At 44.8% G+C, this 57,671-nt stretch carries 48 protein-coding genes and 9 pseudogenes (1 of these 57 only partly in view); 39 read left to right on the forward strand and 18 right to left on the reverse strand.

The features are described 5' to 3' along the window. Positions 1–39: 39 nt before the first annotated feature. The gene (locus AC0IYG_RS24085; RefSeq protein ID WP_471713733.1) at positions 40–639 is read left to right on the forward strand and encodes an endonuclease/exonuclease/phosphatase family protein; all 600 of its coding nucleotides are present in this window, start codon (positions 40–42) and stop codon (positions 637–639) included. A gap of 1 nt (position 640) precedes the next feature. Further along, a complete protein-coding gene (locus AC0IYG_RS24090; protein WP_471713623.1) occupies positions 641–1,414 on the forward strand; it encodes a (Fe-S)-binding protein in 774 nt (257 codons plus the stop codon). 56 nt (positions 1,415–1,470) lie between these two features. Here the strand turns inward: AC0IYG_RS24090 and AC0IYG_RS24095 are convergent, their stop codons facing one another. Continuing rightward, entirely contained in the window at positions 1,471–1,866 is a 396-nt protein-coding gene (locus tag AC0IYG_RS24095) for a hypothetical protein (protein ID WP_471713624.1), read from the reverse strand. 243 nt (positions 1,867–2,109) lie between these two features. On the opposite strand from AC0IYG_RS24095, the gene AC0IYG_RS24100 reads away from it, so the two are divergent. The 8 genes from AC0IYG_RS24100 to odhB all read left to right on the forward strand — a co-directional run bounded on the left by AC0IYG_RS24100 (position 2,110) and on the right by odhB (position 14,797). Then, positions 2,110–3,486 carry a lactate utilization protein B gene (locus tag AC0IYG_RS24100; RefSeq protein ID WP_471713625.1) on the forward strand — a complete coding sequence of 459 codons (1,377 nt, stop codon included), beginning with the start codon at positions 2,110–2,112 and terminating at the stop codon, positions 3,484–3,486. A 4-nt stretch (positions 3,487–3,490) separates the two neighbouring features. After that, a complete protein-coding gene (locus tag AC0IYG_RS24105; RefSeq protein WP_471713626.1) occupies positions 3,491–4,078 on the forward strand; it encodes a LutC/YkgG family protein in 588 nt (195 codons plus the stop codon). Between the two features lie 98 nt (positions 4,079–4,176). After that, entirely contained in the window at positions 4,177–4,884 is a 708-nt protein-coding gene (cmk, locus tag AC0IYG_RS24110) for a (d)CMP kinase (protein ID WP_471713627.1), read from the forward strand. Continuing rightward, complete coding sequence (locus AC0IYG_RS24115) at positions 4,838–5,953, forward strand: NAD(P)/FAD-dependent oxidoreductase (RefSeq protein ID WP_471713628.1); 1,116 nt, start codon at positions 4,838–4,840, stop codon at positions 5,951–5,953. The genes cmk and AC0IYG_RS24115 overlap by 47 nt, the downstream gene beginning before the upstream one ends. A 16-nt stretch (positions 5,954–5,969) precedes the next feature. After that, on the forward strand, positions 5,970–9,194 hold the full coding sequence (locus AC0IYG_RS24120) for a hypothetical protein (RefSeq protein ID WP_471713629.1): 3,225 nt from the start codon (positions 5,970–5,972) through the stop codon (positions 9,192–9,194). Between the two features lie 103 nt (positions 9,195–9,297). Next, positions 9,298–10,221, forward strand: coding sequence for a PorP/SprF family type IX secretion system membrane protein (locus tag AC0IYG_RS24125; RefSeq protein WP_471713630.1), 924 nt, complete (start codon positions 9,298–9,300; stop codon positions 10,219–10,221). Between the two features lie 112 nt (positions 10,222–10,333). Next, positions 10,334–13,096, forward strand: a complete 2,763-nt coding sequence (locus tag AC0IYG_RS24130) for a 2-oxoglutarate dehydrogenase E1 component (protein WP_471713631.1) — start codon at positions 10,334–10,336, stop codon at positions 13,094–13,096. 48 nt (positions 13,097–13,144) lie between these two features. Beyond that, entirely contained in the window at positions 13,145–14,797 is a 1,653-nt protein-coding gene (odhB, locus tag AC0IYG_RS24135) for a 2-oxoglutarate dehydrogenase complex dihydrolipoyllysine-residue succinyltransferase (RefSeq protein WP_471713632.1), read from the forward strand. A 56-nt stretch (positions 14,798–14,853) separates the two neighbouring features. Here the strand turns inward: odhB and AC0IYG_RS24140 are convergent, their stop codons facing one another. Together AC0IYG_RS24140 and dtd are read right to left on the reverse strand one after the other, a co-directional pair. Then, positions 14,854–15,180 carry a nucleotide pyrophosphohydrolase gene (locus AC0IYG_RS24140; protein WP_471713633.1) on the reverse strand — a complete coding sequence of 109 codons (327 nt, stop codon included), beginning with the start codon at positions 15,178–15,180 and terminating at the stop codon, positions 14,854–14,856. Positions 15,181–15,249: 69 nt separating this feature from the next. After that, complete coding sequence (gene dtd, locus AC0IYG_RS24145) at positions 15,250–15,702, reverse strand: D-aminoacyl-tRNA deacylase (protein ID WP_471713634.1); 453 nt, start codon at positions 15,700–15,702, stop codon at positions 15,250–15,252. Positions 15,703–15,825: 123 nt separating this feature from the next. Here dtd and AC0IYG_RS24150 point away from each other — a divergent pair, with 123 nt between their 5' ends. Genes AC0IYG_RS24150 through AC0IYG_RS24160 form a run of 3 tightly spaced genes read left to right on the forward strand, consistent with a single transcriptional unit; the run spans position 15,826 to position 17,917 of the window. After that, positions 15,826–16,266 (forward strand): DUF6934 family protein, encoded by a 441-nt coding sequence (locus tag AC0IYG_RS24150; RefSeq protein ID WP_471713635.1) that lies wholly within the window; start codon positions 15,826–15,828, stop codon positions 16,264–16,266. A 21-nt stretch (positions 16,267–16,287) separates the two neighbouring features. Further along, entirely contained in the window at positions 16,288–16,461 is a 174-nt protein-coding gene (locus tag AC0IYG_RS24155; RefSeq protein WP_471713636.1) for a hypothetical protein, read from the forward strand. A gap of 28 nt (positions 16,462–16,489) precedes the next feature. Then, complete coding sequence (locus AC0IYG_RS24160; protein ID WP_471713637.1) at positions 16,490–17,917, forward strand: L-serine ammonia-lyase; 1,428 nt, start codon at positions 16,490–16,492, stop codon at positions 17,915–17,917. A gap of 3 nt (positions 17,918–17,920) precedes the next feature. Here AC0IYG_RS24160 and mgtE read toward each other — a convergent pair whose 3' ends face one another. Further along, positions 17,921–19,273 carry a magnesium transporter gene (gene mgtE, locus AC0IYG_RS24165; protein WP_471713638.1) on the reverse strand — a complete coding sequence of 451 codons (1,353 nt, stop codon included), beginning with the start codon at positions 19,271–19,273 and terminating at the stop codon, positions 17,921–17,923. 69 nt (positions 19,274–19,342) lie between these two features. Continuing rightward, positions 19,343–20,149: a 16S rRNA (adenine(1518)-N(6)/adenine(1519)-N(6))-dimethyltransferase RsmA gene (rsmA, locus tag AC0IYG_RS24170; protein WP_471713639.1), complete on the reverse strand. Its 807-nt coding sequence runs from the start codon at positions 20,147–20,149 to the stop codon at positions 19,343–19,345. A gap of 81 nt (positions 20,150–20,230) precedes the next feature. Here rsmA and AC0IYG_RS24175 point away from each other — a divergent pair, with 81 nt between their 5' ends. After that, positions 20,231–23,845 (forward strand): PAS domain S-box protein, encoded by a 3,615-nt coding sequence (locus AC0IYG_RS24175; protein WP_471713641.1) that lies wholly within the window; start codon positions 20,231–20,233, stop codon positions 23,843–23,845. Positions 23,846–23,981: 136 nt separating this feature from the next. Continuing rightward, entirely contained in the window at positions 23,982–26,849 is a 2,868-nt protein-coding gene (locus AC0IYG_RS24180) for an outer membrane beta-barrel protein (RefSeq protein WP_471713642.1), read from the forward strand. 80 nt (positions 26,850–26,929) lie between these two features. Here AC0IYG_RS24180 and AC0IYG_RS24185 read toward each other — a convergent pair whose 3' ends face one another. From AC0IYG_RS24185 to AC0IYG_RS24200, 4 genes are all read right to left on the reverse strand, one after another. Beyond that, entirely contained in the window at positions 26,930–27,562 is a 633-nt protein-coding gene (locus AC0IYG_RS24185; protein ID WP_471713643.1) for a LysM peptidoglycan-binding domain-containing protein, read from the reverse strand. A 58-nt stretch (positions 27,563–27,620) separates the two neighbouring features. Next, the gene (gene purE, locus AC0IYG_RS24190; RefSeq protein WP_471713644.1) at positions 27,621–28,112 is read right to left on the reverse strand and encodes a 5-(carboxyamino)imidazole ribonucleotide mutase; all 492 of its coding nucleotides are present in this window, start codon (positions 28,110–28,112) and stop codon (positions 27,621–27,623) included. A 36-nt stretch (positions 28,113–28,148) separates the two neighbouring features. After that, positions 28,149–29,291 (reverse strand): 5-(carboxyamino)imidazole ribonucleotide synthase, encoded by a 1,143-nt coding sequence (locus AC0IYG_RS24195; protein WP_471713645.1) that lies wholly within the window; start codon positions 29,289–29,291, stop codon positions 28,149–28,151. Between the two features lie 120 nt (positions 29,292–29,411). Then, complete coding sequence (locus AC0IYG_RS24200; protein WP_471713647.1) at positions 29,412–31,472, reverse strand: BatA domain-containing protein; 2,061 nt, start codon at positions 31,470–31,472, stop codon at positions 29,412–29,414. 202 nt (positions 31,473–31,674) lie between these two features. On the opposite strand from AC0IYG_RS24200, the gene AC0IYG_RS24205 reads away from it, so the two are divergent. Beyond that, on the forward strand, positions 31,675–32,226 hold the full coding sequence (locus AC0IYG_RS24205) for a YcxB family protein (protein WP_471713648.1): 552 nt from the start codon (positions 31,675–31,677) through the stop codon (positions 32,224–32,226). 54 nt (positions 32,227–32,280) lie between these two features. On the opposite strand, the gene AC0IYG_RS24210 is transcribed toward AC0IYG_RS24205, so the two are convergent. Together AC0IYG_RS24210 and AC0IYG_RS24215 are read right to left on the reverse strand one after the other, a co-directional pair. Further along, positions 32,281–32,901, reverse strand: a complete 621-nt coding sequence (locus AC0IYG_RS24210; RefSeq protein ID WP_471713649.1) for a DUF1684 domain-containing protein — start codon at positions 32,899–32,901, stop codon at positions 32,281–32,283. 83 nt (positions 32,902–32,984) lie between these two features. Further along, positions 32,985–33,530: a hypothetical protein gene (locus tag AC0IYG_RS24215; RefSeq protein WP_471713650.1), complete on the reverse strand. Its 546-nt coding sequence runs from the start codon at positions 33,528–33,530 to the stop codon at positions 32,985–32,987. A 272-nt stretch (positions 33,531–33,802) separates the two neighbouring features. Here AC0IYG_RS24215 and AC0IYG_RS24220 point away from each other — a divergent pair, with 272 nt between their 5' ends. Beyond that, on the forward strand, positions 33,803–34,225 hold the full coding sequence (locus tag AC0IYG_RS24220; RefSeq protein ID WP_471713651.1) for an OsmC family protein: 423 nt from the start codon (positions 33,803–33,805) through the stop codon (positions 34,223–34,225). A gap of 64 nt (positions 34,226–34,289) precedes the next feature. On the opposite strand, the pseudogene hemW reads toward AC0IYG_RS24220, so the two are convergent. Together hemW and AC0IYG_RS24230 are read right to left on the reverse strand one after the other, a co-directional pair. Continuing rightward, a pseudogene (gene hemW / locus AC0IYG_RS24225) lies at positions 34,290–35,415 on the reverse strand (radical SAM family heme chaperone HemW). After that, complete coding sequence (locus AC0IYG_RS24230; protein WP_471713652.1) at positions 35,415–37,487, reverse strand: TonB-dependent receptor; 2,073 nt, start codon at positions 37,485–37,487, stop codon at positions 35,415–35,417. The pseudogene hemW and the gene AC0IYG_RS24230 overlap by 1 nt, the downstream one beginning before the upstream one ends. Positions 37,488–37,758: 271 nt before the next feature. Between AC0IYG_RS24230 and AC0IYG_RS24235 the strand changes: the two genes are divergently transcribed. Continuing rightward, complete coding sequence (locus AC0IYG_RS24235; protein WP_471713653.1) at positions 37,759–38,217, forward strand: hypothetical protein; 459 nt, start codon at positions 37,759–37,761, stop codon at positions 38,215–38,217. Positions 38,218–38,278: 61 nt separating this feature from the next. Here AC0IYG_RS24235 and ctlX read toward each other — a convergent pair whose 3' ends face one another. Beyond that, positions 38,279–39,235, reverse strand: a complete 957-nt coding sequence (gene ctlX, locus AC0IYG_RS24240) for a citrulline utilization hydrolase CtlX (protein ID WP_471713654.1) — start codon at positions 39,233–39,235, stop codon at positions 38,279–38,281. A gap of 56 nt (positions 39,236–39,291) precedes the next feature. Beyond that, a pseudogene (locus tag AC0IYG_RS24245) lies at positions 39,292–40,768 on the reverse strand (arginine deiminase family protein). A 237-nt stretch (positions 40,769–41,005) separates the two neighbouring features. Between AC0IYG_RS24245 and sufC the strand changes: the two are divergent. The 12 genes and pseudogenes from sufC to AC0IYG_RS24305 all read left to right on the forward strand — a co-directional run bounded on the left by sufC (position 41,006) and on the right by AC0IYG_RS24305 (position 47,367). Further along, a pseudogene (sufC, locus tag AC0IYG_RS24250) lies at positions 41,006–41,765 on the forward strand (Fe-S cluster assembly ATPase SufC). A gap of 59 nt (positions 41,766–41,824) precedes the next feature. After that, a complete protein-coding gene (gene sufD / locus AC0IYG_RS24255) occupies positions 41,825–43,144 on the forward strand; it encodes a Fe-S cluster assembly protein SufD (RefSeq protein WP_471713655.1) in 1,320 nt (439 codons plus the stop codon). Positions 43,145–43,261: 117 nt separating this feature from the next. Continuing rightward, positions 43,262–44,196 (forward strand): annotated as a pseudogene (locus AC0IYG_RS24260) (aminotransferase class V-fold PLP-dependent enzyme). Continuing rightward, positions 44,148–44,258 (forward strand): annotated as a pseudogene (locus tag AC0IYG_RS24265) (hypothetical protein); the annotation flags it as partial. The pseudogenes AC0IYG_RS24260 and AC0IYG_RS24265, both read left to right, overlap by 49 nt. Positions 44,259–44,352: 94 nt before the next feature. Further along, positions 44,353–44,469, forward strand: a complete 117-nt coding sequence (locus AC0IYG_RS24270; RefSeq protein WP_471713656.1) for a hypothetical protein — start codon at positions 44,353–44,355, stop codon at positions 44,467–44,469. Between the two features lie 47 nt (positions 44,470–44,516). Then, positions 44,517–44,693 (forward strand): annotated as a pseudogene (locus AC0IYG_RS24275) (DUF5618 family protein); the annotation flags it as partial. Between the two features lie 103 nt (positions 44,694–44,796). After that, on the forward strand, positions 44,797–44,898 hold the full coding sequence (locus tag AC0IYG_RS24280) for a hypothetical protein (protein ID WP_471713657.1): 102 nt from the start codon (positions 44,797–44,799) through the stop codon (positions 44,896–44,898). 13 nt (positions 44,899–44,911) lie between these two features. Continuing rightward, positions 44,912–45,347, forward strand: a pseudogene (locus tag AC0IYG_RS24285) (SufE family protein). A 26-nt stretch (positions 45,348–45,373) separates the two neighbouring features. Beyond that, positions 45,374–45,718, forward strand: a pseudogene (locus AC0IYG_RS24290) (iron-sulfur cluster assembly protein). A 113-nt stretch (positions 45,719–45,831) separates the two neighbouring features. Next, positions 45,832–45,942: a BrxA/BrxB family bacilliredoxin gene (locus AC0IYG_RS24295; protein WP_471713658.1), complete on the forward strand. Its 111-nt coding sequence runs from the start codon at positions 45,832–45,834 to the stop codon at positions 45,940–45,942. After that, positions 45,923–46,171, forward strand: a pseudogene (locus AC0IYG_RS24300) (BrxA/BrxB family bacilliredoxin). The gene AC0IYG_RS24295 and the pseudogene AC0IYG_RS24300 overlap by 20 nt, the downstream one beginning before the upstream one ends. 86 nt (positions 46,172–46,257) lie before the next feature. After that, positions 46,258–47,367: a vWA domain-containing protein gene (locus AC0IYG_RS24305; RefSeq protein ID WP_471713659.1), complete on the forward strand. Its 1,110-nt coding sequence runs from the start codon at positions 46,258–46,260 to the stop codon at positions 47,365–47,367. Positions 47,368–47,377: 10 nt separating this feature from the next. On the opposite strand, the gene AC0IYG_RS24310 is transcribed toward AC0IYG_RS24305, so the two are convergent. The 3 genes from AC0IYG_RS24310 to AC0IYG_RS24320 are packed head-to-tail and all read right to left on the reverse strand — an operon-like array spanning position 47,378 to position 50,504. Then, the gene (locus AC0IYG_RS24310) at positions 47,378–47,779 is read right to left on the reverse strand and encodes a hypothetical protein (RefSeq protein ID WP_471713660.1); all 402 of its coding nucleotides are present in this window, start codon (positions 47,777–47,779) and stop codon (positions 47,378–47,380) included. After that, positions 47,703–49,850, reverse strand: coding sequence for a PIG-L family deacetylase (locus AC0IYG_RS24315; RefSeq protein ID WP_471713661.1), 2,148 nt, complete (start codon positions 49,848–49,850; stop codon positions 47,703–47,705). Before AC0IYG_RS24315 ends, AC0IYG_RS24310 begins: the two co-directional genes overlap by 77 nt. A gap of 27 nt (positions 49,851–49,877) precedes the next feature. Beyond that, positions 49,878–50,504 carry a 4'-phosphopantetheinyl transferase family protein gene (locus AC0IYG_RS24320; RefSeq protein WP_471713662.1) on the reverse strand — a complete coding sequence of 209 codons (627 nt, stop codon included), beginning with the start codon at positions 50,502–50,504 and terminating at the stop codon, positions 49,878–49,880. A 60-nt stretch (positions 50,505–50,564) separates the two neighbouring features. On the opposite strand from AC0IYG_RS24320, the gene AC0IYG_RS24325 reads away from it, so the two are divergent. From AC0IYG_RS24325 to AC0IYG_RS24365, 9 genes are all read left to right on the forward strand, one after another. After that, a complete protein-coding gene (locus AC0IYG_RS24325; protein ID WP_471713663.1) occupies positions 50,565–52,280 on the forward strand; it encodes a C45 family autoproteolytic acyltransferase/hydolase in 1,716 nt (571 codons plus the stop codon). After that, positions 52,277–53,539 carry a flexirubin biosynthesis putative acyl-CoA ligase FlxY gene (flxY, locus tag AC0IYG_RS24330; RefSeq protein WP_471713664.1) on the forward strand — a complete coding sequence of 421 codons (1,263 nt, stop codon included), beginning with the start codon at positions 52,277–52,279 and terminating at the stop codon, positions 53,537–53,539. The genes AC0IYG_RS24325 and flxY overlap by 4 nt, the downstream gene beginning before the upstream one ends. 35 nt (positions 53,540–53,574) lie before the next feature. Further along, on the forward strand, positions 53,575–54,186 hold the full coding sequence (locus tag AC0IYG_RS24335) for a hypothetical protein (RefSeq protein WP_471713666.1): 612 nt from the start codon (positions 53,575–53,577) through the stop codon (positions 54,184–54,186). A gap of 36 nt (positions 54,187–54,222) precedes the next feature. Then, complete coding sequence (locus tag AC0IYG_RS24340; RefSeq protein WP_471713667.1) at positions 54,223–54,855, forward strand: hypothetical protein; 633 nt, start codon at positions 54,223–54,225, stop codon at positions 54,853–54,855. A gap of 260 nt (positions 54,856–55,115) precedes the next feature. Next, positions 55,116–55,715, forward strand: a complete 600-nt coding sequence (locus AC0IYG_RS24345; RefSeq protein WP_471713668.1) for a YdcF family protein — start codon at positions 55,116–55,118, stop codon at positions 55,713–55,715. 8 nt (positions 55,716–55,723) lie between these two features. Next, positions 55,724–56,404: a hypothetical protein gene (locus AC0IYG_RS24350; RefSeq protein WP_471713669.1), complete on the forward strand. Its 681-nt coding sequence runs from the start codon at positions 55,724–55,726 to the stop codon at positions 56,402–56,404. Continuing rightward, on the forward strand, positions 56,370–56,789 hold the full coding sequence (locus tag AC0IYG_RS24355) for a methyltransferase (RefSeq protein WP_471713670.1): 420 nt from the start codon (positions 56,370–56,372) through the stop codon (positions 56,787–56,789). The genes AC0IYG_RS24350 and AC0IYG_RS24355 overlap by 35 nt, the downstream gene beginning before the upstream one ends. Beyond that, the gene (locus AC0IYG_RS24360) at positions 56,786–57,268 is read left to right on the forward strand and encodes a hypothetical protein (protein ID WP_471713671.1); all 483 of its coding nucleotides are present in this window, start codon (positions 56,786–56,788) and stop codon (positions 57,266–57,268) included. Before AC0IYG_RS24355 ends, AC0IYG_RS24360 begins: the two co-directional genes overlap by 4 nt. 26 nt (positions 57,269–57,294) lie before the next feature. Next, on the forward strand, positions 57,295–57,671 hold the beginning of the coding sequence (locus tag AC0IYG_RS24365; RefSeq protein WP_471713672.1) for a hypothetical protein. It continues 532 nt past the right edge of the window; 377 of the gene's 909 nt are visible here — the first part of the coding sequence; its start codon is at positions 57,295–57,297; the stop codon falls past the right edge of the window.

A 57,671-nucleotide genomic window follows, 5' to 3' on the forward strand; every position in this document is an offset into this window, starting at 1 on the left:
GATATTCTCCGGATTATCAGCGAGCACAAGCCGGATCTGATTGCATTACAGGCCGTTGACAGCCTGGCTGGGGACGGAAAAGTGCAATTTCAGCTCAGACAGATTGCTGTGCAAACGGGCATGCATTATCTGTATGGCGTCGCGGATAAATCGGAAAATGGTTCGCAGGGCGTGGGCATTCTTTCAGTCTGGCCATTTGAAAAAACACAAACGATCGACCTTCCCAAAACGGGTGGCGCTGATCCCAAAATACTGTTATGCGGACTGGTAAAGCCAGCGCGCGGGCTTACTTTCAGGTTTTGTAACTCCCGGCTCGAATATGCATCGGTTATGGACCGCGCCTTGCAGGCAGCTTACATTAATCAGATGCTCGTCAACAGCATTCAGCCGGTTTTGATTGGAATGGATATGGGGGCGCGACCGAATGAGCAACCTTATTTTTCTTTCCGGAAAAACTGGCAGGACGCAGCGCAGGGCTCACAAATGCAGACCTGGAACGAAGGATTACCCGGCGACCGGTTTGATTACATTTTTGCGCTGCTTAATAATAAGGTCAGGATAAGAGATTACAAAGTCATCAGAAATTATCCGGAGGTTTCCGACCATTACCCCATACTTGCCACCATTGAATTTTGGTAAAATGAATTACTCGGATTTAAAGATCGGATTGTTTATTCCCTGTTATGTGGATCAGTTTTATCCGCAGGTCGGGATTGCTACGCTCGAATTGTTAGAAAAACTGGGTTGCAGGGTGACATTCCCGCTTAACCAGACTTGCTGTGGCCAGCCCATGGCCAACTCAGGATTTGAGCATCTTACAAAAGATTGTGACCGCTTGTTTTATAATCAATTTGCTGACTGTGATTATGTTGTGTCGCCGTCAGGGAGCTGCGTGCTGCACATTAAGGACCATTTGAAAGTTGAAAACAAGCCGGATGAATCCAAGGTTTTGCGTAAAAAGGTTTACGAGCTCGTTGAATTCATTGTAGATATTTTGAAAGTAGATTTCATCGAAGCAGAATTTCCGTATCGCGTTGGATTGCACCAGGGATGTCACGGACAGCGTGGGTTGCATCTTTCGCAAATGTCTGAGTTGAATGCGGCGCCTTTTTCCAAGCCTGTCTCGTTATTGAAAAATGTAAAAGGGCTAGAATTGGTCGAACTCGATCGGGCGGATGAATGCTGCGGTTTTGGCGGGACTTTTTGTGTGAGCGAAGAAGCGGTTTCTGTAAAAATGGGGAAAGACCGCGTTTCAGACCACATTCGCCATCGTGCGGAATATATAACCGGCTCGGATATGAGCTGCCTTTTACATTTGGAAGGCATTTTGAGAAGAAGCAAAAGCGATGTGAAGGTCAAACACATTGCTGAAATCTTGAATAGTGCTGTAAAACAAATGCCGGTCCCTGCATAGGAAACGGCATTTTACAAAGTTTACGGGAATTTCAGAATCTGAGAAGAACCTCGTTGTTAGTTGATAGAAGAAACAACGCGGCTGGTTGTAGTCAAGATATCAAACGATTGTGTAGCCTTCTCTTTACCGTCCGTGATTTCGAATGTATATGTTCCATCCATCAAGGTCGATAAGTCGAAATATTTCAAATAGTTGTTATCCACACGTTTGCTTTCCTGGAAAAGGACATTTTTGTCAGTATCCAAAATGCGAACGGCTACGTTTTTTGAAGTTGGATTATTATATGAAACGCGGAATTGCATTGGTTTGATCTGAAGCACGGTCAGTTTAGTAGAAGCCGACTCAGTTTTTTCAGAAGTTGCGATGTTGGTCTGTGCATTAGCTGTCAATGCTGAACCTGATAAAAGCAAGCCAGTCAAGGCTGCGATGAGAAGCGTGTTTTTCGTTTTCATAAGAGTGAAAATTTAATTGTGTCTAAAAAAAGTTAAACTAAACTAGTTTCAGACTCCGATGCCCTGATCGAATAACTTTGTTGATTCAAAAGTATAAGATATTGCATTACAATAAAATAGCTTTTTTGCGATAAGTTAAAAGTTGTTTATTAAACAAATAGCAAACTTGGAATAGTGCAACGAATGTGAAAAGTACAATTCTTATTCTTTATAAAATACTATTACCAAATTGTTAAGATAACTATGTCTAAGACAATTATTGAACATTCAGAGGCTTCGGAAGTCTTCAACCGGGACGAACCGTATGTCGATTGGCATGACGAAACGCTTTGGTTTGTCCGTCAAAAAAGGGATAAATCCTCGAAATTGTTGCCCGAATGGGAGCAATTGCGTGAGGCTGCGTCCGGGATAAAGAATTACGTTCTCTCTCATATGGATGAGCTGCTCATTGCATTTGAAGAAAAGGCAAAAGCAAACGGCGTCCACATTCACTGGGCAGCCGATGCAGCAGAGCATAATGAGATCGTTCTCAATCTTTTGAAGCAGCGCAACATTGACCGGATGGTCAAAAGCAAATCCATGCTGACCGAAGAATGTCACATGAATGAGTTTTTGACTCGGAATGGCATTGAAGTGATCGACACCGACCTTGGCGAGCGGATTGTGCAGTTGCGCAACGAGCCGCCGAGCCACATTGTGCTTCCTGCCATACATTTAAAGAAGAAAGACATCGGCGACCTTTTCCACGAGCACCTCGGAACGGAAGCAGGCGCCACCGACCCGCAATATCTGACAGAGGCGGCGAGACAGCATTTACGTGATAAATTTTTGACAAGAAGAGCTGCTTTAACCGGCGTGAATTTTGCCATTGCTGAAACGGGCGGGTTCGTCGTTTCAACCAATGAAGGCAATGCGGATATGGGCGCACATTTGGCAGAAATCCACATTGCGTCCATGGGTTTTGAAAAAATACTTCCAAAGCAGCGCGATTTGGCCGTTTTTCTAAGATTACTCGCACGAAGCGCAACCGGGCAGCCGATTACAACTTACAGCAGTCATTTCAAAAAGCCGCGTGAAGGTCAGGAAATGCACCTGATCATTGTCGACAATGGCCGCACCACGCAGCTCGGGCGAGCAGATTTCCGGAATTCGCTGAAATGTATCCGTTGCGGTGCATGCATGAACACGTGCCCGGTTTACAGGCGCAGCGGCGGGCATAGTTACCACAATGCGGTCGCCGGCCCGATCGGATCCATTCTGGCGCCTAACCTGGATATGACCAAAAACGCCGATCTGCCGTTTGCAAGCACATTATGCGGGAGCTGTTCCAATGTTTGTCCCGTTAAAATTGACATTCATGATCAGCTTTATAAATGGCGGCAGGTTTTGGTGAAAGGCGGCCATGTTCCGCAGGCAAAGGAATTGGGCATTAAGGCGATGTCGGTTGTGCTTTCGCAGCCGAGATTTTACCAATGGTCGGGAAAGCTCGGGCGCTCGCTCATGCGGACGATTCCTTTCGTTGTCAATAATGGAATGAATCCCTGGTTTAAACAACGCGAAATGCCTGAACCGCCGAAAGAGAGCTTCCGCGACTGGTATATCCGCAACCGAAAAGAGTAACAAAATGACATCACGGGAGAAAATCTTACAACAAATAAAGCTGAATAAACCCGCCGAAACGCCACTTCCGGAGCTAACGCGATTTGAAAGCTTATATGAAGACACCGAGGCGAAATTCGTGGAGACGCTGACGGCGATTTACACAGAAGTGATTGTGGTGAAAGATTATGCTGCACTTGCCGCAAAGGCCGAGGAACTTTACGCTTCTGTCACAAACCGCGCTTCGACTATTCCGGCATTGAGCAACTGGTCTGATTTCAGCTTAAACGATCCCGATCCGCATGCATTGGAGTTGATTGAAATTGCGATTCTGCAAGCTGAATTTGGTGTTGCTGAAAATGGTGCGGTCTGGATTTCGGAAAATCATCTGGCACATCGGGCTTTGCCATTTATTACGCAAAATCTTGCTTTTGTAATTCCCAGAAATGCGATTGTGAATAATATGCATGACGCCTATGAGCGCTTGCTGGACACGACTGGCTGGGGATGCTTTATTTCAGGACCTTCTAAGACGGCGGACATTGAGCAGTCGCTGGTTATCGGTGCGCATGGCGCGAGGAGCCTGGTGATTTTTTTGCTGGAAGAGGCGTGATCGTTAGCGGATAATGTTGCAAGCGAAGGAAATAGTTGCCGGAAAACACCTTCCAGCCCATTCTTTCTTCTATTTTTGCAAAGACTAGACTTATCCTTATGCCTAAAATAATCGTTGCAATTGATGGTTATTCCAGCTGTGGCAAAAGCACAACTGCGAAATTGGTTGCAAAGCAGCTCAACTATCCATATATCGATACGGGTGCGATGTATCGCGCTGTTACTCTATATTTTATACAAAATCATGTGACCCTTACTAATCCTAAGGAAACCGAAACAGCGCTAAATAACATTCATATTTCCTTCCGTCGCCAGGCCGAATTCGGGCGCAATGACACCTATCTTAACGGGACTAATGTTGAAGATGAGATCCGTAAAATGTATGTTTCTGAAAAAGTGAGCGACGTGAGCGCAATTGCGGCGGTAAGGCATGCATTGGTCGCACAGCAACAGCGAATGGGCAAAACGAAGGGCATTGTTATGGATGGCCGGGACATTGGAACGGTCGTGTTTCCGCAAGCCGAACTGAAAATTTTTATGACGGCCGATCCGCTGATCCGCGCACAACGGAGACAGCAGGAATTGATGGAAAAAGGAGAAATTATAGGCCTTGCCGAAATTGCTGAAAACCTCAAAATGCGCGATTTTATTGACACAACACGTGCAGAAAGCCCATTAAGGCAAGCAGAAGACGCGATTTACATTGACAACTCGCTGATGACGCTCGACGAGCAAGTGGAGTTGGTCGTGCGGCTTGCCGATGAGCAGATCGGATTATCGCTTCGCCGGAAATCAAGTAAGTCCTGATATGGAGAAGGATTTCGACTATCTGATTGTCGGACAGGGCATTGCAGGGACTTCGCTGGCAATGCATTTACTTGATCTTGACAAAAAAATCCTCATTGTTTCAGACTCATCATTGCCTTCTTCTTCAAAAGTGGCGGCTGGGATCTTTAACCCGCTAACCGGAAAAAAGCTGGTGAAAACGTGGCTTGCCGATGATCTTTTTCCTTACGCCAAAGGCTTTTACGCTTATCTGGAAGCAATTTTGGGTGAAAAGTTTGTGCATCAAACGCATATTTACAGACCATTCAGATCCATTGCCGAACAAAACACTTATCTCGCTCAAACGGCTGATCCGAAGATCGCTTCTTATGTAAAGCAAAATGGTGATCCGGCGGATTTAACTAATTATATAAATGCAGATTTTGGCGGCATGGAAGTCATCAAATCCGGATGGATTGATCTGCCTATTTTGCTAAAACTAAGTAAGGATTACTTTCTCGAAAACGATTTGCTTGTTGACGAGAAATTCGATTTCAATGCATTGTCCGTTTCAGCAGATTCAATCGAATGGAAGGGAAGGACTTTTGAAAAACTGGTGCTGTGCCAGGGATTTATGGCGCTGGAAAATGACTTCTTCAACTGGCTTCCATTTGCGCCGGTAAAAGGTCAGATCCTGGACATTGAGATGGACGCGCCTTTGCAGGATTATATCGTTAACCAGGGCATTTTTATGTTTCCGACGAAAGGCAATGTTGCCCGGGTGGGAGCGACCTATTCCTGGGATCCGCTGGACTGGAAACCGACTAATGAAGCGACCGCTGAATTGCAGGAAAAGCTCGATGCATTGCTCAAAATTCCTTATCGGATCAAGTCAGAAGTTGCTGGGATCAGGCCGTCTGTAAAGGACCGCAGGCCACTGATCGGCGTGCATCCGGAGCATCATAATGTTGCTATTTTCAATGGATTAGGAACGAAAGGCGTAACGCTGGCACCATTTTTTGCGAACGAGCTGGCCCAACATTTGGAAAACGGCAAAGAATTGAATCCGTTAGTTAATATTCAGCGGTATTTTTCGTTATATTTCCGTTGAAGTCAGCCTTAGCACTATGAGCATAAAATCTATATACAAGTTAACCTTTTCGGTCGGTCTTTTAGCGGTTTTAGGATTATTTACCGAAGCAGTTGCGCAGCGTTATCCCTCTCAGGAAACATTCGGAAAAAACAGGGTCCAGTATAAAACCTTCAAGTGGAAGATATTTAAAACAACCAATTTCGAGATTTATCATTATCAAGGCGGAACTGCACTCGCTAAGCTGACTGCGCAATATGCTGAAAGTGAGTTTGATAAAATAACCGATATCCTGGGTTGGACGCCTTACAGCCGTGTAAAAATCTTCCTTTACAATTCACCTGCCGAATTAGAGCAAAGCAACATGGGGCTTTCCACGCTGGATAACCTCAATGAGCAAAAACTGGATCTTTCCCAGTCACGCGTGGAAGTTGCCTACACCGGAAACCAGATCACCTTTCGTCAAAAGCTCGTAAAAGACATCAGCTTGCTTTTTGTTTACGACATGCTTTACGGCGGAAATATGAAGGAAGCGCTGCAAAGTTCATTGCTGCTGATGCTTCCGGAATGGTTCATGTCGGGAACGGCGGCTTATATCGCAGAAGGCTGGTCGCCGGAATTGAATGATTATATGCGCGATTTTTTCAAAAATCGCAATGTGCGCAAGCCAACCTTAATGACAGGGAATGACGCAACATTAATCGGACACTCCATCTGGAATTACATTGCAGAGCGCTACGGAAAGGACAAAATTTCAGACATTCTCAACCTTACCCGCATCATTCGCACCGAGCAAACCAGTATAACAAGCACGCTCGGCATTCAATCTTACAACCGCTTCCTGCGGGATTGGAGAGCTTATTATTTGAACCAGACCAAAAACGCCGAGCAGTTTTACACAGATCCCAATCCAACGTGGAAATATAAGTTAAATGAATTCAGCGTTTCGGACGCAAGTGCAGTAATCAAAGTGTCGCCTGGCAAGAAGTTCACTGCTGTCAGCGAGATCAAAAACGGGCGTTACAGGGTTTATTTGTTTGATAGTGAGACGGGAAGTAAGAAAATCGTTCGCCAGGGCAAATTGGATTTCATTGGCGGAAGAGTGAAAACGCAACCGCCACTTTTAGGCTGGTCAAGAAACAATGTGCTTTCCATCCTGGCGACGGAAAATGATCGCAAGAATTTCTACATGTATGAAAATCTTGGAACGAAAAAGGTCAAGGTTAAGCTGAAACGCAACATTCGCGGTTTGGACCAGATCGTGGATATGGATGTTTCTCATGACGGAACCATGCTCGCCGTGAGCGCAGATAAGGGTGGACAAAATGACCTTTATCTCATTAGCGTTGCACGGGCTTCTGCATTGCCATTAACAAGCGATCTTTACGACGACCTTTCGCCAAGATTTGTTCAGGGCTCGTCGCGACGTGTTGTGTTTGCTTCCAATAGGCCACTTGATTCATTAGGGACGGGTGACAAAGGCAATTACAAATCGATTTCGGGTGCTTTCACCATTTTCGAGCATGACGGAACGCCGAAATCGGAGAATCTGGTGAAAATTGTTCAGGGCGATGGCAAGAACAAAATCGCGCCGATTTATGCAGACGAAAATGACATTATCTATCTATCCAATGCCAAGGGCGTAAGCAATCTTTTCAAATTCAACCGCGCCAGCAATTCGACTTCTCAGCTTACAAACTACATTCAAAACATTCGCAATGCAGATTTGACGACCAAATCTGGTGGTGGATTGGCTTACACTTATTTGAATGATGGCTATTACACGGCTGCATTTAAAAACGGTTTTGACATTAATGCAACCGTAAACACGCCGGCATTAAACAGCATTGCACCCGCAACAGGGGCAACAGCAGGAGCGCCCGGAGCAACGCCTAATGCAGTGAAAGCGGATACAGCTGCGGCGGCAAAACCTGCGGGCACGCCGAGAATTGTTTTGAAAGGAGGCGAGGTCGATACAGACAATTACGAGTTTGACGAAGATGTTTTGAAAACATTTGAATCAAAACAAAGGAGAGGCACTTTCCCGGCTGCATCCAGCGCGTTGACAAGAACGAAAGCCACGTGTGAAAACATTGCAATCAAAGGCCCTTACAATTATAAAGGGCTCTTTATCACTAATGACGCGAATTCTGATTGGCGCATTGATCCGATCCGTGGATTCGGTTATGCGCAGTCAATTTCGATGAATGATCTTTTGGAAAACCACGTGATCAAAGCGGGTCTTTTCATTTCTTCGAATTTCCGGAACAGCGATCTTTTTGCAGAATACAATAACAACACATATCGCATTGATTTTGGAATGCGGATTGACAGAAAAAGCCTTTACGTTGATTCGGAAGGAGCGCCACAAAAATATCGCTTCAATCAAGTCATGTTTACAGCTTCTTATCCGTTCTCGACCACAAGCCGCTTCTCATTGTCGCCGATGTACAGCTCTACGCGCTTGATTGATGTTTATTCATTGCCAAATCCCGATCTGGCATCGAGTTACGGTGGTTTGAGAAGTGAATATGTGTTTGATAACACGCGCGTGAACGGCATGAATATGATGGAAGGAACGCGTTTCAAGATCCGTTATGATTTACAACAAGGTCTTACGAATGGCAACGAAAGTTTCAACCGTGTAAGCCTCGATTTTCGACATTACCAAAAAATTCACCGCGACCTGATTCTGGCGGTTCGTGCTGCGGCAAGTCACTCTGGTGGAAAAGCGCCTAAGCAGAACATTTTGGGCGGTATGGAAAACTGGTTGGGTAACAAAAAAGAAACCCGCACCGGCGATAACCCGCTGGATTTCCAACGCGACAACCGGGACATTTTCTTCGCTGACTTTGCAACCAACCTTCGCGGCTTTAAATTGAACCGTTTGTCCGGGACAAGTTATATGCTTTTGAATGCTGAGCTAAGGATTCCATTGGTAAAATACTTGTATCGTGGCGCAATCACTTCCAGCTTCCTGCGCAACTTCCAGATCGTTGGTTTTGGCGACATAGGAACTGCCTGGACGGGTAAAGGGCCGTTTAGCGAAAACAACAGTTTGAATACGCAAATCATTGGAACAGAAGAAGATCCGTTCCGCGCAACAGTCACGAATTTCAAAAACCCTTACTTAATGGGTTATGGAGTTGGCGCGAGAACAACATTGTTCGGGTTTTATGCGAAGTTTGATTATGCATGGGGCGTCGATAATGGATATACAAACAAAGCCGTTCCATACGTGACATTGGGCTACGATTTTTAATTAGAAACTCAGTATATAATTCAAATTTTCGGTCTTAATGAATGGCAAGGGATAACATCTCTTGCCATTTTTAGTTTAGTTAAAGACAGTCAATATCATTTTCATGAACACACATCATTTACGGATCAAATTTACAGTGCTGGCTCTGGTTCTATTAGGAGGCGGATTTCAACAACTTCTCGCCCAAAGAGAAGTCCTTTACGAGCAATACATTCAAAGTCCGATGACGATCAACCCCGGCTTCACGGGTGTCAGAGAGACCTTCAATATGACGGCAATGTTCCGCCGCAAATGGTTTAATATCCAGAATTCGCCTTCCAGCCAGACATTCACCGCCGACGGAACCGTTGCCAACGGGAAGTTTGGAATAGGTTTTATGGCACTAAATGACCAGACCAGTTACTTCACAACAACCGGCTTTTCCGGATCTTTCGCATTTCATCTGGGCATTTCGGATCAATGGAAATTAGGACTTGGTGCTCAGGGCGGAATTAATGTGTTGCCCGTCGTCGATTTCAACTCTCCAAGAAATAATACAGTGCTCGGAAGCTTCGGTCTCGGGGCCTGGCTGCGTTCTGATCGTCTGTATTTTGGGCTGTCCAAGCCGGAACTTCTGGCGCAGAATTTCGGCAATCAGGCAATAAGCAGCGTTTATCGTCGTCCATTATATATCATGGCGGGCGGAAGCTACGATTTGAGTGATGATGTCATGCTCTTGCCGCACATTCTATTCGTGCAAGAGAAGAACCATGCGTTGCGTGTCGATTTCGGAACGAGGTTTTGGTTCGATGAAAAAGTAGGCATTGGGGCTTCTTATCGGGCAGGCGGAAGTGATCAGTCGTTTTCTCAAAAAGTGGATTATCTCCAGTTGTCTGCGGAAGTGCAGGCGGGAAAGAACATCAGGCTGGGATATTTTTACAGTTCAAGACAAGCGGAGCAGATTTACGCTTCATATTCAGGGCCAAAAGGCATTCATGAGCTGATGCTCAAATTTGTGCCAAGCCCTAATGGTTTTCAGAAATACTAATGCGGCAGATGCGTCAGAAAAACGTTTTGAGCCAAGTTAAAAGGAGAATTTATTCGTAATGTTTTAATAAGTCTCGTACCTTTGTGCGGTAAATGAAATACTCACTTTTGTGATGGATAAATACACATATATAGCAAATTCCGACGGCGCTTACATAGAGGAATTGTACAATTCCTATAAGCAGAATCCAGCTTCAGTAGATGAAGGCTGGCAAAAATTTTTCGAAGGTTTCGACTTCTCACAGAAGTATCCGGTTAACGGCAATGGACATGCAAATGGCGCTGTAAATGGTAAAGAAACAGCTGCAACAGCGAAGGTTGACCCGTCCCGAATCCGCAAGGAAATGGAAGTGGTCCATCTGATCCGCGGTTTCCGGTCGAGAGGCCACTTACTGGCTACAACCAACCCGATCCAGAAGCGTAAAGACCGTCAGCCTCAATTAGATATCGCTGATTTTAACCTTGGAGAAGAAGACCTGGATTCGGTTTTTGAAGCAGGTGTTGAGGTTTTTGGGAGACCCGCTTCATTGCGCGAGATCGTCGATTCGCTTAAAACGATTTATACAAGAAACATCGGTTTCGAATATTTATACATCCGCGACCGCGAGCAAAAAAGCTGGTTGCGTAAGAAAATCGAGAAGGAAGCATTGACGATGAGTTTCTCGATAGATGAGAAAAAGCATATTCTTTCGAAACTCAACGAGGCAGTTGTTTTTGAAAATTTCCTTCACACAAAATATTTAGGTCAAAAGCGTTTTTCTCTGGAAGGTGGCGAAACCACCATTCCTGCATTGGACGCAATGATTAACAAGGCCGCAGAAATGGGCGTTGTGGAAGTAATGATCGGGATGGCACACAGAGGTCGTCTTAACGTGCTTGCTAACGTGATGCAAAAGACTTACGGACAGATATTTAACGAGTTCGAAGGGAATTTGCCAGACCAGGTTTGGGGCGATGGTGACGTGAAATACCACATGGGTTTTGCAAGCCAGATCACTACAAAGAATGGCGAGAAAGTGCATTTGAAATTAGCACCTAACCCATCTCACCTTGAAGCTGTTAACCCAGTTGTTGAAGGTTACATCCGCGCTCGTGCCGATGGCATGTATGACAGCGATTACGACCGTGTTTTGCCGGTTTTGATCCATGGTGATGCAGCCGTTGCAGGTCAGGGAATTGTGTATGAAGTAACGCAAATGTCTGCACTAAATGGCTATTACACAGGCGGAACCATTCACTTTGTGATCAATAACCAGGTTGGTTTTACAACAGACTTTATCGACGCGAGGTCAAGTATTTATTGCACCGACATTGCCAAGATCGTTGATGCGCCTGTATTGCACGTGAATGGTGATGATCCTGAGGCAGTTGTATTCTGTATGCGACTGGCTGTTGAATATCGCCAGAAGTTCAATAAAGACATTTTCATTGATATGGTTTGTTACCGCCGTCATGGTCACAATGAGGCAGACGAACCGAAATTTACGCAGCCGGTTTTATACAAATCGATTGAAAATCACCAGAATCCAAGAGAAATTTATCAAAAAACACTTGCGGATAGGGGTGATGTGGACGCGCAGCTTGCGGCTAACATGGACAAAGAGTTCAAGCAGCTTTTGCAGGAGCGTCTGGATATGGTGAAGCAAAAAGCATTGCCTTATACATTGCCAAAACTTGAACAAGAGTGGCATACGCTTCGCAAATCTAAACCCGAGGATTTTGAAAAATCGCCTGAAACAGGTGTTCCTCTGGAAGTTTTGGAAAAAGTCGGAAAGGCTTTGGTGAGCACGCCTGAGAATTTCAGTCGTCTGAAACAGATTGATAAGTTGCTCAAAGATCGTGAGCAAATGATCTTTGATAAAAAAGAAGTTAACTGGGCAACAGCCGAATTGCTTGCTTACGGTTCGATCCTGACGGAAGGGAACATTGTAAGATTAAGCGGCCAGGATGTGCAGCGTGGAACATTCTCACACCGTCATGCGGTGCTTAGGGATGTGGAAACAAACGCACCTTATAACAGTTTACAGCACATTCAGGAAGGTCAGGGGCCGTTCATGATCTATAACTCGCTGCTTTCAGAATACGGCGTTTTGGGTTTTGAGTTTGGCTATTCCATGGCGAACCCTAATGCACTTGTAATTTGGGAAGCTCAGTTTGGTGACTTTGCAAACGGAACACAAGTAATCATTGACCAATTTGTAACATCGAGTGAAACCAAATGGGACCGCTGGACAGGGTTGGTAATGTTGCTGCCTCACGGCTACGAAGGACAAGGGCCGGAGCACTCTAATGCACGTCCGGAGCGTTATTTGCAGCTTTCTGCTAATTATAACCTGATCGTTGCAAACGTAACGACGCCTGCCAACTTCTTCCACTTGCTTCGCAGACAATTGAAGTTCCCGTTCCGCAAGCCGTTGGTGGTGATGTCTCCGAAATCAATGCTTAGACATCCATTGTGCGTTTCGCCGATCGAAAGTCTGGTGAATGGCTCGTTCCAGGAAACAATCGGAGACACTTACGCGGATCCTAAGAAAGTTAAAAAAGTATTGTTGTGCACAGGAAAGCTTTATTATGAGCTTTACGAAAGACAACAGGCAGATAAGCGTGATGACGTTGCGATCATTCGTCTTGAACAAATGCACCCGTTCCCGCAAAACCAGATTGATGCACTTTTGGCACAATATGCAGATGCAAAAATTTACTGGGTGCAAGAAGAGCCATTCAATATGGGCGGCTGGACATTCATGTTGAGAATGTACAAAGGCGTGAAACCATTGCAGGTAATTGCCCGCGAGTCAAGTGCTTCACCTTCAACCGGATTCTCGAAAATCCACGCGAAAGAGCAGGCGGAGATTATTAACAGAGCTTTTGAATGATATTCCTATAAATTAGACACTTAGTTCGATAACAAGATTGCACATAAAATGGCTGAAATTGAGATAAAAGTACCGCCCGTTGGCGAGTCCATTACAGAGGTTACAATAGGAAACTGGTTCAAAAATGATGGCGATTTTGTGAAAATGGATGAGGTCATTTGTGGGCTTGATTCAGATAAAGCGACGTTTGAATTAACAGCGGAAGCGGAGGGTGTTTTACATATCAAAGCGCAGGAAGGCGACACGCTGAACATCGGCGACCTGATTGCAACGATTGATTCAGCCGCAAACGGTGCATCGAAAGAGCCTGCTCCGAAACAGGAAGCTGCTTCTTCTGCCGTTCCTACGCCTACATCCGGCGCACCAGTTGTAGCCGCTCCGGACGCTTCGGCTGCTGAAGAGCCCGCTGCTGAAAAACTTGCTGACAAAGCAGGTGAGCCTGGCGCAGTTGCACCGGCGCAGGCAGCAAGCCCAGGAAAAGCATACGAAATGAAAGTTCCTGCAGTAGGAGAGTCTATTACGGAAGTTACCATTGCTTCATGGAGCAAAAAAGACGGTGACCACGTAGAAGTGGACGAAATCCTTTGCGAGCTTGAATCGGATAAGGCAACATTTGAGTTGCCCGCGGAAGCAGCAGGAACATTAAGAATTGTTGGGAAAGAAGGCGAAACTTTGTCGATCGGTGCGATCATTTGCACGATTGAGGCAGGCGCTGGCGGTGCGCAAGCATCTGCTCCTGCAACGCCACAAGCTCCGGCGCAAGCTGCGCAGGATTCGGCAGGTGACAAAGCATATAGTGAAAAACACGCTTCACCGGTTGCTGCTAAAATCTTGGCAGAAAGAGGCATTGATCCAAAAGATGTTAACGGATCAGGTTCAGGTGGAAAAATAATGAAAGACGATGCGTTGAAGGCGGGAAGCAAGCCAGCTGAGTCAGCACCTGCTTCACAGCCAGCTGCACCGAAACCTGCTGCGCAGGCTGCACCAGCACCGGCAGGAGCAAGAGGGCAGCGTCGTGAGAAAATGTCGTCATTGCGTAAAACGATTGCACGTCGTTTGGTTGCTGTTAAGAACGAAACAGCCATGCTTACCACTTTCAACGAAGTGGATATGAAGCCTGTTATGGACGTGCGTGCCAAGTTTAAGGACAAGTTTAAAGAAAAGCATGAAGTTGGTTTAGGCTTTATGTCATTCTTCGTTAAGGCGGTAACCGTTGCCTTGAAAGACTTCCCGGTTATCAATGCTTACATGGATGGCGATGAGCTGATCTACAACGATTATGCTGATATTTCAGTGGCAGTTTCGACACCTCGCGGTTTGGTTGTTCCTGTCATCCGTAATGCAGAAACATTGTCATTCGCGGCGGTAGAAAAGGAAATCGTCCGTTTGGCAGTGCGTGCACGTGACGGGAAACTGGGCTTGGACGAAATGTCTGGCGGAACATTCACGATCACCAATGGCGGAACATTCGGATCAATGCTTTCAACGCCGATTATCAATGCGCCTCAATCTGCTATCTTAGGAATGCACAACATTGTTGAGCGTGCAGTTGTGGTTGATGGTCAGATCGTTATTCGTCCGATTATGTATGTGGCTCTTTCTTATGACCACCGCACCATTGATGGAAAAGATTCGGTTAGCTTCCTCGTTCGCGTGAAGCAATTGCTTGAAGATCCAATGAGATTACTGCTTGATATGTAATTTCAGAAGCATTATAGATACAAGAGAGAGCCCGGGTAACCGGGCTCTTTTTTTTGTTAACTCAGCTTCGGATTTTCTTTGTGCCGGTCCTTATCCCGCTGCGTTTTCTTGGCCATATTTTTTTCAAAAGCCTCCGTCAGGTTAATGCCGGTTTGGTTAGCAAGACAGATCAGCACCCACATGACATCCGCCATTTCATCACCCAGATCTTTTCCCAAATCCGACTTTTTAAATGATTGATCGCCGTAAGTCCTGGCCATAATGCGCGCCAATTCACCCACTTCTTCTGTCAGGATCGCCATGTTGGTCAGCTCCGAAAAGTAACGAACGCCATATGTTTTGATCCAGTTATCAACTTGTGATTGTGCTTCTTCGATGGTCATGGGTTTAGTTTTGAATGATTGAATGAATGCGCCGTTCCGCTGCGCGCGTGTGCAAGTTTATATTGAATGTTATATCCTGTTTTTCGAGTCGATAATGATGGTTACGGGACCGTCATTCAGCAAGGCAACTTTCATGTCAGCGCCGAAAATTCCGCGTTGGATCGGTTTGCCTAATTCTGCTTCCAGGAATGTGATCATATTTTCATAAAGCGGAATGGCAATTTCTGGTCGGGCTGCTTCAATGAACGAAGGTCGGTTTCCCTTTTTTGTGCTTGCATGCAGCGTAAACTGGCTGATTAATAAAATATCTCCGTCAACCGTTTTAAGATCAAGATTCATCTTGTCGTCCGCATCGCCAAACACCCGCAAACCAACAATCTTTTTCCCGAGCCACTCAATATCCTCCTGATTATCCAAATGTGTAACGCCCAGTAAAACAAGAAATCCCTTATCAATCTGCCCCTCAACTTTCCCCTCAATTGTAACAGAAGCGCTGCTTACACGCTGTATAACTGCGATCATTTATTACTCATTAAATTTTGAATGCAACAAAGTTAGTGCTCTTGGATGAAGGATTGTACATTGCAGAACGAACGAGATCTTAATTTGTTCGGATTTTGCAGATCCACACACATTATCATATTTATGAATGATCCCCATTACGTGTTCAAACACGCTAGTAAGAAAAATACATTTTCATTTTTCAGTCATGGAAAACACGGCAAGATTAAGAAAATCGTTCAGTTTAGACATATTGAAGACGATGTTTACAATTTGGGCTTCGGCGATTACTCGGAAGATTTCAAAAAATTAGACGATAAGGTTGTTACGGACAATGGGGACATGGAGAAAGTTCTGGCAACGGTTATCGCCATTATGCAGCATTTCTTTCAGCGAAATCCTGACGTTCGAATTTTCCTGGCAGGCAGCACAACGTCCAGAACAAGGCTTTACCAGATCGTAATTAATGTTCAATACAACGACCTGATTAACCATTTCGAAATCTACGGATTCCGGCAAGATCAGTGGAAGCTGTTTCAGAAAAATATAAATTATGAATCCTTCCTCATTTCGAAATTGTTATAACTTTAAGCTATGAAATTGACTATGAAATCAAGATCAGTAGAAAAAATGCGTGTGAATGCGGACTACGATGCTGGTTTGGAAAGGTTACAGGATCAAGACTTGTTTCCTGAAAAAACAGCGCAGGCAAAGTCCATTTTAACGAAAGCCGAACTTCCTGTAAACAAGAAGAAGTTCACAAGTTCCTCTTCAAAATGATCTTGCGTAGGTCAGTATTTTAATCTCAATGAACCAAGAACGCATTTCGGTTTTTGATATTTTTAAGATTGGGATTGGGCCGTCTAGTTCTCATACGCTGGGGCCTTGGCGGGCGGCGCAGCAATTCTTGCGTTCTGTTCAGGCAAAATGTGGGCTTGGTAATGTTACTGAGGTCAACATTCATTTGTATGGTTCTTTGGCTAAAACAGGCAAAGGGCATGGCACCGATATCGCTGTCATTCTCGGTTTGAGCGGCTATGATCCGGTTACCGTACAAACGGAAAACATTGATCAAATCCTGGCTGAAATCGATTCCAATGCGAGCATCATGCTCCACGGCGAGATGCGCGTCGTATTTGCTCCCAAAGAAAATATCGTTTTTCATAAATCAGAAACCCTTCCTTTCCATCCCAATGGGCTCACTTTTGTGGCAAACTGCAACGCCAATGTTGTCATCGAAGAAACCTATTATTCAGTCGGCGGAGGTTTCGTGATTCAGGAAGGACAAAATGATAGCATGGTTACATCCGGACCTGTGCTTCCGTTTCCGATTGACGATGCTTCCGATCTGCTGAAATGGCATCAAATGTCACACAAAGCCATTTGGGAGATTGTTTTGCAAAACGAAAAAGCATGGAAAGATGAGCCAGCTGTCCGGAAAGATTTGATGAATATTTGGCACGTCATGCAGCAAAGCATTTTTCACGGCTGCCAAACCTCCGGCATTCTTCCGGGTGGGCTGAATGTGCAGCGCCGTGCAGCGGCATTAAATCAAAGACTTTTGAAAGGAGCCGCATGCGTGGGCTGCGATGACTGGATGGAAGCGATCCGAAACGGAGGCGCCGGATTCAGTTATACATTGGATTGGGTGAGCTGCTTCGCGTTGGCCGTAAATGAAGAAAATGCCTCGTATAGTCGCGTGGTCACGGCGCCTACAAATGGCTCAGCGGGCGTTATTCCGGCTGTTATACAATTCCATTTAACATTTTGCGGAGGCACAGAAGAAGACGTTTTCCGGTTCCTGCTGACGGCCGGAGAGATCGGAAGTATTTTCAAAAAAGGCGCCACACTTTCTGCTGCTATGGGTGGTTGCCAGGCTGAAATCGGTGTATCTTCTGCTATGGCTGCGGCTGGGCTCGCTCAGGTTTCGGGCGGGACGGTTGAGCAATGTTTGATGGCTGCGGAGATTGCTATGGAACACCATTTGGGCCTTACTTGTGATCCTGTGGCCGGTTTGGTGCAAATTCCATGCATCGAACGCAACACAATGGGCGCCATAAAAGCCATTACGGCTTGTCAGCTGGCGTTGCAAAGTAACCCGCAAAACGCGAAAGTTTCGTTGGATAATGTGGTGCGAACCATGTGGCAGACTGCTTTGGACATGAATACGCGTTACAAGGAAACTTCGGAAGGCGGATTAGCTGTCAACATTCCGATCAGTCTCAGCGAATGCTAGCTTTTACAAGTTCAAAAGCATGTGTGCGAGACCAAAATAAACGCCGTAACCAATTAAGTCATTGGCAGTTGTAATAAATGGCCCGGATGCAACGGCCGGATTTATGCCAATTCTTTCCAATAAAATGGGTGTAATGGTGCCCATAAACGAGGCAAGAAACACAACTGACATTAATGCAGTTGAAACCACCAATGCGAGCTGGATATCGTTGCCAATCAGAAGGTTGAATCCGAATACAATGCAGCTGATAATCAATCCATTGATAAAAGCAACGGCGAACATTCTGATCAATCGCTGACCCACCGTTGTATCCAAGCCTGTTTTATCAGCAAGACTTTGTAAAATAATCGAAGAAGTCTGAATGCCCACATTGCCGCCGGTGGAGCCGATAATAGGGATAAATGCGGCCATAGCAGGGATGATTTTCAAATCTCCTTCAAAAAAACTGATAAACTTCGCTGCCAAAATTCCACCCATCATGCCTACCAAAAGCCATGGAAGGCGTGCTTTGGTCTGCTGCCAGATCGTGTCATCTTCCTCAACATCACCCGTAATACCAGCCATTGCCAATGTGTCTGAGCTGGCCTGCTCCGTGATTACGTCAATCACGTCATCAATCGTGATCCGACCCAAAAGTTTCCCCTGCACATTTACAACAGGCAGTGCGTCAAGGTCATAACGCTGCATTAACTCAGCGACTTCTTCGGCTGGACGGTAAGTTTCGACAAAAATTACGTCTTTATCATACAAGCTTTCAATCAGCGTGTTCTTGTGCGCGAGCACGATTTTCTTCAATGAGAGCAAGCCAAGCAGTTTGCCAAAATCATCTACAACATAAACTGCGTAAACTTTCCCAACATCTTCTGCCTGCTTCCGAAGCTCTTCAATGCATTGATTTACAGTCCAGTTAACATTTGCTTTTACCAACTCTTTCTGCATCAGACCACCCGCAACATCTTCGTCATAATGCAGCAGATCGAGGATAAAACGCGCTTGTTCACGGTCTTCCAGCAACGCGATCACTTCCTCACGCACACGGATAGGCTGCTCGTTGAGCAAATCGACGGCATCATCGGAGTCAAAAAGATTGACGAAATGGGAAATTTCTTCCGAAGTGAATGCTTTCAGAAATTCGCGGCGTTCGTTGGGATCCATATCCGCCAGGATTTCGGCGCCACGCTCCACGTCAAGCTGAGTAATCAGGAATTTGGCACTTGCTGTTTCGAGCTCATACAAAAGACCCGTTATATCTGCCGGAAACAGACTTTCCATCGCCGCTCGAATGGACAGCGTGTCCTCTTTCTCAACGAGTTCCTGAATGTGTTCTACGTATTCCTTTGTTAATTCAAAAGTCATTGTGGACTAGCTTTTGGCAATTAGCAGAATGGCTTTTAGCGCGTTTATATATACTCTATTCGACGGATTTCAGATCTGCGGTTGCAGTTCCTGGGCAAGCTTTGTTAAAATCACAAACTCCGCCACACTCAACTGCTCCGCCCGTTTGGTCAGCAATGGATGTTCGGGAAATTCGCCAACCGGTTTTAATGCATTGCGAAGTGTTTTTCTCCTTTGATTAAAAGCGGTTTTGACAACCCTGAAAAACAATTTCTCATCACAATCCAATGCTGTGACCGCATTCCTGCGCAACCGGATCACGCCAGATTGCACCTTAGGCGGCGGATCAAAGGCACCGGGAGGAACCGAAACTAGATAATCGATGACGTAAAAAGCTTGTAATAAAACGCTCAAAATGCCATAATCCTTGTTTCCCGGAGGCGAAGCAATGCGCTGAGCGACTTCTTTTTGCAGCATACAAACGATTTCTGGAATCTGATCGCGGATCTGTAATGCGCGGAAAAATATCTGCGAAGAAATGTTGTAAGGGAAATTGCCAATGATCGCAAACGGCTTGGAAAAATGCACTGCCGGATTGAATTTCAGGAAGTCACCTTCAATGATCCGGGGCGTAAGCGATTCGTAATGCTTTTGTAAATAAGCCACCGATTCGGTGTCGATTTCAATTACGAATGTTTCGAATTCCTTCTTTTCAATTAGAAACTGAGTTAGCACGCCCATGCCCGGACCGATCTCGAGAACCGTGTCATAACCGTGGTGTCCGGACATGCCATCCACAATCTGCCGGGCAATGTTCAGGTCTTTCAGGAAGTGTTGGCCAAGGTGTTTTTTGGCTCTTACTTTGGAATCGTCGCGCTTTTTATAATTTGTTTTCACGAACCAAAATTACGGCTTAATTCGTAGATTTATCGAATAAAGAATAGGAGAGAAACTTAAAAGTGCGATTACCCGGATACTATGGAAATGATCTTGTCACATACGGATTGGCAGACGATACACGCTACACTTCAGCATTTAAATCTGATTGGAATTACCTTTTCACCTGACTTCGTGATCAGGAATATAAGTGCTCATGCGTTGATGAAAACGGGCTGGCAAGAATCTGATTTAATGGGACATAGCATTTTTGATAAACTGATTCCCAAAGAAGAAGAGCACGAAATCCGGCAAATGCTGGAAGAGGGCATTCAGGGAAAACGAAAATTGGAACAAAGAGAAATTCCTTTTTTAGCTCAAAAAGGCACATTAAGGACATTCTCGATCAATAGTGTGCTCATGCACCGCGAGCAAGACGAGGTGGAATGTGTGACTTTGGTGGGCGATGACATTACGCGCCGCCGCAGAATGGAGTCGTCCATTGCGAAATCCAACTCGCAATTGCAGGATCTGGTGGATAATACGAGTGATCTGATCCAGCTCGTGGCAATTGATGGGAAATTTATATTTGTCAACAAAGCCTGGCGCGAAGTGCTCGGTTACGGGCTGGACGAAATTGCGTCCATGCGGATGGAAGATATTCTGCATCCGCAGCATAAAGATCAGGCATTGGCGCAGCTTAAACTGATTGAACAAGGCAATGCTAACCCCAATTTCGAGACGGTTTTTCTGAGTCGTGAGGGCAAAAAGGTTTTTGTTGCGGGAAGTGTCAATTGCAGGTTTGACAATGGAAAACCAACCGCTTTTCGCTGCATTTTAAATGATTATACGGAGAAAATAAGGGCTGAGAAAGCACAAAACCTCTATTATAGCATTGCAAACTGGACGGTTAACACGCAGAATCTCGATGATTTTTACCAAAGCATTCACGAGGAACTGGGCAAGATCATTGACGTAAAAAATTTCTTTATCGCGCTGTACGATCCAAGCAAAAGCTACATTTATTTCCCTTATTATGTCGACCAATATTTTCAGGGAAATGTAAGATTTACCAAAAGGAAGCTCGGCAATGGCGTTACGGAATATGCGATTGCGTCCAATAAACCGCTTTTTCTTTCTGGTGATAAAATAGAGGAGCTGGCAAAAACAAACAGTTTGTATTTGTACGGTGTCACGCCGAAACTGCTCTTGTGCGTGCCTCTGCGCATTGGCGACCGGGTTACGGGCATAATCGGGGTGAAATCTTACGACGACCCGAATATGTTTGACACCCGCGATCTGGAATTGCTCGAATTCATATCCGGACAAGTTGCGATGGCGATTGCCAGGAAACAAAGTGAAGAAGAACTGAGCAAATATTTGGCGCGATTGAATGCCATTTTTGACAGCAGCTCGCATTTAATCTGGTCGGTTAACAAGTCGCTGCAATTGACTTCATTCAATAGGAATTATGCCGATCTGATTCAGAATCAGCTTGGTACGAGGCCGTCATTGCAGTCCAGCGCTGAGAAATTCGGGTGGCGCATGGTTGGTAACAACAACCGCAGGACGCTTGAAACGAAATACAGACAAGCGCTCAAAGGCGAACCGCAATATTTTGAATTTAAGATTGACCGGAAGGAGCAGGGTGAAATGTGGCTGGAATTTTATCTCAATCCCATTCACTATGCAGATGGCGTGATCGAGGAAGTTTCAGGCATTGCGCGCGACATTACAAGGCGCAAGGAAGCTGAGCTTTCGTTGAGGCACAGCGAAGAGCTTTTCAGGGGGATTTTTGAAAATCTCCAAGATATTTATTGCCGGATCAACAGGCTTGGTGAGATTACAATGATCAGCCAATCTGTGCTTAAAAGGCTTGGTTACTTGCCTGGCGAGGTGATAGGGCACAAAATCACTGAATTTTTTCCGGACAAAAAACGAATACATTCTGCTTTGATCCGGTTACGCCGGAGCAAAAGTCTGCGCAACTTTGAAATTTCGCTTTACCGGAAAGACGGCACGGAAAGGCAGTTTATGATCAACATGCTGATGTTTACCAATGACAAAGGCAAGCCGACAGAAATTGCTGTGCTCGCAAGGGACATTACGGAGTTGAAACGCAACGAGCAGGAATTGTTAAAGGCCAAAGAGCACGCTGAGCGCTCATTGAAGGTTAAGGAAGGATTTTTGGCCAATATGAGTCACGAAATCCGGACGCCAATGAACGGTGTGATCGGGATGATCGATTTGCTAGGAGAGACGCCGCTCGATGTAGAGCAAAAAGATTACGTGCTGACAATCAAGCGCTCATCCGAAACATTGCTTAACATTCTGAACGACATTCTCGATTTGTCCAAAATTGAAGCGGGCAAAATGGAGTTGCACGAAGCACCGATCGCGACGGAAGAACTGCTGTTGAAACTCGTGTCGTTATTCGGGCAAACTGCGAAAAGCAAGGGCAACACGCTTACTTATCACATTGCGCCTGAAATTCCTAAATTCATCATTGCGGATCAGACGTGTTTGCTGCAAATTTTGTCCAATCTTACTTCCAATGCACTGAAATTCACTGAGAATGGCGCAGTGAAAGTCAATCTCACATCGGTTAAGAAGGACGGACTTTTCAACAAAATAAAGGTGGAAGTGCAGGATTCGGGAATTGGAATCAGTGCGATGGATAAGCAAATTTTGTTCACATCTTTCACGCAACTGGACAATTCTTCACGCAAATCTTTCGGTGGAACAGGACTTGGCTTGGCGATTTCAAAGCAGCTTTGTGAGTTAATGAATGGTGAAATCGGGGTTGAATCCACGCTGGGTTCCGGCAGCACTTTCTGGTTTACATTTGAAACAAAAGAGACTTCCATAGCGCAGGTGAGCACCATTACGCAGATGGAAGAAACGCCGATCGAAAATGTGTTCAAGGATTATCATCCGACAATTCTGCTGGTGGACGATAATGCGGTTAACCGCAAAGTAGCCAATGAAATTCTCAAAAAATCGGGCTGCATTGTGGATCTTGCTGAGAGTGGTTTCAAGGCTATTGAAATGGTTGAAGCAAAACGAAAAGTGTCCGAACTGAGCTACGATATCATTTTTATGGACATTCAAATGCCCGACATGGATGGCGTCGAAACTTCGCAGGAACTGAAAAAGCGTTTTCCGGACACGATGCCGCCAATCGTCGCCATGACGGCTTACTCCATGAAAGAAGACCGCGACCGATTCATGAGCCAGGGCATGGACGACTACATTGCCAAACCGATCCGCGCGCAAACATTGATTCTTAAAGTGAAAGAATTGCTGGGCAATGTGGAAGGGCGCAAACTGGAATCTAAGCAAAGAGAAATTGCCCAGGTCGTTGCATTGCCCGTTTTGGACAAAGAAATTATTGATCAATTGAATGGGATCGGAGGGGCGGATCTGGTGTGGTCGGTGTTTGAAGACTTTGTTACCGAATCAAACGAGCTCGTTTCGGGCGCGCTTGAGGCTTATGCAAATGGTGACATTGCGACGGTGAAAAGCAATCTGCACACATTGAAAGGGAGTGGCGGCACAGTTGGCGTGGCGCAGGTTGCAGAAATCGCGCGGGATGCGGAATGGCGGTTGAAGTCAGATGACACCAGCACGCTGGCGGAAGCGCTTCCGCAATTGGAAAATGCGTACAAAAAGTTTTTGGCAAGCTATGAAGGGCTTCTGAAACAGTGGTTGAAGTGATTTTTCTTCATCGTCACATTACGGGCTTTGGTCTATGAAATAAGGCTGTTCTGTCGATTGTAAGGGTTTTGCGTTTATCGTGATTAAACTTTGGTCAAAAAGGTTGCTCTAAACTGCAATAAACCTTACAGAACTTATGAACAGATTCATATCCCTCGTTGCGCTCCTGATTTTGTTATCAATAACTGGAATTGCGCAAGCGCAAAATGCACAGATCACCGGCGTGGTGCTGGATAGCGCGAGCAAATCGCCCGTTGTGGGCGCATATGTGGCTGTCACAAGGAACACGCCCGATGCCAAACCTGAATATGTGACGACGGACGTGGACGGGAAGTTCGTTTTTGGCGGCTTAGTGAAGCAGGCCGTTTATCAGGTCAAAGTTTCTTATCTCAGTTATAAAGATGCTTCCCGAAACGTCACATTAACCGATGATGTGCAGGATGTCGGCACATTTCAGTTGACGGAAGCCGTTGCAAATCTCAAAGAAGTGAAAGTGGTCGGCCAGGTTACAGCCATGGAACAAAAGGGCGACACCACGCAATTCAATGCTGCTGCATTCAAGACTAATCCCGACGCAACCACGGAAGATCTGATCCAGAAAATGCCGGGCATAACGGTGACAAACGGAACGGTTACCGCGCATGGCGAAACCGTAAATCGCGTTCTTGTCGATGGGAAGCCATTTTTTGGAGAAGACGCTGCATTGACATTGAAATCCCTCCCAGCGGAAGTTGTCGATAAAATAGAAGTTTTCGATAAGTTGTCGGATCAGGCACAATTCACAGGCTTTGACGACGGCAATGCACAAAAAACGATCAACATTGTCACAAAAGCAGACCGTAAAATGGGTCAGTTCGGCAAGGTTTTCGCCGGTTATGGACTTGATAATCGTTATCAGGCCGGCGGTAATGTGAGCTTTTTCAAAGGTGATCAGCGCATCTCGGTTATCGGATTGAGCAATAATATCAATATGCAAAACTTTTCGAGCCAGGATCTGATCGGCGTGACGGGCGGCGGCGGCGGAGGCGGTCGTGGCGGCGCAGGCGGTGGCGGCGCTTCCAACAACTTCCTCGTTGGAAACCAAAGCGGCATTACTGGCACGAATTCGTTTGGGTTGAATTATGCCAATAAATTGGGGAAGAAAGTGGATGTTTCCGGAAGCTATTTCTTCAACCGCACGGGCAATACGAATGCGCAAACCAAGCAGGAAGAATATTTTTTATCCGGCGGACTTGGTAACCAGTTTTATGACGAAACAAGCCGCACGTCCAATACGAATGCGAACCACCGGCTTAATTTCCGGATTGAATACAACATCAATAAGAACAATTCTCTCATTATCACGCCGCGGCTGAGTTTTCAGGATAACAATGCGTCGAGTGTGAAGGCTGGTTTGACAACGCTTGGAAACGGAAGCAATGTCAATAGTGTGAACAATGATCAGAGCAGTGGAAATAAGGCTTATAACTTCAATAACGACGTTTTATTCCGCCATTCATTTGATAAAAAAGGTCGGACAATATCTGTGAACTTGAACACGCAACTGAATGATCGCAATGGAACGGGCAACTTATTTTCGAGAACCATGTTCTTTGACAGCCTCGGTCTGGCCGCGCGTGGCGATACACTTGATCAGCAGAGTTTTACCAATTCAAATGGCGTCACATTGGGTGGAAACTTCATTTATACAGAGCCGATCGGGAAAAATAGCCAGCTGCAATTCAATTACGGCCTTACAGTTAGCAACAGCGACTCCAAAAAGGAGACTTACAACATGAGTTTTGATGAAAACACTTACTCAGACCTTGATTCGCTGCTTTCCAATACATTTGACAACCGCTATGTGACAAATCGGGCCGGCATTGGTTATCGTTATCGTAAAAATAGCTGGTCAGCGAACTTTGGTCTTGATTTTCAAAATACAGGATTGTATAGCGAGCAACTGGCGCCTGTAAATGCAAAAGTAGACCAGTCATTTACGAATCTGCTGCCTAATTTCATGCTCAGTTACAGATCCAAAACAGGAACACAATTCCGCACATTCTTCCGCAGCTCGACCAATCAGCCATCGATTTCTCAGTTGCAAAATGTGATCGACAACAGCAATCCGCTGTCACTCACGGCCGGTAATCCTGATCTGAAACAAGAATATCGCAACATGTTCAACGTGCGCTATTCGCTGGCGGGTGCCAACAGACCTTACAGCTTGAATGCAATGGTTTTTTTAACGCAAACCAACAATGCCATCGTGAACTCGACTTTCATTGCGCAGGAACCGACCACTTTGGCTAACGGAGTTGTCCTGGAACGCGGAGCAAAACTGACTTCTCCCGTCAATGTGGATGGAAGCTGGAACGCAAGAACATTCCTGGCATACGGAAAACCCGTTGCACCATTAAAACTAAATGTTAACCTGACGACGGGATTCAATTATGTGCGTTCGCCTGGTTTGATCAACAATGTTCCCAATTTCTCGAACACGTATGCTGTATCGCAAGGGCTTGTTGTAAGCAGTAATGTGAGTGAAAAATTAGATTTTACGGTCTCGTATTCAGGTAATTACAACATTGTGCGGAACACGATCCAGCCTAACCTGAACAACAATTATTACACACAGGGGATTACAGGCCGTGTGAACTGGATTTTTGGAAAAGGTTTTGTTGTGCAAAGCGATGTTAGCAATCAATCTTACCGTGGACTTGGAGCAGGTTACAACCAGAATTTCACTTTATGGAATGCAAGTGTTGGCAAAAAGTTCTTGAAAAACAATGCAGGCGAGCTGAAACTAACCGTTTTTGACATCTTGAAACAAAACAATAGCATTACCCGCAATGTCACGGAAACCTATGTGCAGGACGTTACCAATCGTGTTTTGACACAATATGCGATGTTGACATTCACTTACACGCTGAGAAATTTCGGAAAAGCGCCCGTTCAAAATGAGAGACGCAGAGATTTTGACGGCGGTGGTTTTCAGGGTGGGGGCAGAGGCGGTTTTAACTAATATTTATTCCTGAATCCTTTTGCAAGCAAAAGCCCGGAACGAGTTACGTTCCGGGCTTTTTGATGAATTCAATCAACTTTTTATTTTCTTGATGAAAACGGAATAATCAGCTTTTCACCTCTCTCTGAAAAATCCCTCGACTTTCCATTCGCCTTCATAATGGCTTCTTTGGTAACACCATATTTGCTGGCCACAACCCTCAAAACATCGCCAGGACCAACCGTATGCACGGCCTGAACCTGGATTTTAAGTTTTGTAACATCCGACTTCAACTCCGGACTATCTGAATTCAGGCCTTTTAATGTTTCCGTTTTCAGGTTATAACGTGAAGCAATGCTCGAAAAGCTTTCTCCACTTTTAACTGAATGCGTAATTTGCTGTCCGCCAACCGAAGATGCTGAAACCGCAGGAGTTTTTTCTTTTTCCGGCTCCTTCGCTTTTTCTTTGACAGGTTCAGGACTTGCCGTCGCCGGTGTTTCTCCAAGCGCTTCCGGTTCGTCCGTGATCGGTTCGCCTACGCTTGGCTCGTCCAAAGTCGAGTCCACAACAACCGAAGTCAGCTCCTCGGAATTAGATGAACTGTCCGAAATGTATTCATAACCCACATACAACATTGCTAATACCAAAAGCACCAACACAAGCAGGGTAACGATAGGGAGGTTGGACTTTTCGGTCGGACGGATGTTTCTTTTTTTAGGGAATTCGTCTTCCATAGCCAATAATCAATGTTTTGTGGTGCGAATTTTTTTTTACGAAAATAGTAAAGACCTGCTAGTTAACAAGGTTATTTTTCAACTCCTCATTCATTGCAGCGACCTTTTCCTTTAAGCTTTCTTTGAATGTATCCAGCCGTTTTCCAACGTCGGGATCGCTGGCTCCAATGATCTGCGCTGCCAGAATTCCGGCATTTCTTGCGCCATCCAATGCCACAGTCGCAACCGGAACACCGGAAGGCATTTGCAAAATAGACAACACAGAATCCCAGCCATCAATTGAATTGCTAGACAGCACCGGAACGCCGATCACGGGCAATGATGTAAGCGAGGCAACCATTCCTGGCAAATGCGCAGCGCCGCCTGCTCCGGCGATAATCACCTGTAAACCACGGCCTCGCGCCGACGATGCATATTCCAGCATGCGCTCGGGAGTCCTGTGAGCAGAGACGATTTCCATTTCAAATTCAATTCCGAGTTCGGTAAGTGCATCAGCTGCTTGCTGCATTACTTTCCGGTCCGAAAGGCTTCCCATAATTATTCCAACCATTGCAAATTCGATTTGTAACTATAAATGTATGAAACGCTACAAAGCGGATTTCGTACTGATTACGCGTATGTTTTTCTTAACAAAATCTACCTTTCTCTTTAAAGACTCCAGATCCGCATCCATAATGGTAATATGGCCCATTTTTCTGAATGATTTTGTGATTGCCTTCCAATAAAGGAAAGGGAAAACCTGGTCTGTGGCTAAAAGTTTCTCCATTCCTTCATACACCGCCGGTCCTTCATAACCTTCTTCCCCGAGTAAATTAACCATTGCGGAAGGGCCATAAGCCTGCGTGTCGCCAAGCGGCAAGTCTAAAATCGCCCGCCAATGTTGCTCATATTGGGAAGTCGCATTCGCGCGGATCGTGTGGTGCCCGCTGTTATGCGGACGTGGCGCCACTTCGTTGATCAGGATTTCGCCGTCTGCTGTCATAAAGAGCTCAACTGCCAAAAGCCCCACAATCTGGAACGCTTCGGCTGTTTTCTTACCTATTTCCTGTGCTTTCTGATCAATGGCGGCACTGATTTCTGCTGGGGCAAACAAATATTCGACCAGGTTCAACTCGGGATGAAACACCATTTCCACGGTTGGAAATGTCGTGATCTCACCTTTCGCATTTCTGGCAACGATAACGGCAAGTTCTTTTTCAAAAGGCACTGCTTTTTCAAGCAATCCGGGTTGATCAAATGCTTTTTCGAGATCTGATTCGGAAGAAAGGCGCTGCACGCCGCGGCCGTCATAACCGTCTTTTCCGAGTTTATGGAAAGCTGGCAGGAACGAAAGATGATTCAAAACGTCCGCCTTATTTTCTGTCAGGACAAAATCGGCTGTGGGCAAATTGTTATCCTTATAAAACTGCTTTTGAATGCGCTTATCCTGGATCTTGCGAATGACGGATGGCTGGGGGTAAACTTTTTTGCCTTCCTTTTCGAGCGCTTCAAGCGCTTCGACATTTACTTTTTCGATTTCTATTGTAATGACATCGAGGTCTTTGCCGAAATTGTAAACCGTGTCATAGTCTTGCAAAGAGCCCTGCTGAAAGTGCGGAGCGATATTTCTGCATGGAGCCTCTGCGTCCGGATCAAGAACATGAATGTCCAGATTCCAGTCAACAGCGGCTTGTAAAAGCATTAGTCCCAATTGGCCGCCGCCAAGAATTCCAATTCGCGATGAGAGCATTTAAAATGAAAGTAGTGGTCACACAAAATTGGTGTAAAAACCGCTAACATAAAACTGAACAGAAATCTTTTGACACTATTGTGCAAAAATTGCTGACGTGATTACGGGAGAATCCAACAATTATTTCAAAAACCGAATCAGAGCAATCTCAACGATAAGGAAAAACAATGCGCCGTAGAGGAAGTATTTCCAGAGGTTGGTTCCCATGTTTTGTTGCTGGAAGGCGGTTGAGAATGCGTCGTCGTCGATTTTGTCGAAGATTTGGACGTTCTTTTGGCCTGCGAATGCGGCCCTTAATTCTTGGGGTGAATAATATTGAAGTTTAGATTCAGCGTTGTTGTGGTTAAGGGCGATAATCTGTTCCACGTTGTTGTCGCGGATTAACTCAAAATAGCCAGCGTCCAGGCCTTCGCCGAGCTGGTCGCCTTGCGGAATTTCAAGCAAAAGCTGGTTGCCGGCAATGCGTTGCACCGGAATCACTTCTGTTTTGTTGCGCCTCAATTTATAAACAGAATTCGGCTGCGCCTTCTCCACATTCAAACTGATCGGATTTTCATCGAACTTGAATGAAGTGCGCTGCGCACGAACACTCGAAGCTGCGATTTTGTACATGATCGGCACGAAGATCGCGTGCTGTGCAACATTGCCATACTCCGGATTTAGAGGCGCTGCAAAAAGATAAACTTTGCCGGTTCCCGACGAAACCTGATTCAGATAAGTCTGCCCGTTACGCAAAGCAAGCAGCAATTGGCCCGCATTTGCCCAGTTCCAAACCGCCGATGCCGACGGCAAATTTAAATTGATTTCTTGTCGGACCGATTCCTCAAAAACATCGCTGAAAAATGGATTGTTACGATCTGGCGCAGCCAATGCAATAGGGGCAGGGGCATTCGTTTGAGAAGCTGTGATTCCATTGACGCCCATGCGAGAGAGAAATGCATTATAACTCGGTGCATTCGGCGTTGCGGGCGGAATGATGGTTACGCTGCCTCCGCTTCTAACCAGCTCTTGTAAATCTTGCGGCAGCGATCCGGAAAGAGACGTAACGCCTTCCAAAACGACGAGATCCGTATTTTTGATCAGACCCGGATCCACATTTTGCGCACTGTAACTTTGTAAAGAAAACAGGCTGTCGTTGGCGTAAACATTCTCAATGTAATTTCCAGCCGATTTTTGTCCATATATATGCAGCACGCGAATGAGCGGCGAAGCATTCAGCACAAAATAATAGTCGTTGTCAAATGTCACGGGAAAATCATCGAATGTGATTTGCCCCTTTTTATAACCTTTTCCTTTCAGATTGAAATTGAATTTGGCCGTCGCGCTGCCATTAGCCGGAACATTGACCGAAGCTGTGGATGCCTGCGTGTTGTCCAAAGTCAGTTTTAAAACCACATTACGCGCCACTTCGCTGCCTGAGTTGCTGACTTTTACAAATAGAATGTTGTTTTGCAACTCTCTGATAAATGGTGTGTTAAGCCAGGTTGAATCTACGAAAACGTTTTTCTCAGCAGCGGCCTGGACCGGCACAAGAAACAGTTGGTTCGTCGTGTCCGTTTTGATTTTTGCGAGATCGCCGCCAGTGCTTTTTTGAAAATCTGAAAACCAGAACAGCTGATTTTTTCCCGGATGCTGGTGACGCGCCATCAGGTTTTCCTGGCGTTTGTAAATCTGCTCGAATGTCCTCGGCGTGTTGGACAAACCGATGGTCGTAAGCCGGTCGCGGAGCTTTTCGGAAGCATATAATCCCTGCTCCTGAGCGGAAAAATCGTTGGTAACCAGTTGCAGGGAAGTCGCGTTTTTGAAAAGTCCCAGGAGCTCGCTTAGCCGTCCCGTTGCAATGTCGAGATAGCGTTTATTGTTGTGTTCGCTCTCCATACTGAGCGAGTTGTCGAGATACAAACTCGTAATGCCTTTACGGTCGACAGCAAGCTCATTTTTTGCTGGTAAAAATGGCTGAGCAAATGCCAGCGCGAGGCAAATAATGGCCAAAACACGTGCGGCGAGCACAAGCCAATGCTTAACCTGCCTTACTGACCGCGTTTTTGTTTCGACTGCCTTTAAGAATGCTACGTTGGTAAAATAGACCTTTTTGGTGCGCCGGAAATTGAATATATGAATCGCAATTGGAACCGATATTGCCAGAAGACCCCACAAAAATGATGGAAAAAGAAAACCCATTTAGTTAAGAATATTTTCGTGTTTCTTGATCAACGCAGTTAAGAAAGACAAATTACACTAAAATCTCATAACAGTTTTTTATTTACCGAGCTTTCTGATATGTCAACAGCTTTTTTCTAACTTTGCACTTCATTTTTTGCGACGGCGTATTTGCTAATCGGGTCAGCAAAAAAGTAGCAGCATTGTTAATTAAAATAGAATTATGGCCAAAGTTTCGGTGAACAAACACCAGCCCGTGTATCAAATGCCTACGAACCCGGCCGCGGTTCGTACAAAAAGATACGCTTTACCAACCAAGAAATACATTGCCCTTGCCATGCGTTACTTTTTCAAAACGCAGTTGAAATGGGGACTTATCCCGCTGGCGCTTATCCTGATTAATGCGGTTTTGAACCTTACCGGCGTTTATCCGAATTTGTGGATTTATATCACTGTCTTCGTGGCGTCTTTGCTTTACGTGCTTTTCTGGGTGGTCCAGTTTACAGGCATTACGCAACTTGCGCAGTATAAGCCAATGTTCGAGAAGTTCTCTTATGAGATCGATAATCGTCAGATCCTCATGAAGCTGAACCAGAAAGAAGGAAGCGTAATGAAGTGGGAGCAGATCCTTGATGCTTATAAGGATAAAGACGCATATGTGCTGATTATCTCAAAAGGTCAGTTTTTGCATTTGCCTTTCACTATCTTCACTTCGGAGCACGACATTAAAGTTTTTGAGCGCATTATGAAGCAAAAGGATTTGTTGAAAGCCTGAAAAATCTGATTCATAAAAAAATCCCGGTCTAAAACAGATCGGGATTTTTTTATGCTATTTCAATGTCGCCTGCTGGTGATCTTTGCCGAACTTCTTCTCGCCGGCTAAAATGGCGACCGGCATGTGATTCGGCGCTGGCGGGATCGGGCAATTATATCCGTCGCTATATGCGCAATAAGGGTTATACGCCTTATTAAAATCCAGAATCAATGTGTTATCTTTAATATCGGTCGTTTTCAAATCAATGTAACGACCTCCGCCGTATGATTCGTCGCCGTTGGTTTTATCTTTGAATGGGATAAAAAGATAGTCTTTATACTTGGCAAGCGATTGCAAACTAAGGCTTCTGTAAACGGTCAATGTTTGTTTTCTCCCGTGCAACCTGAATTTCAGGCGACCATATTTAACGTAAGTTTTATTCACTCCGCTGTAAGTCGGCATTTCAAAAGATTGTCCACGGCTTTTTTCAAACTTTGCCACCACGCGAAACGAAGAATCGGGCTCGTAAAACTGTAAATAGGGAAGATCAGCGGCTTTCAACGGTGAGTTGGAGGCGTGCAAAAATTCTTCTCTGTATTTCTTACGATACTTATCAGTCTCCTCCTTGAAGTCTTGTGCAACCGCAAAAGAGCCCAAAACCAACAACAACCCCAGTGTGCTTATAACGCTTCTCATGCTAGGTAAAAGTAAATCCGGCAAATAATACCGGATTTTATAAAAAAAATCTCAGAATCACAATTAACATTAAAATACTGTGCCTAGTTGGCGCTGATCTTGCGGATTTTGGATTCGTCAATGTTGTATGCTTTTGCAACTGCGTTGTAATCGCTGTAATCTAATGAACCGGATGTGCGGTTAGCGAAATCAGATGGAATGATCACAACACGGAAATTTTGATCTCTGGAGTAACGTGCCGGAACGGTGGCCAGATTAACAGTTCCATCCAGAAATACGGAGAAATCGCGTACGGTTCTGTCAAAATTGTAAGTCAGGATGCCATTGTTTATGAATGCGGTCTGAGGCAGCAAACGGTAACTTTTAACAGTTTGTCCATTCACGTCTACATCTTCCCAATCGATATAAACTAAAACCGCATCCGATTCCAGCACATCAATGCCGAGATCAGCGTCAGCAAAAGTGAGCCCGAACTGGTAGTTTTCGCCTGCAACGAAATCAACATCGACAAGGTCAAATGTAGTGCCGACGATCGCGTCTCCAGCAGGTCCCTGCGGCCCTTCCGGTCCATCGCAGCTTTGGAATAAAACAGTAACGGCAAGCAGGAGAGGCAAGATTATCTTTTTCATGATTTAATAGATTAAGTTGAATTATGGATTGTAATTTGGGTTTTAGATGCTTTCGCAATGATAAAGTTTAATGGCGGATCGCCTGTTAACAATCCTTAACTAAAAGACACATGCCTGGCATTTGAACGTGTACAGTCAGAAACAGGGTTAAGCGCCCGTTTATTGCACTTCGTATTAATTTAATAACTTGCGTAAATCCGTGATGGTTGTTACTTTTCGATGAAAGGATCCGGATTCAGGGATTAATTTTTAAACACTAAAAAACAATTTATATGATTAACCGTAAAGCAACCGCCGTTTGGAAGGGAACTGGAAAAGAAGGGACCGGGACAGTTAGCACACAAAGCACTGTGTTGGAAAATACACAATATTCCTTCAACACCCGTTTTGCTGAGGGAAAAGGAACGAATCCAGAAGAGCTTATCGCAGCGGCTCACGCGAGCTGTTTTGCAATGAAACTTAGCTTTGAGCTGAATGCAGCCGGTTTTACAGCTGACGAGTTGAACGCAACAGCAACGGTTACATTGGATCCTGCAAAAGGACAAGTGACAAAAAGCGCGATCGATCTGAAAGCGACAGTGCCTGGTGTTTCTGCTGATCAATTTGCAGAAATCGCTGACAAGGCGAAGAAAGAATGCCCGATTTCACAATTGCTGAACGCGGAAATTACATTGAACGCTGAGCTGGTTTCATAAGCCATCACTTCGATATTGCGCCGGGCGGGTTGAAAATACTCGTCCGGTAACTAAATTCTCAGCATCATTCAATAAAAAGATCGCTGGCGATCCGATCCGCAAAAAGCTTCCCTGATTCCGTCAAATACCAACATTCGTTGTCATCCCGGATCCAGTTTTTCTCCTTCAAATGTTGCAATTCGTTTGCGTTCAGTTTTAAGAATGCGCCATCCGATAATGTTTCCAGTTTTGTTTTGCTGACTCCCCATTTGGTGCGCAGCCCGGTTAGCAGATATTCGTTCGTCTGATCGGCAATGGTCAGCAGCTCGTAAGTGGCAGGAATTGTTTGCTTTTGAATGGCTTCCAGATAGCGCGCATTGTTTGAAATGTTGTATTCCCTGCTCGTTCCATTGTAAGAATGTGCGCTTGGTCCCACACCCAAATAGGGCCTTTGCTTCCAGTAGGAGCTGTTATGCATGCTATAAAAGCCGTTTCGGGCGAAATTCGAGTATCTCATATTGCTCATAACCATGCGCTGCCAGCGACTTGATCAGAATTTCAAACTGCTGCGCTGCATATTCCTCGTCAATGGGCTTGATCTTTTTCTTTTTAAGCCAGCTTCCGAAAGCAGTTTGCGGTTCAATGGTGAGGCAATAAGCGGATATGTGCGTAATGTCGAGTGCAAAGGCTTTTTGCATATCAGCCACCAGAATGCTGTGGTCCGGTGACGGAATGGCATAAATCAGATCAATCGAAATGTTAGTAATGCCAATTTCCTGGGCAATGCGGACGCTTTGTTCGGCTTCGAAAGCTGAATGAATGCGATTCAGAAATTGCAAATGCGGTTCGTGAAATGACTGGATGCCAATGCTTAATCTATTGATGCCGACATTGTAAAATTGCTGCAGTTTGTCACGATTCAGATCGTCCGGATTCGCTTCGAGTGTAACTTCTGCCTTGGGTAACACTTGAAAATGGGTGTGAATTGTGTTCAGCAGCAGGTCGAGCTCGGCTGCTTCAAGCATGGAAGGCGTGCCGCCGCCAAAGTAAATCGTTTCAATGGGCGCAGTGGGCAGGTAATTTTTTCGAAGGATAATTTCCTGGGCTATCGCATTAACGATAGCCCTTTTGTTGGAAATATTGGTGCTGAAATGAAAGTCGCAATAATGGCAAGCTTGTCTGCAAAAGGGAATATGAAGGTATAAATGCATTATTTAGAATTTTTCTGCCACTCCCAGCCAATTTTCACACCCGCCCACAAGTTGTCCTTTGGCGCGCTGTTGTAATAACGGTTGCCAAATGCATTCAGGTCATATCCCAGACTGTAAATTCCGGCATTAACCTTTTCTGCGGAAGCGGACAATTCGCTGTACAAATGATTTCCCCAGCTCTTTTTCCAGCTCACGCGCGCAATCCACTGGTTATAAGGTGTGTTTTTAACCGTGTTGGCATCATTCAAATAAAACGAACTGCCGTGCTGATAAGTTACAAATGCCGAGAAACCATATTTAAAAAGTGCATCCAATCCCGAAGTTTGCGAGAATTTCGGAATGCCGGGAATGCGCTTGCCGCTCAGATCAACCTCTGCCTGTTGTAAGTTTTCAAATGTATATTTCGTCGCAGTTCCTGTGTTCCACAATTTCAGCATAACCGGCAGCCTTGGATCGGAAAGGATTTCATAAGCAACCGTCCATTCCAGACCGTTTTGCTTTGTTTTTCCAGCATTTATAAAAAACTCGGCGCCTGCTTCATTGGTCCTGCGCACAATGGTTTCCCGCAATCCGAAATGATAAACGCTGATTTCGCCGGTCAAAACCTTTCCTGTTTTTCTGATGCCTACTTCTGTGTTCATTCCTTTTTCAGCTTCGAGGTCGCTGCGGAAACCGCCTGCTGACGGCCGCACTTCCTGCAATGTCGGAGGCGAATAACCACCGCTGTAAGATGCCACAACTGCCCAGTTTTTGGCTATAACCTTATTAGCAGCAAATCTTGGGATAAAAATGCCGTCGAATTTCCGCTCTTCCTTGCTGTAAGGCAATGCGAAAAAGCGTTCGTATTTATATTTTAACGTGTTATAGCTCGCGCCTGCACTCAATGTAAGGTCTGTAAAAACAACTGCCTCCAACTGACTGAAAACTGTAAGCGCCGTTGTGCGGATGTCTTCAACCGTTTGCTGTTTGTCCGGCCTTCCGCCAATGTTGTCATAATTGCGCTGGGCGGATTTTCCATATTGCCATTCAAAGCCTGTCGTCCAGTTTGTGCGCACTTCGCCGATCTGCGAACGGTTTTGCCAGATGTTTCTTCCGCCAATGCCATTTTCATCGCGCTTTTCATAATTGGAAATAAATGGATTTGCGAAATCCGTGAATGTCAGATACAATGCGTTGGATTGTGTCCAGTTATCAGAAAGCTGCAATGTATAGTTTCCACCGATCAATGCCAGCTTCGTGTAAATAGCCGCCTGCTGCGCCTCGCTTCCGGGGACAGTCGGTGTAGATTGTCTGGCCAGCTTCGGATTGTTTTGATATTGCGCCAAGTTAATGCCGCCCGGTGTTTCATAATAAAGATCAGAATACATTCCCAGGATAGACAAATTGCCTTTTTCGCCTAATTTCGATGAAGATGTGAAACGGATTGCGTCTCTGGCCATCTGGCTGTGGTTACGGTAACCATCTTGCTCACTATGACCATATTGAATAGAAATATCTCCGACCTGGATCGTGGAATTTCTGCTTTGAAAACCATATTTACCAAAACTCACACTTTGCTCAACACGATTGGCAAAACTGTTGTCCGTACGACTTTGTAACAACACAACGCCACCCGTTCCCGCTCCGTAAATGCTGCTTCCAGGACCTTTGATGATCTCCATATTTTGCACAGCGCCATAATCCAGCGAGTTCAAGGGCGTGTTGCCGCTTGCATCTGTAAATGGGATTCCGTTCCAGTAAAACTTGACATTGCGCACACCAAATGGAGAGCGTATTAGGCTTCCGCGCACCGAAAAGCGGTAACTTCCTGGCGAACGTTCTTCCATTTTAACGCCGGGCACTGTGTTGATCGCATTCGCCCAGGTTGTGGTGGAAAATCGCTCTAATGTTCTCGAATTGAGTAAAGCAACCGTGGCCGTCGTCGTGAGCGGATCCGTTTTGGATTCAAACGCGCTCACAGTAACTTCTTCCAGATTCCGGGCGGTTAGCGAATCGCTTTGTGCAATGGCTTTTCCTGGATTATTGAAAATGGCAACGCTTAATAAAAGGCTAGGAATGTAGTATTTCGACATAAATGGGTGGGATGCTATTAATAAAATACAAATCTGAACATCAAAAGGATTTGAGTCAAGGGATTTACCACCCATAACTTATTAGTTCCTTATGAAGTTCAGGAACCGTTGAACAAAAAAGCAATGCCGACGACATGTTTGATAAGACGTTGCCCATAATTTTCTACAAAGTCATGCATATACGGCGTATAGTGGTCTGGCAAGTTTTTTGTAAAGATTTGATCAAGGGATTCAATCACGTATTACACTAAAAATTAAAACACCCCCAATTATGAAGAAGATCACTTTGATGGTTGCTACAATGTTGACCATGGGAATGCTGACCCTAACCAGCTGTTCTGAAAAAACCAAGGACTCTGCAAACGAGACGGTTGAAGAGGCAAAAGACGACATGGATGATAATGTTGCGGAAGCAAAAGCAGACATTAAAGAAGCAGGTGACGATTTTGAATCAAAAGTGAAAGAGGATAAAGAATCTTTGAAAACTGAAATCGATGAAGCAGTTGCCAAGCTTGATACAAAAATAGAAGAAGCTGACGCCAAAATGGAGAAAGCGACTGACAAAGAGAAAGCGAAATGGAGAGAACGCAAACAGGAATTGAACGAGGAAAAAGATGAGCTGAAAGCTTCCTGGAAAAATGTTCAAAATGAAACTGCTGATAAGTGGGACAGTTTCAAAGCTGAGACAAAAGAGAAAATCGCGAAAGCGAAAGCCGATATCAGGGATTAATTGTTTTATTAGGGTTACGAATTACAAAAATGCTCCTTCCTTGGGAGCATTTTTGTTTTAATCACTTTCTGGGCAGATGTATTTCCGTCATCATGCACCGCGCCGACCCGCCGCCATTGCCTTCGATTACACCCAGGTCCGTATGCAGAATGCGCGCATAATCGGACAAAATCTTATGCTGCTGATCCGTCAGTGAGTCATATGCCTGCGTGGACATAATCAGGAACTTCTCCATTTTGGTGTTTCTAACCATCAGCATATTTCCAGCAAAATGGCGCACCTGGTCCAGTGAAATTTCAATAATGTATTTATTGGTTTCTTCCAATGCTGCCCGCACCATTTGACGCTCATCAGGATTTTTGATGGCTTCCAGACAAATTACTGCGAAAATATCCCCAATGCACATAATAACATTGGTGTGATAAACAGGTTTGTCGTTTTCATCAGAAGCATTAAAAGCCACAACTTCATAACCCAGCGCATCTGCAAATGCATCCAAAACTTCCGGATGCGTCCGTGGTGAAAGGCACGCATAAGCGATTTTATATCTTCTGTCGAGGACCATGCTGCCGGTTCCTTCCAAAAATTTATCCTCTTTTTCAAAATAGGTGAGGTCAATGATCTCTTCGATCTTGAAATTTTCGCTCAGGCGTTCGATAATGTCGGGGCGTCGCTCGGTGCGGCGGTTTTCTGCCATCATAGGATAAAGGACCACTTTTCCACTTTGGTGAAATGAGACCCAATTATTCGGAAAAACGGCATCAGGTCGCTGAACTTCTTCATTATCATCGAAAATGTGCAAATCAATTCCCGCTTTCGTCAACTGATCGATCATCAGGTCAAACTCTTCCCTGGCAACTTGTCCGGCGGTTTCTCTCGTGTTTTGTGCAAAGGATTCCTGCTGAAATTCGTTGCTTTCAGCGGTTTCATTATTAAAGCCAAATTTCACCGGTCTGATCATCATGATCCGCGAGGTGGATTGTGGCTGCGTTTGGACGGATGAAGTGATGACGCGCATAGGAGTTGAATTTAATGTCTACTGCAATTTACAATTGAAACACGGCGAATACAATATTAAAATTCGCGTAAAATGGGCATGCTCATGCAATGTGAGCCGCCGCGTGCACGGGAGAGTTCAGCCGAAGGAAGCGTTATGAATGTGTCCGTCAATGTGTCCGGTGAAAGCTCGTTGTCTTCGAATTTTTGCAAGAGGTTTTGCGCACTGATTACCTGATAACCTTGCTTTCTAAATGCGTCCAGCGTCCGGTCATTTCTGTCATAACCCACGACAACGGCATCTTTTAAAGCAAGCAAATTGCAAGAATCCGTCCATTGCTCGCGCTCGCCGTATGGAAATTCATTATCGCCGGAATAAATAAACTTCACCGGTTCTGTCACGCCGAGATCATCGACACTGATCGATGTGAGCAGATCTTCAAGGTTTTCAATTTCAAGAGGCTCCGCCTTTTCTTTATCAAACTGCAAAATCCGGAATTCCTTGTTAGTGTCCTGCGGAGCAAAAAAATGCAGCAGATCTTTCTTTTTAGCTTCGTCACCCAGCCTTGCCAGCGAACCCAGCAGCACCCAGACATTCTTCTTAACCTGCGTAAAAATCGTGTCAATGTGCATATAGTCCCTTTTTTTCGGGATTTTGACAATGGTGATTTTAGACACAACATTTTTTTCAAAAAGCAATTTCATCACTTGCTGCGCCGCGTAAAGCGAAGTGCGCTCACTGCATCCAATCACCAAATGGTTCGGTGCCACCATCATTACATCACCGCCTTCGAGCGTGCGAACGGTGATGATCACTTGCTTTTTCATCATCGGGCAATAAAAAATGCCGCTCATTTTCAGGGATTTCAATAATCCGCTCTTTAACATTCGAAAACATCGGATGGTAAAAGAAAACGAATTGCGCGAGGGATGGATTCGCGCGTACGAGCATTTTTTGCAGGTTTATTCAGCAGAATATGGTCATTGATCACAATGCCAATGTCTCGCATGAAAATCAGATTGGGCAATGGTGCGAAAAGCATGCGCTTGTCCGAATACGGAGCCGGAAATGAATATTTTGGCCAGTTCGTGCGGATCATATTCATTCAATTCCTGCTGAACCTGATAAGAACAGCGCTCAATGCCACAGATCGCAGCCGTCAGTTTGACGCGCACGTCGCTGTCTTCCAGGATTTCGCCAAGGAGCTTTTGCACGTCGACAACACATTCAGACGCGAAGTAATCTTTGGAGCCCGGAATGAAAAATGAGCGCGTCGGATCACCGTCGATATCAGCCAGTTTTCCTTTGATTTTCTGCAGGATCGAGGAAATACAAAAGCAGCTTTACATAATAGTCATATTCGCCGCGGCGCATCGTGTCCAAATGCACAATGTCTTCAAAAAGCCAGTCCTGCGCCTTGCTGGGCACAACTTTCCCAAGCCCGCGATCCGGACTGTGTATGAGCAGCCTTTTTAATTTCCCGGTTTCAGACGAAACACTGATGGCAGTGCCCGCTTTTATTTCTGTTGTCATAATGGAATGTTTGAAGTGCATCCTGCGCAAAGTAAATGTTTCTTTTTCAATTAAAAAGATGCGCTTTGGCAACTCATTAACTGGCAGGTTGTTTGCATCAGAAATATATGATTTCGGGGAACAACACGGCGTTTAAAAAGGTTGTAGATTATATGTAGTTGATAACTACGGGTGTTTGCCGCAATTTTCTTTTACGCTCAAAGCGTGTTACTTTTGCGGTAAATTTACCACGAACTGTATTTTAAGTATAAATAAGTTATGCTCTCTATTAATGACTTGCGTGCCTCAATTGAAGGTAAGGAAATATTAAAAGGCATCAACCTGGAAGTGAAACCAGGTGAAGTGCATGCGATTATGGGCCCTAATGGTTCCGGTAAAAGCACTTTGGCGTCCGTTTTGGCTGGAAGAGAGGAATATGAAGTTACAGGCGGCTCGGTGAATTTCGACGGAAAAGATATTTTGGATATGGCTCCCGAAGAAAGAGCAGCGGAAGGCATCTTCTTGGCTTTCCAGTATCCGGTTGAAATTCCAGGTGTTACAACCATCAATTTCTTAAAAACAGCTGTTAACGAAATTCGTAAATATAGAGGTGAAAACCCGCTTGATGCTGCACAGTTCCTGAAAATGGTTCGCGAAAAGGCTAAGTTGGTTAGTATGAATGATTCGCTTCTGAAACGTGCATTGAACGAAGGGTTTTCGGGAGGTGAAAAGAAACGCAACGAGATTTTTCAAATGGCGGTTCTTGAACCAAAACTGGCGATTCTTGACGAAACTGACTCCGGATTGGACATCGATGCATTGCGCATTGTGGCAGAAGGTGTTAATTCATTGCGCTCTCCTGAACGTGCGACGATCGTTGTAACGCATTATCAGCGTTTGCTCGATTACATTGTTCCGGATTACGTTCACGTGCTTTATAAAGGCAGGATTGTAAAATCCGGTCCGAAAGAGCTGGCTTTGGAATTGGAAGAAAAAAGGCTACGACTGGATTAAAGCCGAAGTTGAAGCTGTTGGCTAAGCATGCGGCGGTTTTGTCTTCATGTTCTTTCCATTTAAAAGTACCATATTAATACATCAATGAGTACCGAAACAATAGATTTAAAAACCAAGCTGATCGCGGATTTTCACGCACGTGAATCTGTTCTGAATGGTGAAGCCTCATCGGCTTTGCATCAGAAGAAACGCGCAGCATTGGCTCAGTTTGATAGATTGGGTTTTCCAACGCCTAAAAACGAGGAATGGAAATACTCTAATGTAAAAGATCTGATCAGCGTTTCTTATAATTTTAATGCAGACAGTTCTTTGGAGCTGGCGGATCTGGAAGATTTGAAAATCCCGGCTCAGGATGCGAACATTGTTTATTTTGTAAACGGACATTATCATCCGACGCTTTCGCGCATTATCTCTTCGCAGGATCAAATTATAATCAGCCCGTTATCAGAGGCTTATAAGCAAAATCCTTCATTGGTTAATTCGTTTTTCAATGAATTGGTTGGTGAAGACGAAGATGCATTTACGTCGTTGAACACAGCATTTGCACAAGATGGAATCTTTATTCACATTCCTGATAACCAAACTGTTGAACATCCGGTTATTCTGCGTTTCGTAAGCGATGCAAGAGAAGAAAATGTGGGAAGTCAGCCGAGAAATATCATTGCGGTTGGCAAAAACGCCCATGTAAAGCTTGCCGAAGCATTCCGGACGCTGGGCAATGCGCGCTCTTTTACCAATTCTGTTACCGAAATATTTGTCGGAGAAGAAGCAGGCGTTGAATATTACAAAGTTCAGAACGAAAGCGATAATGCATATCATGTTGGGACCACTCAGGTGCGCATGCTGGACCGCTCGCAGTTTTATGCAGGAACAGTGACGCTTAATGGTCGTTTTACCCGCAACAACCTGAACATTATCCTGGACGGCGAACGTTGCGAAGCGCATATGTACGGACTTTATTTCCCGGATGGAACGCAGCACGTTGATAACCATACAGTTGCCGATCACCGCAAGCCTAATTCCGAAAGTAATGAGCTTTACAAGGGAATTTTGAGAGATAAATCGAAGGGTGTTTTTAACGGAAAGATCTTCGTCCGCCCGGATGCTCAGAAAACCAATGCTTTTCAATCGTGCAAGAACATTGTGTTGTCAGCTGAAGCGACAATGAACACCAAGCCGCAACTTGAAATTTTCGCGGATGATGTGAAATGTTCGCATGGAACTACAACCGGCCAAATCGATGAAGAGGCGCTGTTTTACATGCGTTCACGCGGAATTTCGCAGCCTGAGGCGATGTCATTGTTAATGTTTGCGTTCTGTGCTGATGTGGTGTCTCAAATTAAAATTGAGTCAGTTCGTGAATATCTTGAAAATGTTATTGCTCAGAAGCTTGCTTCAAAATAAATAAACCTGGCAACAGGAACATCTTATTGCAACCCAACCTGTCATTCTTTTGGGTTGGGTTTTTTTCTTAAATAGACGTCATAATGAGCAACAATCTTGATATAGCTTCCATCAGAAATGACTTTCCGAATCCTGAATGAAATTGCTGAACGGAAAGCAGCTCGGTTTCAACTTTCGGCTAATGCAGCAACAACACAGAAACCGCGTTTGGTTTTGGATGCGTTATCGGGTTATTATGAGCATTGTAATGCAAACATTCACAGGGGAATTCACCATTTAGCTGAGAAAGCGACATCTGCATTTGAGCAATCGAGACGTCGTATGCAGGCATTTTTGAATGCGCCGCTGGCAGAGGAAATCATCTTCACTTACGGCACCACAGACGGCATTAACCTCGTTGCATCCAGCTACGGCAGGACTTTCCTGAAAGCTGGTGACGAAGTTATCATTTCAACCATGGAGCATCACTCGAACATTGTTCCCTGGCAAATGCTGTGTGAAGAAAAGGGATGCGTTTTGAAAGTGATTCCGATCAATGATGAGGGGGAATTGCTGATGGATGAATATGAGAAGCTGCTGACAGAACGCACGAAATTTGTGTCCGTCGTGCATGTTTCCAACTCACTGGGCACCATTAATCCTGTAAAAGAAATCATTGCAAAAGCGCACGCAGTGGGTGCGAAAGTGCTGCTGGACGGCGCGCAGGCCAGTTCGCATTTACATTTGGATGTGCAGGATATCTGGATTGCGACTTTTATTCTTTGTCTTTTACACAAAATTTACGGCCCGACGGGAATGGGGATTTTGTATGGCAAAAAAGAATTGCTGGACGCAATGCCTCCTTACCGGGGTGGCGGCGAAATGATCAAGGAGGTAAGACTTTTGAGAAAACGACTTACAATGAGCTGCCTTACAAATTTGAAGCAGGCACGCCGAATATTGCCGACGTTGTGGCTTCGAAATACCGCGTTGGATTAATGTCGATAATTTGGGGAAATCTAACATTGCAGCATATGAGCAGCATTTACTTGCCTATGCAACAGAAGCTGTGAAAGAGATCGACGGGTTAAGAATTATCGGTCAGGCGAAGGAAAAAGTAAGTGTGCTTTCGTTTGTAATTGATGGCATTCACCACCAGGATATGGGCGTGTTGCTCGACCAGCAAGGCATCGCGGTTCAGGACGGGTCACCATTGCACACAACCATTGATGAGGCGCTTCAACATTACCGGAACCACCCGGGCGTCATTTGCTGTTTACAACACAACCGAAGAAATCGATCTTTTAATCCAGGGCCTTCATAAAGTGAAAAGAATGCTTGGGTAATTTCCTTAAATTAACCTCCGAATTTTTAACCAAATCTATATACACCTATGTCAAGTACAGTACAAGAAGCAAAGCGTTACATTGATAACGCGAGAGAGATTCTGAGAGAGAAAGCGAAGAAGGAGGATGGTTTTTATCAGGATAAAAAATATGTGAAGTTAGCAGGTCATGCTGCCTATACGGGTGTACTTGTAGCTTTGGATGGATTGCTTGAAAATAAAACCAAGGGAAGAAAGGACGTAGATTGGTATAAAGAACGATTGGCCAAACTTGACAAGAAGGTTCTCAACGCATTTAATGGAGCCTATGACACGCCTCCATTTGTCAATGGGTTACGATGGAAATCCAGTTGCAGAAGTTTCAAAAGCAGGGCTGGATACAGCTGAATCAATTATTAGTTGGGTAGAAACCAGAACAGCTGCTGCATAATATTAAAAATACAATGACCATAAACGAGATACAGGACGAACTAATTTCGGATTTTGAATTGTTTGATGATTGGGAGAGCAAGTACGAGTACATTATCGATCTCGGCAAAAGCATTTCCTCCATTGGAAGAGCAACAGAAGACCGAGGAAGATATTATTGGCGGTTGCCAGTCAGGGGTGTGGCTGAATGCTTACATGGACGGCGATTTGCTGAAATTTGAAGCGGATAGTGACGCAATTATCGTTCGCGGACTAGTTAGCATGCTTGTAAAAGTTTTGTCCGGGCACACACCAGAAGAAATTGCCAACGCAGACCTTTATTTTATGGAACGCATCGGATTGCACCAGCATCTTGCTCAGACGAGATCAAACGGACTTGCTTCCATGTTGAAACAAATGAGAGCTTACGGCGTGGCATATCAGGCTAAGTCTTTCAATGCAGCCAATTAATTCAGATTTGTAAAAAATATAATAAAATGTCAGAGGCAGAACTAAGGGAAGAAGTTGTTAAGGCCATCAAAACGGTTTACGATCCGGAGATTCCGGTGGATGTTGTACGAGTTGGGCCTGATTCACGATCTGAAAATATTCCCTGTCAACAATGTGTTTGTTTCAATGACACTAACATCGCCTTGGTGCCCATCCGCAGGAACGTTGCCGGGCGAAGGTTGCGCAAGCAGAAGATCCGCGAAGTGGAAGGTGTGAATGACGTAAGCCTGGAATTAACATTCGATCCGCCTTATACAACAGAAATGATGTCGGAAGAAGCAAAGCTTGAACTTTGGGTTCATGTAATTGCCAGAAAATATAATTTTTCATAACTTTAATTATCTAGAAATATGTATCCACCACAATTAGTGGCTCCAATGAAAGCCGAACTTGTTAATGCTGGTTTTCAGGATTTCGACAACTGCTGAGGAAGTCTGATAGCTTCATGCAGACAACAAAAGGAACAGCATTGGTTGTTATCAATTCGGTTTGTGGCTGTGCAGCTGGCGCCGGCACGTCCGGGTGTAAGAGCAGCTTTGCAACGCAGCGAAATTAAGCCTGATCACCTGGCGACTGTTTTTGCTGGTGCAGATCTGGGAAGCAGCGGCCAAAACGCGTGAGTACGCATTGCCCAGGTCCTCCGTCTTCTTCCTGCCGTGGCGCTGTTTAAAGATGGCGAACTGATCCATTTTGTCGAGCGTCACCACATTGAAGGCCGTTCAGCTGAAATGATCGCACAACATTTGCAAATGGCGTTTGAAGAGTTTTGCGCAGAAGAAGCGTAAGACCAAATACATTCATTATTATACGGCTACTTTCGATTAAATTTGAAAGTAGCCGTCTCTTTAGAGGTCAAAATTCAGCCCGATTTATGCGAGGACATCGTTTTTCTAAATTTATACCAGCCGAACAGGGTGCGAACAGCAAGTTTGACCAGCTGTTTGACATTTTTCAGCAATTGCTGCTCATGACTTCCGGGGATGTTACAGAAGCAATGTCATGGCTTAGTGAGCTGGATCGCCAATATAATCTGACCAACGATTCTTACGGAATCGGCGATTTCTTTGACGACCTTAAAAAGAAAGGATACATTAAGGAAGAGCAGCAAGAAGGCGAAAGCAAGATCGTGATGACGCCAAAAGCAGAAAAAAGCATTCGTAAAAGTGCTTTGGACGAAATTTTTGGTAAACTAAAACGATCCAAAACGGGCGGAAACCACCACACGCCGCATATGGGCGTAGGGGACGAGCTTAGCAGTGATGTGCGCCAGTTTCAGTTTGGCGATACATTGGATCAGATCGCAATGACCGAGTCCATCAAAAATGCGCAGGTTAACCACGGAATCGGTGATTTTATGCTGATGGAAAATGACCTGGAAGTGGTGGAACGTGAGCAAAAAACCACTACGGCAACTGTGGTAATGATCGACATTAGTCACTCCATGATTTTGTATGGAGAGGATCGCATTACACCTGCAAAAAAGGTTGCGCTTGCGCTTGCAGAACTGATCAGAAGCAAATATCCCAAAGATTCCCTGGACATTATCGTGTTCGGAAATGATGCCTGGCAAATCCAGATCAAAGATTTGCCATATCTGGAAGTAGGTCCGTATCACACCAACACGGTTGCTGGTCTGGAACTTGCTATGGACATTTTACGCCGTAAGAAAACGCGCAACAAGCAAATTTTCATGATTACAGACGGAAAACCGACTTGTTTGAAAGAAGGAATCCGTTACTATAAGAACAGTTTCGGGCTAGACCGCAAGATCATTAGCAAAACGCTGACATTGGCTGCGCAATGTAGGAGATTGGACATCCCGGTTACAACCTTTACGATTGCAACCGATCCATATCTTAAACAATTTGTGCAGAACTTCACGCAAGTCAATAACGGACGTGCCTATTACAGCAATCTGCAAGGATTGGGTGGATTTGTGCTGGAAGATTTCCAGCGTAACCGCAGAAAGAACGTCAAATAGCGGCTATTTTTTACCGGCGGATATCATGTTGGCAAACAACCTGTATGCGCCGGTAACACTCCGCCGGAAGCTCTCTGAAAAAGGACAATCCCGTATAAATGTAATGTCCTTTGCCATATTGTGCATAAAGCACGCTGCCTTCCTTCAAAGTTTCGTCCTTATCATTGGCTGAAAACAACGCCTGATAATTCGCCTTATCCCAGGTCTGCGCAAAATATAATCCACGCTCCTGAATCCAGCCGTCAAAGTCTTTTTGCGTGATCTTGTTCGGATAATTCAGCAATGGATGCTCGGGCAACAAAAAACGCATTTCTGCGTCTTCCTCCGCCACGCGGTCACGGCCAAGTTCTATCGGATAAGGCCCGATTTGCTTTACTTTTTGGCTGCCCGGAATCGTATATTGAACGACCATTGTTACCACCATTTTTCACGTAATCCATTAATTTGGCCTGATAATTGGCTAAATATGATTCTGTGTTATAAGCTCTTACACCAACGACAATCGCATCATACACACCCAGATCTTTGGACAAACCGGCCTCATTCAACATGGTAACCTGGCAATCCATCTGCCTTAATGCCGTGGGAACGTCGTCACCGGCTCCGGCAATGTAACCAATGTTCTTAACGGTCGTTTTTACATCGATTTTTGCCAGCTTCGCTTCTGAATTCGGGAAAAGCGTTTGGCTGGGAATGTGCTGATAAGCAATTGTTTTGATTGATTTATCATAAACTTTCCCATCCACAGTCGCAACGGCTTTCAGCCTTGCTTCCTGGTTGGTCGCAGGGGGAGTCACCACAAAAGAGAAATATTGCTGCTGATATTTACCCGACAGATTGAATTCGGCCGACTCCGGCACTGATTTCCAGCCCGCTGGCATCTCAGGTTTCACTGAACCCTTTACATTTTGCCGCTGCGCTTCCACCACAATGGTTACATTTTTTGGTTCCAATGAAGGAAATATGAAAACCGGCTCGGTAATCGTCGTTGTTACTGCCGGACGAATTTCGAATGGCCGGTAAATTTCTCCTTCAGCCGGATCCGTGCTTTTGTAAACCCACGGCCGCGAAAACGAAAATTGCTGTCCGCCGATCTCAAAACTGAATGTGGTTACGGTTTCAGGTCTGTTTTCCGGGAATCCTATATCCTGCTGATTGTCAATTTGAAACAAGCCTTTGTCAATTGGCTTTTCGAGCCAATAAGGTTGCGTTACTTTTAGATTTGCAGGCAAAACAGGCTTAATTGAGAACATATTCAGCTCATTATCAACCAATGCAAGGTTAACCGTGCTGTCTTTTTCTTTGCCGGTCCAATGCAGGGAAACCAGCTTAACAGGATAATCAGATCGTTTTACAACAGCAATTTTCACTGATGCCGTGTCTCCCGCCACCTGCGAATAATCGTCCGGATTGGTTTCAAACCAAAGTCCCGCACATTGCAGAATCAACTCCCTGACCTCGTCTTTTTTTGCTTTGATATAAATGTTTGCAGAATCCAGCCGGTTAAGCTCAGCATTGATTTTTAAAAGCTCGGGAATGGACGCAGAAGGCTTGTTAACCGAGAAATTTTTGATCGCACTTGCAACCATTGTCTGAATCTTTTCACTCCCCTTCACCCGTTTCCATGACACATCAATGCCATCGAACAAGGTTTTTTGAGCAGGCTCACCAACTTTATGCAAGAAATAATCAATGCGTGCGCCCCGTTGCGGAGCGCTTCCAAAACCCTGGCTTTTATGCTGGCTGCGGCTTTCAGCTGCAATTTCCGTGTAAGACGTGCCCAGAACCGGATTATACCCGCCGATCTCTATTGAAATGAACGGATTTTTCTCCTCCGTGGGCTGCTTGTTCGTGAAACCGGGCGTATATGTGTTCCAGACAAGCCTCTTAGCCTGCCATGGCTTAACAAATTTCAATTGATCGGGATAAGATTTAGGATCGGCTGCAAGTGCAAATCCCTGCTCGGCCAGAAATGCCGAAGTCTGATGATGGCCGTGGCCTGCGCGCGGATCGGGAGGAAAGCGGGTAATGATGACGTCTGGCTGAAACTTGCGGATCATCCAGATCACATCGCCAAGGACTTTGTCTTTATCCCAAAAATTCAATGTTTCATCGCGGGTTTTGGAAAAACCAAAATCATAAGCCCTTGAAAAAAACTGCTGCGCTCCGTCAATGCGGCGTGCTGCCAACAATTCTTGTGTACGAATCACGCCAATGTTATAACCCTGTTCTGCGCCGATGAGATTCTGCCCGCCATCGCCTCTTGTCAAGGACAAATATCCCGTTCTAACCAGCTGATCTTTTGACAAGTAAGACAACATTAATGTGTTTTCATCATCCGGATGCGCGGCAATGTAAAGGACTGAGCCGAGGACACTCAGTTTTTTAATGTTTTGAAAAATTTCGCTTGAAGACTGCGACGGAACCTGCGCAGAAAGTTGGAAAGTAAGTAAGAAAAGGAGGATGGTAAGCAATCGGGGCATATTAGGGTCAGGTTATTGTATCGAATGTCAAATGGTCCACGCGAGGATATATGCATCAAATGTGTCGTACTGCACTTTGACGGATTTCTGCATATTTTCCTTTTGAATAGAAACCTCAATATTTCCTTTTTGGTTGCTATCGAACGGATTTGTAATGATATGTTTTTTCAGGTCAAGATCAGCATCGCCGGCATATTTAAAAACAGCTTCTTTGGCACACCAGATCAAATGCAGCAGCAAATTGTCTTCCAAATTAACCCACTGTTGTTCCAAAGCATTGAGAAAATAGTCAGAGCCTTTTGAAATAGACGGCTTCATCAGTTGCAAATCAACGCCAACGGACTCACTCTCATGAATATACGCGCTTACATATTCGCCTGAATGCGACATGGAAATCTGGTGACCATCGTTTTCAATATGTGGTTTGCGATTTTCGTCATAAGCGATAATTGGTTTCACCGGGAGCATTTGCTGCAACAAAACCCGGCAGGCGAGCCATTCCTGTTTGCGCTTATCTCGTTGATTTTCAGCAATGGATTGCAAAGCAGAATCTGGCAGATTGACTAAATGCTGTAATGTTTCCCAACTTTCTGTCATATGCCAGAGCCCGAGTGACGCATGTTCCGAAATGCTTTTTATGTAACAGATGCCCATTTATTATTAATTTTGATATTCGACCGGGCGCACCATTTTCATTGCCCGAATCTCCTGCTTATGTGGCCCAAAAGTGAAATAACAAGATCCGTCCTGAAAGTTGTCGGCATATTTTTCCTGATCGTTGGAATCCTGTTTGGCATTTTCCTCTGGCGGATCCACGTGCCCGCTCCCGAACTTGAAAGTAATAAAACTACCGAAAGTTACAAACGTGTGAAGCTCGGCGAAAATCATTATGCCGTTGAAAATTGCTGGTTAAAAAAGAATAAGCAGGGAATCTGGGAAATGTATCTGGAAGGGAAACCTTACGAACGGGGGCTGATTTACGGCATTCTTGCAAAGGAATTGATGGAAAAACAGGAAGTCCATTTTGTAAATCAGATCAAGGAACTGATTCCGAGCAGCTTTTTTTTACAAGTGCTCAAAGGCTTTGTAGGGTGGTTTAACCGGGACATTTATAAATATATTCCGAAGGAAAATCAGCAGGAGATTTACGGCGTTTCCCAGTCATTTTCGGAGCAGTTCAACTACATTGGGCCAAAATATTACCGCATTCTCAACTATCACGCAGCCCACGACATTGGCCACGCGCTCACGGATCTGAATATGGTTGGCTGCACATCATTTGCAGTAAATAATGCATTAACAATCGATTCCACGCTGCTGATTGCCCGCAATTTTGATTTCTACATGGGCGATGCGTTTGCGGAAGATAAATTAATCGTTTTCATGAATCCTGATAAAGGTTACAAATTTGCCTCCTATGCATGGGCGGGCCTTACGGGCGTGGTTTCGGGAATGAACGAGAAAGGCATAACCGTCACATTAAATGCTTCCAAATCAGACATTCCGTTCTCTGCCAAGGAGCCGATCTCGATTTTGGCCAGGGAAATTTTACAATATGCAGGCACCATTGAAGAAGCAACCAAAATCGCAAAACGGAGCGAAACATTTGTTTCGGAATCATTGCTGATCGGTTCGGCGGCGGATGATGATGCGGCTATTATTGAAAAATCTCCCTTGAAAATGGACGTTTATGAGTCCGACAATGACTATCTGGTTTGTGCCAATCATTATCAGGGAAATGCTTTTATTAAGGATTCGGTGAACATTGATAACATTAACGACTCGGATTCTAAATCACGGTTCGACCGCATGAATCAGTTGCTAACCCGTTCATATCCAATGAATGTGGACAAAGCAGCCGCCATTTTACGTGATCAGAAGGGATTGGATGACAAATTTGTTGGTTATGGCAATTCCAAAACATTAAATCAGCTCATTGCGCATCACGGCATTCTATTTAAACCGGAAAAAAAGGAAATGTGGATCTCAACGCCGCCTTACCAATTGGGTGAATTCATTTATTATAATCTGAATGATGTATTTGCGCATAATGGTAAGTTTCAGTCCAACGATTCGCTTAAAATCAGGTCGGACCCGTTTTTGGCTTCCAATGATTACAAGAAGTTTGAAGCATTCAAGGCGACGAGACAAAAAATCACGAAATATGTGCTCATGGACGTTCCGTTTGAGCTTTCCAAGCAAGAAGAAATTGCTTTCGTTGCCAACAATCCTGAAAGCTTCCTTACTTATTTGTTTTTAGGCGATTATTTCAAAAAGAATAAAAACTTCAAGAAAGCCATCAAATATTACGAAGCAGCACTGTCAAAAGACGTTTCCTCGGCCAGTGAGCGAAGGTCGATCGAAAATAAAATTGTAGAAAGCCGGAAATTCGTTTTTTCCATCGTTAGCATTAAATCAGATTCCAAATGACCTTTGAAATGATCCGTGAGACGCAGGAGCAAAAATTAAAACACTTGCTCGCTTATGTTTCGGCGCATTCCCCTTACTATCAAAAAGTTTTCCGGAAACACGGCGTCGATGTCGACAGCATTGTCACGGTTGCCGACCTTGCAAAGCTTCCATTTACTACAAAAGACGATCTGGCGGCTGCTAATGATGATTTTCTGTGTGTTCCTAAAAGCAGGATCGCTGATTACGTAACGACCTCAGGCACATTAAGCGACCCGGTGGCTTTTTATCTGACCGATTCTGACATTGAAAGGCTTGCGGATAATGAGTCGGAATCGTTCCGTTGCGCGGGCGGTTCTGAGCTGGACATTTATCAGCTTATGACGACGATTGATAAGCGTTTTATGGCCGGATTGGCTTATTGGATGGGTGCCAGAAAACTCGGCGCCGGCATGATCCGCGTGGGGCCGGGTGCTCCGTTTCTGCAATGGGAATCCATTCAGCGCTTTTCTCCAACAGTTATCATCGCCATTCCATCATTCATTCCCCGCCTGATCGATTACGCCGTTGCCAACGGAATCGATTACGCATCTTCGAGCATTAAGTCGGTCATTTGCATTGGCGAACCCATTCGCAACCCGGATTTCACTTATAATGAACTTGGCAAGCGGATCACTTCGCAGTGGAATGTGCAGTTGTATTCGACTTACGCCTCCACGGAAATGGGCGCTGCTTTTACGGAATGTCAAGAAGGCCGGGGCGGACATTTGAATGAAGATCTGCTGATCCTTGAAGTCGTGGATGAGCATGACCGCGTGGTGCAAGAGGGTGGGATGGGAGAGGTTGTCATCACCACGCTGGGCGTTGAGGGCATGCCGTTACTGCGTTATCGCACCGGCGACTTGTGCCATGTATATTATGAACCGTGCGCGTGCGGTCGTAAAAGTCCGAGGTTAGGGCCGGTCGTTGGCCGGAAACAGCAAATGATCAAATTCAAGGGAACCACGATATTTCCGCCTGCGATTTTCGATGTGCTCGATATGGTCCAGGAAATAGAGCTTTATCAGGTTGTGGTTTCAAAAAATGAGTTTGGTAACGATGACATTGCCATTTTGCTTCCTATGCAGTTGCAGACCACTTTTTTTCGTGAAAAACTGCATTCATTATTCAAATCGCGGCTGCGCGTGACGCCCTCATTTCAGTTCATAACCGCTGAAGAACTCAACTTTCGAATATACAAACAGGAAAAACGCAAACCTGAAAAATTGATCTATATTTGAACCCTCTATTACCATAAAAAAATAAAATTACTATCATGAAAAAGTTCGTTTATGCGGCCGCAATCACCATTGCGGCAATCGGAGCAAGCGATTCGTTTGCCCAAAGAGTTGATCTGAAAAGCGGGGACGTCAGCGTGTTGTCAGGTCAGAAAACAGTTAACATTGAATACGATTATTCGGAATTCGGGGTTGGGAAATTTGCTACGGAAAAAGAATATCTCGACAAGAAATCGGCTGAGTACAATGCCAAGGAAGCCGGAAAAGGGGACACGTGGAAGAAGGCTTGGGTGGACGACCGCAAAGCACGCTTTGAACCAAAATTTGAAGAATTATTTAACAAAGGTTTAGCGGATAAAGGTTTGCAAGCCGTTCAGTCCCGTCCGGATGCGCAATACACGCTGATCGTTCATACGAAATTTGTCGAGCCAGGCTTCAATGTCGGGGTGATGCGCAAGAATGCATATGTGGATTACGAAGTTGATCTGGTAGAATCAGCAAACAAATCGGCGAAGGTTGCTCAAATCAATATGCGCAATGTGCCAGGCGGTCAATTTGGTGGTTTTGATTTCGATACAGGCGTCCGCATTGCTGAATCCTATGCAAAGGCTGGAAAATCACTTGCCGCGTTTTTGGACAAAAAGCTTTAACAACAATCTATTCTTTCATTTTAATAAGCTCATTTTATGAAAAAGTTGTTACTAGTTGCGTTGATCCTTTTGCATGCTGGGTTTGCTTCTGCCGATAACACCATGGCGGATCTTTTCAATGGCAAAACCAAGCTCGTCTTCCTGGGCCTCGATTTTACGCAGGCCAAATATGTTGGGAAAATTGGTTTTATGGATCCTACTGCCATTCAGAACCAGCATATGGTGAGCTGGAACAATCTGATCGAGATGGAACCAAAAAAATTTTCGCTGCAAAAAGCATTTAATCTGAAAGACGATCAGTATGCCTCGAAAGTGGAGGATATGGTTAAATTTAACAAATCAGCAAATGTTGCGGATAACATTACCGACACAGAAGCAACATTGACCGAGGATCAGGTTAAAAAATCGGTTTCCAAATATGCACTGAGTGAAAAGGATGGAGTAGGCGTTGTGTATGTTGTGGAGAGCCTGAGTAAAACCGCTGAAAAAATGACTGTATGGGTCACATTCATCGACCTGAACACGAAAAAAGTCCTTCACACCGAAAAAGTAGAAGGCAAAGCAGGCGGTTTTGGATTCCGTAATTACTGGGCAGGAGGCGTTTATAAAATCAACCAGGAGATCGACTCCAAGCTTTACAAAAAATGGAGCAAAGCTTATAAAGCCTGATAATTAAATAGAATTGCTTATTTTTAGAAGAAAGATCATTACCGATACCATAGCATATTTTTTTGTGAGCTGTGATTTGTTCCCCATTTCGGAGAACGCTTCACAGCTCACTCTTTAACAGATCAATCACATCGTGCGGATTTTACCTTTAATCATATCGGCATGCCTCACCTTAATGCTTTCAGGCTGCGGAAAAATGCTTTATCGCTCAGCCGAAAAAGCATTTCAAAAAGGCCTTAAGGAACAAACCTTATGACGCAGTGATCGTGCCCGGTTTTCCGCACGACGGTCAAAAATGGGATATGATCCTGCAAATGCGCATTCACTGGGCATATTATCTATATGCGATGGGTTATACCAAGAACATCATTTTTTCCGGAGCAGCCGTCGCGACACCTTACGTCGAGAGCAAAGTGATGGCTAACTATGCTGAGGCTCTGGGTGTTCCGCGTGAACATCTCATTACAGAAGAACGTGCTCAGCACAGCACAGAAAACGTATACTATTCGTATCGCCTTGCAAAAGACCTCGGTTTTACGAAACTTGCACTCGCAACGGACCCGATCCAAACCAGCTACATGCGCAGATTTATCAAGCGTTTTGAATTGCCGATCGGATTATTGCCGACCGTTATCGACACGCTGAAAGTGATGAATCTGTATGAGCCAAAGATCGATTACAAGTCGGCCATGCAGGAAGGATTTGTAAAACTCTCGGACAGAGAAAACTTTTTTCAGCGTCTGAAAGGGACCATGGGCGGATACATTATCTGGTACGAAGAGGACCTTAAAAAGAAAAAGCACCGAAGAAAGTTCAAGGATAGAATGATACCCGCCTCTACGGCAAATAATGAACCTTAAAGCGTAGAATGAAAAAAGAATTATCGGCAGTAGACGCCAAATATGAAGCACAAAAGATAGCGTTCGGACCCATGTATTTTCAGGCGGTTGTCGCTCTGCGGGATCTGGGGATTTTGCAGTTTATTAACAACAACCGGAAAGGTGTTAGTATCGACACGATCATTGAAAAAACCGACGTTTCTGAATATGGTGTGACATTGCTGCTCGAAGCGGCTGAAATTCTAGGAGTGGTTGAAATTGAAAATGACATTGTAAAAATCAGTAAGATCGGTTTCTTCCTTTTAAAGGATGAAATGACGCGGGTTAACATCAATTTTATGAATGATGTCTGCTATCTTGGCGCCAAAAGCATGACCGAAAGCATTACAAATGAGAAGCCGGAAGGTCTGAAAACATTGGGCAACTGGCCAACCATTTATGAAGGTCTGTCGATCTTGCCGGAGCCTGCAAAAACTTCCTGGTTTCAATTTGACCATTATTATTCCGACAATGCATTTCCGGAAGCATTGAAAATTGTTTTCAAGAAAAAGCCAAAACTGATTTTCGATGTCGGTGGAAACACAGGAAAATGGTCGTTCGCCTGCTGCAATCATGACGCGGATGTTAAGATAAAAATCTTGGATTTGCCCGTTCAATTGAAAGTTGCAAAAGCCAATGCTGCAGAAAAAAGGTTTGACAGACCGCATTGATTTCCACGCAATTAACCTGCTTGATCCCGAGCAAAAGATTCCAGAAGGTGCGGATGTGATCTGGATGAGCCAGTTTCTAGATTGTTTTTCCAAAGATCAGATCATTCAAATTTTGGAAAATGCATGCAATGCTTCCTCGGAAAACACAACATTATACATTCTTGAACCGTTTTTCGACAACCAAAACTATCCCGCTGCACATTATAGTCTCGTTGCTACGTCGCTTTATTTTACAATTATGGCCAATGGCAACAGTAAAATGTATCGGATTGAGGTTATGAAGGATCTGGCACGAAAAGCCGGATTCGATATTGTGGAAACATATCCGTTGATCGGCGACAGTTACCATACGATTCTTGAATGCAAAAAGCGGGCAGTTCAATGAGACACACATTAAGCATTTTATTCCTCGCACTTTTCGCCTGTTCAGCATTCATCATGCTGCAAGCTGATAGACAGGCATTTTATAAAGCCTTATCCAGCGGAGACGAAGCGACGATTGATAAAGCCATCGCCGGTCTGGAAAAAGAAAAATCAACTTCGCGTACAAAAGCTTACAAAGGTGCGCTGACTATGAAGAAAGCGGGTTTCATAAAGGGAGCGAAAGGAAAAGTGAAGACATTTAAAGAAGGTGGCGCTTTACTGGAAGATGAAATAAAAAGCAATCCGGGAAATGTGGAATTTCGTTTCCTAAGGCTTACAATCCAGGAAAACGCACCGAAAATTTTGAAATACAACAAGCAGCTTGACGAAGATAAGCAGGCGGTTATTTCAGGATATGGTAAATTAGATAATGATTTAAAAGCAGTCATCTCCAGCTACGCAAAAGATTCCAAAGTTTTGCGGGCGGCGGATTTAAAGTGAACTTAGTAAATAGGTTTTTTTGATAAATGGGAAAGATTCTAGTCGTTAATTACTCACAAACAGGACAGTTGAATGAAATCATCGACCAGTTTCTATCTCCTTTTGACCCGGCCAGCATTGAGCGGCATCTGATTTTCCCTCAAACACCTTACGTTTTTCCCTGGACAACAGAGGAATTCTTCGACAAAATGCCGGAATGCGTGCAGGAAGACACGATTCCACTGAAACCCATTGCGTTTTCCACTGACCGTTACGACCTGATCGTGTTGGGATATCAGCCCTGGTTTCTGTCACCGTCACCGCCAATTACTTCACTTCTGAAAGATCCCGCATTTCAGACAATCATGCGGGGAACGCCGGTCGTAACCATAATCGGCGGCCGGAATATGTGGCTGAATTCGCA

This window comes from Dyadobacter sp. AC419, assembly GCF_979253085.1.

Coding starts and splice junctions, on each gene's coding strand:
- AC0IYG_RS24090 (WP_471713623.1), top strand. CDS start 641: ATGAATTACTCGGATTTAAAGATCGGATTGTTTATTCCCTGTTATGTG.
- AC0IYG_RS24105 (WP_471713626.1), top strand. CDS start 3,491: ATGACATCACGGGAGAAAATCTTACAACAAATAAAGCTGAATAAACCC.
- flxY (WP_471713664.1), top strand. CDS start 52,277: ATGACCTTTGAAATGATCCGTGAGACGCAGGAGCAAAAATTAAAACAC.
- AC0IYG_RS24325 (WP_471713663.1), top strand. CDS start 50,565: ATGTGGCCCAAAAGTGAAATAACAAGATCCGTCCTGAAAGTTGTCGGC.
- AC0IYG_RS24130 (WP_471713631.1), top strand. CDS start 10,334: ATGGATAAATACACATATATAGCAAATTCCGACGGCGCTTACATAGAG.
- AC0IYG_RS24315 (WP_471713661.1), bottom strand. CDS start 49,850: ATGCCCCGATTGCTTACCATCCTCCTTTTCTTACTTACTTTCCAACTT.
- AC0IYG_RS24335 (WP_471713666.1), top strand. CDS start 53,575: ATGAAAAAGTTCGTTTATGCGGCCGCAATCACCATTGCGGCAATCGGA.
- AC0IYG_RS24340 (WP_471713667.1), top strand. CDS start 54,223: ATGAAAAAGTTGTTACTAGTTGCGTTGATCCTTTTGCATGCTGGGTTT.
- AC0IYG_RS24200 (WP_471713647.1), bottom strand. CDS start 31,472: ATGGGTTTTCTTTTTCCATCATTTTTGTGGGGTCTTCTGGCAATATCG.
- AC0IYG_RS24230 (WP_471713652.1), bottom strand. CDS start 37,487: ATGTCGAAATACTACATTCCTAGCCTTTTATTAAGCGTTGCCATTTTC.
- AC0IYG_RS24280 (WP_471713657.1), top strand. CDS start 44,797: ATGGGTTACGATGGAAATCCAGTTGCAGAAGTTTCAAAAGCAGGGCTG.
- cmk (WP_471713627.1), top strand. CDS start 4,177: ATGCCTAAAATAATCGTTGCAATTGATGGTTATTCCAGCTGTGGCAAA.
- AC0IYG_RS24115 (WP_471713628.1), top strand. CDS start 4,838: ATGAGCAGATCGGATTATCGCTTCGCCGGAAATCAAGTAAGTCCTGAT.
- AC0IYG_RS24120 (WP_471713629.1), top strand. CDS start 5,970: ATGAGCATAAAATCTATATACAAGTTAACCTTTTCGGTCGGTCTTTTA.
- AC0IYG_RS24205 (WP_471713648.1), top strand. CDS start 31,675: ATGGCCAAAGTTTCGGTGAACAAACACCAGCCCGTGTATCAAATGCCT.
- AC0IYG_RS24215 (WP_471713650.1), bottom strand. CDS start 33,530: ATGAAAAAGATAATCTTGCCTCTCCTGCTTGCCGTTACTGTTTTATTC.
- AC0IYG_RS24175 (WP_471713641.1), top strand. CDS start 20,231: ATGGAAATGATCTTGTCACATACGGATTGGCAGACGATACACGCTACA.
- dtd (WP_471713634.1), bottom strand. CDS start 15,702: ATGATCGCAGTTATACAGCGTGTAAGCAGCGCTTCTGTTACAATTGAG.
- AC0IYG_RS24235 (WP_471713653.1), top strand. CDS start 37,759: ATGAAGAAGATCACTTTGATGGTTGCTACAATGTTGACCATGGGAATG.
- AC0IYG_RS24360 (WP_471713671.1), top strand. CDS start 56,786: ATGAGACACACATTAAGCATTTTATTCCTCGCACTTTTCGCCTGTTCA.
- AC0IYG_RS24210 (WP_471713649.1), bottom strand. CDS start 32,901: ATGAGAAGCGTTATAAGCACACTGGGGTTGTTGTTGGTTTTGGGCTCT.
- AC0IYG_RS24195 (WP_471713645.1), bottom strand. CDS start 29,291: ATGCTCTCATCGCGAATTGGAATTCTTGGCGGCGGCCAATTGGGACTA.
- sufD (WP_471713655.1), top strand. CDS start 41,825: ATGAGTACCGAAACAATAGATTTAAAAACCAAGCTGATCGCGGATTTT.
- purE (WP_471713644.1), bottom strand. CDS start 28,112: ATGGTTGGAATAATTATGGGAAGCCTTTCGGACCGGAAAGTAATGCAG.
- AC0IYG_RS24220 (WP_471713651.1), top strand. CDS start 33,803: ATGATTAACCGTAAAGCAACCGCCGTTTGGAAGGGAACTGGAAAAGAA.
- AC0IYG_RS24270 (WP_471713656.1), top strand. CDS start 44,353: ATGAGGCGCTTCAACATTACCGGAACCACCCGGGCGTCATTTGCTGTT.
- mgtE (WP_471713638.1), bottom strand. CDS start 19,273: ATGACTTTTGAATTAACAAAGGAATACGTAGAACACATTCAGGAACTC.
- AC0IYG_RS24160 (WP_471713637.1), top strand. CDS start 16,490: ATGAACCAAGAACGCATTTCGGTTTTTGATATTTTTAAGATTGGGATT.
- AC0IYG_RS24155 (WP_471713636.1), top strand. CDS start 16,288: ATGAAATCAAGATCAGTAGAAAAAATGCGTGTGAATGCGGACTACGAT.
- AC0IYG_RS24295 (WP_471713658.1), top strand. CDS start 45,832: ATGCAGACAACAAAAGGAACAGCATTGGTTGTTATCAATTCGGTTTGT.
- AC0IYG_RS24100 (WP_471713625.1), top strand. CDS start 2,110: ATGTCTAAGACAATTATTGAACATTCAGAGGCTTCGGAAGTCTTCAAC.
- AC0IYG_RS24095 (WP_471713624.1), bottom strand. CDS start 1,866: ATGAAAACGAAAAACACGCTTCTCATCGCAGCCTTGACTGGCTTGCTT.
- AC0IYG_RS24305 (WP_471713659.1), top strand. CDS start 46,258: ATGCGAGGACATCGTTTTTCTAAATTTATACCAGCCGAACAGGGTGCG.
- AC0IYG_RS24350 (WP_471713669.1), top strand. CDS start 55,724: ATGAAAAAAGAATTATCGGCAGTAGACGCCAAATATGAAGCACAAAAG.
- AC0IYG_RS24125 (WP_471713630.1), top strand. CDS start 9,298: ATGAACACACATCATTTACGGATCAAATTTACAGTGCTGGCTCTGGTT.
- AC0IYG_RS24185 (WP_471713643.1), bottom strand. CDS start 27,562: ATGGAAGACGAATTCCCTAAAAAAAGAAACATCCGTCCGACCGAAAAG.
- AC0IYG_RS24140 (WP_471713633.1), bottom strand. CDS start 15,180: ATGACCATCGAAGAAGCACAATCACAAGTTGATAACTGGATCAAAACA.
- AC0IYG_RS24310 (WP_471713660.1), bottom strand. CDS start 47,779: ATGGTCGTTCAATATACGATTCCGGGCAGCCAAAAAGTAAAGCAAATC.
- AC0IYG_RS24150 (WP_471713635.1), top strand. CDS start 15,826: ATGAATGATCCCCATTACGTGTTCAAACACGCTAGTAAGAAAAATACA.
- AC0IYG_RS24320 (WP_471713662.1), bottom strand. CDS start 50,504: ATGGGCATCTGTTACATAAAAAGCATTTCGGAACATGCGTCACTCGGG.
- AC0IYG_RS24355 (WP_471713670.1), top strand. CDS start 56,370: ATGCTGCAGAAAAAAGGTTTGACAGACCGCATTGATTTCCACGCAATT.
- AC0IYG_RS24180 (WP_471713642.1), top strand. CDS start 23,982: ATGAACAGATTCATATCCCTCGTTGCGCTCCTGATTTTGTTATCAATA.
- odhB (WP_471713632.1), top strand. CDS start 13,145: ATGGCTGAAATTGAGATAAAAGTACCGCCCGTTGGCGAGTCCATTACA.
- ctlX (WP_471713654.1), bottom strand. CDS start 39,235: ATGCGCGTCATCACTTCATCCGTCCAAACGCAGCCACAATCCACCTCG.